Source organism: Streptomyces milbemycinicus, from assembly GCF_002154605.1.
Lineage (GTDB): Bacteria > Actinomycetota > Actinomycetes > Streptomycetales > Streptomycetaceae > Streptomyces > Streptomyces milbemycinicus.
Genome location: NZ_MUNE01000070.1, coordinates 1 through 49,591 on the forward strand (window position 1 = coordinate 1; position 49,591 = coordinate 49,591).

Annotated in this window: 37 protein-coding genes and 1 pseudogene; 22 read left to right on the forward strand and 16 right to left on the reverse strand. The window is 66.9% G+C overall.

All coding sequences use genetic code 11. The features are described 5' to 3' along the window. Positions 1-867 (forward strand): annotated as a pseudogene (locus CCN51_RS06385) (PQQ-binding-like beta-propeller repeat protein); the annotation flags it as partial. A 22-nt stretch (positions 868-889) separates the two neighbouring features. On the opposite strand, the gene CCN51_RS06390 reads toward CCN51_RS06385, so the two are convergent. The 3 genes from CCN51_RS06390 to eccE all read right to left on the reverse strand — a co-directional run bounded on the left by CCN51_RS06390 (position 890) and on the right by eccE (position 3,558). Beyond that, entirely contained in the window at positions 890-1,120 is a 231-nt protein-coding gene (locus tag CCN51_RS06390) for a DUF397 domain-containing protein (protein WP_014175992.1), read from the reverse strand. 180 nt (positions 1,121-1,300) lie between these two features. Beyond that, positions 1,301-2,194: a hypothetical protein gene (locus CCN51_RS06395; protein WP_014175991.1), complete on the reverse strand. Its 894-nt coding sequence runs from the start codon at positions 2,192-2,194 to the stop codon at positions 1,301-1,303. Continuing rightward, positions 2,194-3,558 carry a type VII secretion protein EccE gene (gene eccE / locus CCN51_RS06400; RefSeq protein WP_078610419.1) on the reverse strand — a complete coding sequence of 455 codons (1,365 nt, stop codon included), beginning with the start codon at positions 3,556-3,558 and terminating at the stop codon, positions 2,194-2,196. Before eccE ends, CCN51_RS06395 begins: the two co-directional genes overlap by 1 nt. Positions 3,559-3,737: 179 nt before the next feature. On the opposite strand from eccE, the gene eccB reads away from it, so the two are divergent. From eccB to CCN51_RS06450, 9 genes are all read left to right on the forward strand, one after another. Then, positions 3,738-5,309 (forward strand): type VII secretion protein EccB, encoded by a 1,572-nt coding sequence (eccB, locus tag CCN51_RS06405; RefSeq protein ID WP_014175989.1) that lies wholly within the window; start codon positions 3,738-3,740, stop codon positions 5,307-5,309. A gap of 3 nt (positions 5,310-5,312) precedes the next feature. After that, positions 5,313-6,581 carry a type VII secretion-associated serine protease mycosin gene (gene mycP, locus CCN51_RS06410; RefSeq protein ID WP_078610418.1) on the forward strand — a complete coding sequence of 423 codons (1,269 nt, stop codon included), beginning with the start codon at positions 5,313-5,315 and terminating at the stop codon, positions 6,579-6,581. A gap of 95 nt (positions 6,582-6,676) precedes the next feature. Continuing rightward, a complete protein-coding gene (locus tag CCN51_RS06415; protein ID WP_014175987.1) occupies positions 6,677-7,726 on the forward strand; it encodes a protein kinase family protein in 1,050 nt (349 codons plus the stop codon). A gap of 40 nt (positions 7,727-7,766) precedes the next feature. Next, positions 7,767-10,022: a protein kinase domain-containing protein gene (locus tag CCN51_RS06420; protein ID WP_014175986.1), complete on the forward strand. Its 2,256-nt coding sequence runs from the start codon at positions 7,767-7,769 to the stop codon at positions 10,020-10,022. A gap of 65 nt (positions 10,023-10,087) precedes the next feature. Further along, positions 10,088-12,247 carry a protein kinase domain-containing protein gene (locus tag CCN51_RS06425; RefSeq protein WP_014175985.1) on the forward strand — a complete coding sequence of 720 codons (2,160 nt, stop codon included), beginning with the start codon at positions 10,088-10,090 and terminating at the stop codon, positions 12,245-12,247. A gap of 783 nt (positions 12,248-13,030) precedes the next feature. Further along, complete coding sequence (locus CCN51_RS06430) at positions 13,031-13,486, forward strand: hypothetical protein (RefSeq protein WP_143675733.1); 456 nt, start codon at positions 13,031-13,033, stop codon at positions 13,484-13,486. Between the two features lie 1,820 nt (positions 13,487-15,306). Next, positions 15,307-16,428 (forward strand): S8 family serine peptidase, encoded by a 1,122-nt coding sequence (locus CCN51_RS06440; RefSeq protein ID WP_238545361.1) that lies wholly within the window; start codon positions 15,307-15,309, stop codon positions 16,426-16,428. Between the two features lie 256 nt (positions 16,429-16,684). Next, positions 16,685-17,089, forward strand: coding sequence for a WXG100 family type VII secretion target (locus CCN51_RS06445; protein WP_014175981.1), 405 nt, complete (start codon positions 16,685-16,687; stop codon positions 17,087-17,089). Between the two features lie 88 nt (positions 17,090-17,177). Continuing rightward, complete coding sequence (locus CCN51_RS06450; RefSeq protein ID WP_158104648.1) at positions 17,178-17,483, forward strand: WXG100 family type VII secretion target; 306 nt, start codon at positions 17,178-17,180, stop codon at positions 17,481-17,483. A gap of 232 nt (positions 17,484-17,715) precedes the next feature. Here CCN51_RS06450 and CCN51_RS06455 read toward each other — a convergent pair whose 3' ends face one another. The 4 genes from CCN51_RS06455 to CCN51_RS06470 all read right to left on the reverse strand — a co-directional run bounded on the left by CCN51_RS06455 (position 17,716) and on the right by CCN51_RS06470 (position 21,846). After that, positions 17,716-19,854 carry a hypothetical protein gene (locus tag CCN51_RS06455; protein WP_238545360.1) on the reverse strand — a complete coding sequence of 713 codons (2,139 nt, stop codon included), beginning with the start codon at positions 19,852-19,854 and terminating at the stop codon, positions 17,716-17,718. A gap of 29 nt (positions 19,855-19,883) precedes the next feature. Next, complete coding sequence (locus CCN51_RS06460; protein WP_014175978.1) at positions 19,884-20,357, reverse strand: ANIS5 family metal-binding protein; 474 nt, start codon at positions 20,355-20,357, stop codon at positions 19,884-19,886. A gap of 393 nt (positions 20,358-20,750) precedes the next feature. Then, entirely contained in the window at positions 20,751-20,972 is a 222-nt protein-coding gene (locus tag CCN51_RS06465; RefSeq protein ID WP_078610415.1) for a DUF397 domain-containing protein, read from the reverse strand. Then, complete coding sequence (locus tag CCN51_RS06470) at positions 20,959-21,846, reverse strand: helix-turn-helix domain-containing protein (protein ID WP_043486640.1); 888 nt, start codon at positions 21,844-21,846, stop codon at positions 20,959-20,961. Before CCN51_RS06470 ends, CCN51_RS06465 begins: the two co-directional genes overlap by 14 nt. Positions 21,847-22,075: 229 nt before the next feature. Between CCN51_RS06470 and CCN51_RS54790 the strand changes: the two genes are divergently transcribed. The 3 genes from CCN51_RS54790 (at position 22,076) to CCN51_RS06480 (ending at position 23,157) form a co-directional block, all read left to right on the forward strand. Then, positions 22,076-22,489: an ATP-binding protein gene (locus tag CCN51_RS54790; protein WP_014175976.1), complete on the forward strand. Its 414-nt coding sequence runs from the start codon at positions 22,076-22,078 to the stop codon at positions 22,487-22,489. A 69-nt stretch (positions 22,490-22,558) separates the two neighbouring features. Next, entirely contained in the window at positions 22,559-22,705 is a 147-nt protein-coding gene (locus CCN51_RS54795) for a hypothetical protein (RefSeq protein ID WP_014175975.1), read from the forward strand. 113 nt (positions 22,706-22,818) lie between these two features. Beyond that, positions 22,819-23,157, forward strand: coding sequence for a hypothetical protein (locus CCN51_RS06480; protein WP_014175974.1), 339 nt, complete (start codon positions 22,819-22,821; stop codon positions 23,155-23,157). A 604-nt stretch (positions 23,158-23,761) separates the two neighbouring features. Here the strand turns inward: CCN51_RS06480 and CCN51_RS54235 are convergent. The 7 genes from CCN51_RS54235 to CCN51_RS06505 form a co-directional block, all read right to left on the reverse strand. Next, the gene (locus CCN51_RS54235) at positions 23,762-24,022 is read right to left on the reverse strand and encodes a hypothetical protein (RefSeq protein ID WP_143675734.1); all 261 of its coding nucleotides are present in this window, start codon (positions 24,020-24,022) and stop codon (positions 23,762-23,764) included. Between the two features lie 2 nt (positions 24,023-24,024). Beyond that, the gene (locus CCN51_RS06485; protein ID WP_245881582.1) at positions 24,025-28,506 is read right to left on the reverse strand and encodes a DUF6531 domain-containing protein; all 4,482 of its coding nucleotides are present in this window, start codon (positions 28,504-28,506) and stop codon (positions 24,025-24,027) included. After that, positions 28,493-28,717: a hypothetical protein gene (locus CCN51_RS06490; RefSeq protein ID WP_238545359.1), complete on the reverse strand. Its 225-nt coding sequence runs from the start codon at positions 28,715-28,717 to the stop codon at positions 28,493-28,495. The genes CCN51_RS06485 and CCN51_RS06490 overlap by 14 nt, the downstream gene beginning before the upstream one ends. Before the next feature lie 699 nt (positions 28,718-29,416). Beyond that, the gene (locus CCN51_RS54240; RefSeq protein WP_143675735.1) at positions 29,417-30,058 is read right to left on the reverse strand and encodes a hypothetical protein; all 642 of its coding nucleotides are present in this window, start codon (positions 30,056-30,058) and stop codon (positions 29,417-29,419) included. Between the two features lie 21 nt (positions 30,059-30,079). Continuing rightward, the gene (locus tag CCN51_RS06495; RefSeq protein ID WP_014175971.1) at positions 30,080-32,383 is read right to left on the reverse strand and encodes a hypothetical protein; all 2,304 of its coding nucleotides are present in this window, start codon (positions 32,381-32,383) and stop codon (positions 30,080-30,082) included. A gap of 21 nt (positions 32,384-32,404) precedes the next feature. Further along, positions 32,405-32,866 carry a hypothetical protein gene (locus CCN51_RS06500; protein ID WP_014175970.1) on the reverse strand — a complete coding sequence of 154 codons (462 nt, stop codon included), beginning with the start codon at positions 32,864-32,866 and terminating at the stop codon, positions 32,405-32,407. Positions 32,867-33,038: 172 nt separating this feature from the next. Further along, positions 33,039-36,995: a type VII secretion protein EccC gene (locus tag CCN51_RS06505; RefSeq protein ID WP_014175969.1), complete on the reverse strand. Its 3,957-nt coding sequence runs from the start codon at positions 36,993-36,995 to the stop codon at positions 33,039-33,041. Positions 36,996-37,169: 174 nt separating this feature from the next. Between CCN51_RS06505 and eccD the strand changes: the two genes are divergently transcribed. The 6 genes from eccD to CCN51_RS06535 all read left to right on the forward strand — a co-directional run bounded on the left by eccD (position 37,170) and on the right by CCN51_RS06535 (position 44,454). After that, positions 37,170-38,639 (forward strand): type VII secretion integral membrane protein EccD, encoded by a 1,470-nt coding sequence (gene eccD, locus CCN51_RS06510; protein ID WP_043489992.1) that lies wholly within the window; start codon positions 37,170-37,172, stop codon positions 38,637-38,639. 218 nt (positions 38,640-38,857) lie between these two features. Beyond that, complete coding sequence (gene rpsO / locus CCN51_RS06515; RefSeq protein WP_014175967.1) at positions 38,858-39,145, forward strand: 30S ribosomal protein S15; 288 nt, start codon at positions 38,858-38,860, stop codon at positions 39,143-39,145. Positions 39,146-39,544: 399 nt separating this feature from the next. Beyond that, complete coding sequence (locus CCN51_RS06520) at positions 39,545-41,797, forward strand: polyribonucleotide nucleotidyltransferase (protein WP_086859350.1); 2,253 nt, start codon at positions 39,545-39,547, stop codon at positions 41,795-41,797. Then, on the forward strand, positions 41,794-43,173 hold the full coding sequence (locus CCN51_RS06525; RefSeq protein ID WP_086859352.1) for a M16 family metallopeptidase: 1,380 nt from the start codon (positions 41,794-41,796) through the stop codon (positions 43,171-43,173). Before CCN51_RS06520 ends, CCN51_RS06525 begins: the two co-directional genes overlap by 4 nt. Before the next feature lie 60 nt (positions 43,174-43,233). Next, positions 43,234-43,986, forward strand: coding sequence for a 4-hydroxy-tetrahydrodipicolinate reductase (dapB, locus tag CCN51_RS06530; protein ID WP_014175964.1), 753 nt, complete (start codon positions 43,234-43,236; stop codon positions 43,984-43,986). A 9-nt stretch (positions 43,987-43,995) separates the two neighbouring features. Next, on the forward strand, positions 43,996-44,454 hold the full coding sequence (locus CCN51_RS06535; protein ID WP_014175963.1) for a tetratricopeptide repeat protein: 459 nt from the start codon (positions 43,996-43,998) through the stop codon (positions 44,452-44,454). A gap of 115 nt (positions 44,455-44,569) precedes the next feature. On the opposite strand, the gene CCN51_RS06540 is transcribed toward CCN51_RS06535, so the two are convergent. Together CCN51_RS06540 and CCN51_RS06545 are read right to left on the reverse strand one after the other, a co-directional pair. Further along, positions 44,570-45,124, reverse strand: coding sequence for a hypothetical protein (locus tag CCN51_RS06540; protein ID WP_014175962.1), 555 nt, complete (start codon positions 45,122-45,124; stop codon positions 44,570-44,572). A gap of 63 nt (positions 45,125-45,187) precedes the next feature. After that, a complete protein-coding gene (locus CCN51_RS06545) occupies positions 45,188-45,430 on the reverse strand; it encodes a hypothetical protein (protein WP_014175961.1) in 243 nt (80 codons plus the stop codon). Positions 45,431-45,617: 187 nt separating this feature from the next. Between CCN51_RS06545 and thyX the strand changes: the two genes are divergently transcribed. The 3 genes from thyX (at position 45,618) to CCN51_RS06560 (ending at position 49,301) form a co-directional block, all read left to right on the forward strand. Beyond that, positions 45,618-46,358 carry an FAD-dependent thymidylate synthase gene (gene thyX, locus CCN51_RS06550; protein WP_014175960.1) on the forward strand — a complete coding sequence of 247 codons (741 nt, stop codon included), beginning with the start codon at positions 45,618-45,620 and terminating at the stop codon, positions 46,356-46,358. A 233-nt stretch (positions 46,359-46,591) separates the two neighbouring features. Then, positions 46,592-47,491 carry a 4-hydroxy-tetrahydrodipicolinate synthase gene (dapA, locus tag CCN51_RS06555; RefSeq protein WP_014175959.1) on the forward strand — a complete coding sequence of 300 codons (900 nt, stop codon included), beginning with the start codon at positions 46,592-46,594 and terminating at the stop codon, positions 47,489-47,491. A gap of 124 nt (positions 47,492-47,615) precedes the next feature. After that, positions 47,616-49,301 (forward strand): ribonuclease J, encoded by a 1,686-nt coding sequence (locus CCN51_RS06560; RefSeq protein ID WP_014175958.1) that lies wholly within the window; start codon positions 47,616-47,618, stop codon positions 49,299-49,301. The last annotated feature ends 290 nt before the right edge of the window (positions 49,302-49,591 follow it).

The window sequence follows — 49,591 nt, forward strand, 5'->3', positions numbered from 1 at the left end:
GCCCCCACCGCCTCCGGCGGCGATCACCTCGGCATGGGCCTGGCCCAGAGCGGTGATCTGGTCGGCCTCTCCTGGTACGGCGGCTCGGCCGTCCTCAAGGTCGACGACGGCCGCCAGGTTACGCCCGGCACACCGGGCCCGGGCTGCGACGTGGACGGCTTCGCGGGCGGCCGGGCGTTGCTGCGCGCCTATTCCTGCGACGACGGCACCGCGGGGCTGCAGGGGATCAACACATCCACGGACGAGGTCTCCTGGACCTACCGCGTACGCAAGGGCTACAAGGTCAGCACGATCTTCTCCACCGCCCCCGTCGTCGTCGCCCTCGCCGATGACCACCACAAGTCGGGCGGCGTTCTCGCGCTGTCGGATCGCGGCAAGCGGCGCTCGACCCTCGACCTGGGCAAGCGGTCCTATCAACCGGAGTGCGGCCTGGACCTCTTCGGCACCAAGCTGGGCGGCTGCCGGGGCGTCGCGGTCTCCTCGGACACGCTCTACCTCCCGACCGAGCTGACGTTGACCCGCGACGGGCGCCCGAGCAGCGAGATCCACGCCTTCGATCTGAGGACGGGGCAGCGGAAGTGGGCGGCCAAGGTGCCCGGCCGGATGCTGTTTCCACTGAGCGTGGAGGGCGGGGACCTGATCGCGTACGAGGAGCCGACGGACCGTACGGCGGGCTCCGTCGTCGGCATCGGCACGGGCGGCGGCAGGCCCAGGACACTGCTGCGGCTGCCGAGCGCGACCAGGGTCGCGGAGGCCGGTCTCGCCTCCGCGACCCGGGTCTACCGGAACGGCGTTTTCTATATCGCGTCCGACCGGTTGACGGGTTCGGGAGCGGCCGAAGAGATGATCATGGCTTTCTGCCGCTGACCGCCTCGGACCGCTCACTCGCTCACTGCAGGTCGAATTCACCGTCCCGCGCGCCGAGCACAAAGGCGCGCCATTCGGCTTCGGTGTAGCGCAGCACCGTCTCGGGATCGGCCGAGTTCCGCATGGCGACCGCGCCGCCCGGCAGATAGGCGATCTCCACCCGGTCTTCGGAGGCGCTGCCGGGCGCGCTGAGCCACTCGACATCGGAGATGTCGAGTGCGTACAGCTCTGCCTTCTCGTTGGCGTCGGCCATTGGTGCGTACGTCCCTTCGGAAACTGCGGAAACCAACGTGCTCACGGAAAGGAGCCGCGTGGACACTGTCGCCGCCAGTGTCGTCCGCCGAGCGCGCCGAGGCAATCGAACTTGACAGCCGCCCCGGAGCCCTGAAGCGCGGACCGGCCCCTCGCTCGCCTGACTCAGCCCATCTGCCGGTCAGTCCATACGGCGCGGCGTGCCCAGCAGACCCGACTCGGCGTCGGTCGGCTGCGTCGCCACGTACAGCCGCGCGTGGCGGGTGCACCAGAGGGTGACCCCGTCCGCCAGCGTGGACAGCGCGGACACGTCGACGGCCGGCAGCCCCATGATGCGGCCGATCTGCGCCGCCTCGTCCGGGGACACCCGCTGAATGCCGACCAGGCCCGCGTTCTCCATCAACCGGGGGGCGACCGGGCTGAGATACGGCAGCAGGGTCAGCACGGACTGCCAGGGCGCGGCGGTCACCCGACCCCGCGGCGGCCGCATCCCGGCGTCCCGGATGACCAGCACCGGGCTGCTGACCGAGGCGCCCTGCGGCGGCACCCGCCCCACGTCATGCAGGGTGATGCACTGCTGGTTGTTGTTCGCGGCCTGGGCCAGCGACGTCCACATCTGCTGCCGGCCGGTCTCCACGGTGACCCGGGCGCCCGTTGCGACCGCGCGCAGGCCGATCACCTGCGCCGTCCACAGGCCGCCGACCAGCAGGACGTTGAACGGAGAGGGGCGGTGCAGCCCCAGCACCGCGGGCTGCCCCTGCCCGTCCGCGCCGATCACGATGCCGTCGTCGCCGACGGGCAGCGCAAGCGACTCGAACTGCTCGGGCGGCACCTCATGGCGCTGCCGGCGCGGCCCGAGCAGCCCGAAACCGGACCACTGCTTGCGCGGCGGTGCGGGCGCGGGCTCCGGCTCGGGCGCCTGCCCGGGGCCGGTGGCCGCGGGAAAGCCGGAACCGGGGCCGGGAAAACCGGGACTGGAGCCAGGGCCGGGGAATCCGGGACCGGGAACGCCGGGGCCGGGAACGCCGGGGCCGGGGAAAGCGGCCCCGTTCGGGGCGGTTGCGGGCGTGGCCATCAGCGGGTCCCTCCCAGGGGCAGAGTGGCGAGGACACCGGGCACCTGCTCGCGGTCCAGCCGCACCAGCCCGATCCGCACCCCGCGCGCCGTACGCTCCAGCTCCTTGCGGATGCCGACCAGCTCATCGGCGCTACGGCCGGTGATCCGCACATGGCCGCTGATGGTCGGCGCGTGCCGGCCGCCCAGCTTGCCACCCCGGCGCAGCGTGAGGCTGAGGGTCGTCGACAGCGCGGGCAGCGAGGTCAGCAGCGCGGCCAGCTGGGGCAGCGGCGCCGACGCCGCGTCCAACTGCGGCCAGCGGCCGATCCAGTAGGCGGTGTGCCAGCGGTCGTCGCACCGCCAGGCGCGCGCGCTCTCCAGGGTGCGGCGGTTGAGCGTGTCCCGCCGCCCGGCCTGCGCCGTGGCCCGCTGATTGGCGCTCGCGGCCGTCGCGACCGCGGCGGTCAGCGACTCCTCCGTCAGCACCGTCACCCCGAAGCCGGCCCCCTGCAGCCTGCTCGCCAACTGGTCCGCCGCGCGCAGCAGACACCGCTGCGCGCCGCCCATGCCGCCGCCGCGCGCGGCCACGGCCTCCGGGCACAGCTCCGGGTCGAACTTCAGCGCCACCCACGTCATACGGACCGCGGGCGCGCCGGTCTGCGCCTGCAGCGGCGCGTAGTTGCGCAGGGCCAGCGACTGGGCCGGCAGATGGTACGCGGGCGCGGGCAGCGTGTGCTGGACGACCTGCACCGACTCCAGCAGGATCCCGTCCACCTCCATGGCGTCCCGCAGCAGGGCCAGCGGAAGCGGCTGCTGCGCGCGCTGCGGCCGCAGCGGCGCGTCCACCGCCTCCACCTGAATCACCGCCGTCAGGAAGGTGCCGTCCCCGACCATGCCCACCGCGCGCCGGTCGCGGTCGATGAACGTCAGGGTGCGCAGCGCAGGTTCGCACTCCACGGCGATCGCGAAGCCGGGGTCCGTGCCCGCGTCGAGCGGCTTCGCCGCCATCCGCTTGCGCCGCCGCAGCGAGCCGGCGGTGCTCAGCCACTCCGATATGGGTTGCTGACGGCGGCGTACGACAGCGAGCAGCACCAGCACCAGGCCCACGGCCGCGGCGGGCACCAGCAACAGCTCGTCGACGACCCACGCGACCAGCACGATCGCCGCGGCCACCTCGATCAGCACCAGCTGCTGCAGCCGCACCGGCCCGAAACTGCCCGACCGGGAGGCCGGCCGCGGCGTGACCGTTCCACCGGCGGGTGGCGCCGCCGATGCGGGCGCGGGGGCGGGCGAAGGGCCGGAGGACGCCCGCGAGCGAGATTCGCCCGACCCCCTCCGACCGGATCCGCTCCCCGCGGTGCGTGCGCGCGTGGCGGCAGCCATCCCCGTCAGCCCCTTAAAGTCCGAAACACACCCGAAAGGCCCGGCGGACGTCCGTGGCCGGATCGTCCCCGAGCGACACGAGCCAATTCCTTCCCGGCATAGTAGAGGGTCGGTACGACACCCGGACCGAGGGCAGTGCCCCACGGCCGAGGCCGAAAAGCGGGGAGATACGGCTAAAGATGGCATCACGGCGGGATGAGCTCAACGCCTATACATTCGCGAAGAAGCGGACAGTCGCTCAGTTCTTGCAACCCTCACCGAGCGGTACGGAGGAGGGCGCCCCGCGCCCGCTGCGTACGGTCCTCCCCGGCGTCGTCATAGGCGCCCTGATCCTCGCCGGATTCGGGGCCTGGGGCATGTTCAAGCCGGTCGCCCCCAAGGGCTGGGACGAGGTGGGCGCCCACGTCATCGTCGGCTCCAACTCCACCACCCGCTATGTCATCCTCAAGACCGACGGCAAGGTCCAGCTGCACCCCGTCCTCAACTTCGCCTCCGCCAAGCTCCTGCTCACCGGCGACAAGTCCAGCGTCGTCAAGGTGAAGGAGTCCGAGCTCGACAACGGCCACATCCCGCGCGGCCCGACGATCGGCATCCCGTACGCTCCCGACCGCCTGCCCAGCGCCGACGAGGCGGCCAAGCAGAAGGAGTGGGCCGTCTGCGAGCAGCCCGGAGGCAAGGGGAAAACCACCCAAAAGGCGGTTTTCCTTTTCTCCGACCGCGACCCGAAGGGCAAGAAGCTGCGGAGCTCGCAGCGGCTGAGCGGCGCCCAGGCCCTCTATGTACAGGGCCAGGACGACGCCCGCTATCTGGTCGATCCACAGGGCACCAAGTATCTGATCGGCGGCGCCAAGTGGAAGCAGCTGCCGTCGGAGAAGTACGACCTCCTGCTCCGCTCCATCTTCCGGGACGGCGCCAAACCGCAGCGCGTCACCAAGGACTGGCTGGCGACCTTCCGGGACGGCGCACCCATCTCCTTCCCTGAGGTCCCGGGCCGGATCGGCGCCGACGCCGGAGTCGGCACCCTCCCGGACGACGCCAACAAGGTCGGCATGGTCCTCGAAGCGAACACCGGCACCGGCACCCAGTACTACGTCGTCCTGCAGGGCAAGGTGCAGCGCATCTCGGAGTTCATCGAAAAGCTCCTCCTCAACAGCGAACAGCTCAAGGACCTCGGCCAGGCCGGCCGGGCGGAGCGGGTGAGCGGCGCGACCTTCACCCCGGAGGGGGACTTCTACGACAAGTACGAGTGGCCGACGAAGATCCCGGAGCAGGCCAACTCCATCGAGCAGCAGGAGACCCAGGGCAGCGCCGAGCGGGACACCGTCTGCAGCATCATGAGCGGAATGACGTCCAAGCACACGCCCGAACTGGCCACCTGGGCGGGCACCGACTTCCCCGCCACCATCCCGGACGGCGCCACCAGCGCGTACGTGACCCCGGGCTCCGGCCTGCTCTATCGCCAGGTCGCCGGCCGCCAGAACACGAGCGGCGCGATCTTTCTCGTCACGGACACCGGGCTTCGCTATGTGGTCCAGTCCAATAACGACAGCGATACGGACAAGTCGAAGATCAGCGATGGCAGTTCCGATCAGTCGGGAACCAATTCCGCGCAGCAGGACGTCAATCAGGCTCAGATAAGGCTCGGTTACAAGGAACTCATTCCGGTGCCCGTACCCGCCAACTGGTCGGAGTTCCTGCCGAGGGGACCGCGCCTGGACACCAACAGCGCCAAGCAGCCGCAGGGGTCGTAGCCGATGAGGAACACGCAGCGGAAGAGGACGAAGAAGGCACTCTTCCTATCAACAGCGGCGGCCCTCACTACCCTCTCAGCGGCGCCGGGACCGGTGATACCAGCGGGGCCCCTCTCCCTAGCGGGCACAGGCGAGTGCACGTACCCCGCCAAACAGATCAAGGGCACCCCCTGGTCGCTGCAGCGCGTTCTGCTCGACCAGCTGTGGCAGGACACCAAGGGCATCGACAAGAAGACCAACCGCCCTATCCTCGTCGCCGTCATCGACACGGGCGTCGACAACAAGAACCCGCAGCTCACCGACGCGGTCGACACCAAGCTCGGCTTCGAGGTCCGTAAATCCGGCAAGAACAGCCTGGAAAAGGGCAAGAAGGGCGACGGCACGGACGACCTGGTCGGCCACGGCACCAAGGTCGCCGGCATCATCGCCGCCCGCCCCCACAGCGGCACGGGCTTCGTCGGCCTCGCCCCGGAGGCCAAGATCCTCCCGATCCGCCAGAACGACGAAAAGGGCTCTGGCACCACCGACACGATGGCGACCGCCATCGACAGGGCGGTCGACAAGCACGCCCGAGTGATCAACATTTCCCAGGACACCGTCAAACCGCTGCAAGCCAACAACAACCTCCAACGCGCGATCAACAACGCCCTGGAGCACGACGTCGTCGTGATCGCCTCCGCCGGCAACGACGGCCTCGACGGCAAAGTCAAGAAGACCTACCCCGCCGCCTACGACGGCGTCCTCGCCGTCGGCTCCTCCGACCGCAACAACGAGCGCGCCCCCTTCTCCCAGGCCGGCGACTTCGTCGGCGTCGCGGCCCCCGGCGTCGACATGGTCTCCACCGTCCCCGGCGGCGGCCAGTGCGTCGACAACGGAACCAGCTTCTCCGCCCCCTACGTCGCCGGCGTCGCCGCCCTCATCCGGGCCAAGCACCCCGACTGGAAGCAGAACCAGGTCGTCGCCCAGATCGAGCAGACCGCCGAACGCGCCGTCAACGCCCACGACCCCTACGTCGGCTGGGGCGTTGTGGACCCCGTCCGCGCCCTCACCGAAGACGACCACCCCATCGACCACGTCACCCTCGACAAAGGCGCCGCCCACAACGTCGACGCCCCCCAACCCGCCACCCTCACCCTCGGCGAAACCCCCCAGGAACGCCGCGAGCGCCTCGCCACCTACGCCCTGGGCGGCGGAGCCCTCCTCGTCGCGATGATCACCGGCGCGGCAGCCGTACTCCACGAACACAAGCGACGCCGCCGGGCTGCTGGTTGAGTGCGACGGCCGCCGCCGGTGGTCGTCGTCTTCGTCGCCCTGACTCGTAGGTAAGGTTGTCCGGCTGGCTTTTGCGAGGGGGGAATCGTTCATCCATGGAACCGCTGCGCTTCGACGACCCGCGGCGGATCGGCCCGTACGACGTCGTTGCCAGGTTCGACGCGGATGGTGGCCGAGTCCCGGTCCCGGAGCGGCGCTTCATCGCACGGCTGCCGGGCGGAAACCGTACGGTCATGATCAGCATGCCGCTGCCCGGAGCGGACACCGGACGCTTCGCAGCAGAGGCCGCGGCCGCCCCGCAACGGCTGTCCGGGCCCTGGATCGCACCTGTGGTGGAAGTCGGCGGCACGGCAGAAGCACCCTGGTATGCGTCGCCGTACCTCCCCGCGTTACCGCTCACGGCCGCGGTCGCCGCGCATCAGGGCCCCCTCCCGGAACGCACGGTCCGCGCGCTGGGCGCGGCCCTCGCAGAGGCCCTTGCGGTCATGCACGCGTCGGGTGTGACGCATGGAGGCCTCTCACCCGCCGCGGTTCTGCTCACTACGGGCGGCCCTCTCCTGACCTGCTTCGGCGCGGTACGGGCGGCGGCGCCGGACGGTGAGCAGCGATCGGGACTGCCGGGGCTCGCCTCAGGCAGTCTGCCCCCGGAGCAGGCCGCGGGCGGGAAGCCCCGGCCGCTGGGCGACATCTATGCCCTGGGCTCGGTGCTGGCGTACGCCGCAACGGGACACCTGGTCCCCGAACGCCGCGAACTGCCGGAAGGGCTGCGCAGGACGATCGCGCTGTGCCTCACCCGGGACGCAGCGTCCAGGCCGCAAGCGACCCAGCTGCTCGACGAGTTGATGCCCTCAGAGGGGATCACACATCACGCGACCACGTCACACGGGACCGTTCTGGACGGCGGAGTGAGTCGGGCATCCGCGGCTCTCGGGCCGGGCTGGCTGCCGGGGCGGCTCATCGCGGCGCTCGCCAGGCAGTCCGCTGAACTCCTGGCCACGGAGACCGTGACAGCGAGCGAGTACGAGCCCGGCGCCGACAGCATGGCGAGCCAGGTCCTGGCCCCGCAGCCGTACTCGCAAGCGGCTCTCGCATCAGCGTCCCCGCCCCCGGCCTCCCCTGGTTTCCCTCCCTCTCCTGCCCCATGACGCTCGCGCGACGCCCGCGCCTTCACAGTGGACCGACCTGATGGCCCTCCCCCTCACACATGACGACCCCCAGCAGCTCGGCCCGTTCCGGCTCATAGCCCGGCTTGGTGGTGGCGGTATGGGCACCGTCTATCTGGGCCGCTCGCCGGGTGGGCGCACGGTCGCGCTGAAGACCATGCATGAACAGATCGCCACGCAGGCGACGTTCCGCTCCCGGTTCCAGCTGGAGATCGACGCCGCCCGTGTGATGGGAGAGCGATACGGCGCCGAGGTTGTCGACGCCGACCCCTTCGCGGCAGTCCCCTGGCTGGCGACCGAGTACGTGCTCGGCCCGCCCTTGGACGACACGGTGGCCCTCTGCGGCCCGCTCCCGGAGCGGTCAGTGCGGGCTCTTGGCGCCGCCCTGTGCGCCGCGCTCGGGCAGTTGCACCGTTCAGACGTCGTGCACCGTGACCTCAAACCGTCCAACATCTTGATCACAGCCTTCGGGCCGAAGGTCATCGATTTCGGTATCGCGCGGGCCATCGGTGATCAGAGGCTCACCAGCGTAGGCGTGACGGCGGGCACCCCGGCCTTCATGTCGCCGGAGCAGGCGATGGGCGCGGAGCACACCTCCGCGGGCGATGTGTTCGCACTCGCCGGCGTACTGATCTTCGCGGCCACGGGGCATGGCCCTTTCGGCAGCGGCCAGCCGGCCGACCTGCTCTACCGGGTGCGCTTCGCGGAGCCCGATCTGGGCGGGGTCCCCGCGGGGCTGCTGCCGGTCCTGACCCGCTGCCTCAGCAAGGACCCCGCTCATCGGCCGAGTATGGCCGAGCTCGCTGGGCGGCTGAACCATGAGGAGGGGGAGTCCGCGGAAGCGGAGTTCACGGACTACCTCCCTGAGACGGCCCTGGCGGAGATCGGCCGACGGGCCACAGAGGTGTGGCAGATCCAGCCGACACGGCTGCCAGCACCATCTGGATCCGTCGATGAGGCGCCTTTCCGGCCCGGCATGTCCAGACGGAAGCTGCTGACCCTCTCCGGCGGCGCGGTCCTTGGGGCAGCCGCCGCGGGCGTCGGGACGTGGGCATGGTTGACCCAGCGGGGAGAACATGCTGACACCGCTGGCCCACGGCCGACCTCCACCAAGCGCCCGACCAACGTCCCTTCACAGGCGGTGTGGTGGGCGAAGATCAACAACACGGACGAGACCTTCGCCCCGACGACCGTCGGGGATCTGATCCTGGTGATGAACGGCGATGGTCTTGTGGGGCTGGAGGCGAAGACCGGCGAGGAGCGCTGGACCCGCAAGTGGGAAATCGGGTCGTCCGCCGAGAAGATAAAGATCGCTTGGCAAGTCGTCTCGGATGGCGAGCAAGCCTATGCCTTCATACCCGAAAACGTGCCCAAGGAAGGGTTGTCAATCTACTCCGTCGACCTTAAGAACGGCAGGCCGCGGCCCCTGGTAGGGCCGATCCCGGACCTTAACGGAGCTCAAGGGGCGCCAGCGCAGCCACTGATCGCTGCTGACGGAGTGATCTATCTGGTTGCCAGAGAACGGAATGGCGATCCTTCTGGGGAGACGGGCTGGCATGAGATAGCCGCCGATCTCAAGAGCGGCAAGGAGCTCTGGCGCCAGCCCTTCAAGGGAGCCTATTCTCCAGACACCTCCAGGGACGGCATCGTCGCAAAGGCTGTGGGGAGCCGTCTGGTCCTCACCCGACGAATCGGCGTACTCGACATCGTGGACGGGATCGGCGTCCGGGACACCCGGACGGGCCGGATGCTCTGGTCCCGGGACCTGCCCAGGGAGCGTTTGGACTCCGATTCCTTCCTCGACCCGGGCCAACTCGTGGCTGACGACGATCGTGTCTACTTCGGGACCGGGCAGCTATACGCGTTCCGGCTCTCCGGTGGAGACAAGGCATGGGCGTTCGGCGAAGGCCGGGACAAGGGCGACTTCGAGAAGGACACGCGTCCGTACGGCAGACCCGCGGTGAAGGATGGCGTGGTGTATGTGGCCGAGGGGACCCGCGGACTCGTCGCCGTGGAGGCAGACAGCGGCAAGCTGCTGTGGGAGACGAGCGTGGGCGGTGTACCCAGTCTCCTGGTCACGCCCGTTATCGGCAGGAAATACGCCTACGTCGCCATGGACGGCAACGCGAGGATCAGCGCTGTGGACCTGCATACACACAAAGTCGCCTGGACCTTCCGTGTCCCCGGTGTTTTCGATGGCGCGTTCGTGGCTCACGAGCGTGCCGGAACTCTCGTGTTGAAGAGCGGCGATTTCGTGTACGCCATCCCCTTTGAGTGACCCAACTCACCTACGACATCGGAAAACCACGGCACCTGAAAACTCGGCAGGGAGACATTCACCCCATGAACCCTCTCGGTCCCGGCGACCCCCTTCGCCTCGGCCCGTACCGCCTCGTTGCCGTGCTCGGCGACGGTGGTATGGGCAGGGTCTACCTCGGGCGGGACCGCACCGGTCGGGCCGCGGCGATCAAAGTGCTCCGCCCGGAGCTGGCGTATGACCAGAACATGGCTCAGCGTTTCGTCCGCGAGGCGCAGGTCGCGCAGGCCGTCACCAGTACCGGTGTCGCGCGCGTACTCGGAGCGTGGCATGAGGGCGGTTGGCCGTGGATGGCGACTGAGTTCCTGGCGGGACCGACGCTGGACCAGCACATCGATGAGTACGGGCCTTTCGACGACCAAGGTGTTCGGGAACTGGGCGCCGCCCTCGCCCGTGCGCTCCAGGACATTCACGCCGCGGGACTGGTCCACCGTGACCTCAAGCCGTCCAACATCGTGATGACCGCCTCGGGCCCGCGCATCATCGATTTCGGCATCGCGCGCCCTGAGCACGGTCTCACCCTCACCCTCACTGGCCAGATCCCGGTCACGCCCGGTTACGGAGCACCGGAGCAAGTGCTGGGGCAGCGTGTCGGCCCGCCCGCCGATGTCTTCTCTCTGGGAGCGGTGCTTGCGTACGCGGCGAGTGGAGAGCGTGCGTACGACGGCGGACACGCGGCGACGGTGCAGTATCAAGTGGTCCATGGTGAGCCCAACCTGTCCGAGGTACCGGAGCCGATACGCGCGCTCGTCGCTCCTTGCCTCGCCAAAGACCCCGCTTACCGCCCTCTTCCCGAGCAGATCGCCGCGGTCTTCGCCCCGCCGTCCGGCACCAAGCCCGGAGCCAAAAAAATCTGGCAGCTGGGAGAGTTGGCCGCCGACATCAAGCTGCGCGAGGCAGCCGCGAAGCAGCTGATCAGTCTTCCGGACGTGCGTACTCCCTCCGTTCCCTCCCGGCGCCGTCTCCTCACCGCGCTCGCGGCGGGTGGCGGCACCGTACTGGCGGCGGGCGGCGGAGGACTCGCCTGGTGGCTGCTGTCCAAGGACACCGGAGCGGGGGAGGCCCGCAAACCGACTGAAGAGGAGAGCACGGCGCCACCGAAACCGTGGGATGCGAAGCGTCTGACGGCTTCGCAATACGAGGACGGCACAGCGCCACCGTCCCTGTGGGGGCCGCAGGACGGCCCCTCCCCGGTTGTTATCCAGCCCCTGCCTGTGCGCGATCTCGTCTTGGTCCATGAGGGCGGAAGCACCACGCTGGGCGCTTATAACGTGATGGACGGGACACGTAAATGGGGCACCGCCGTAGGCTCGTACGCCCACTATGTCGCACCTTCCGAGGAACTCGTCGTGACCGTCGGCCCTATGACTGTTGGCAGTACGGGAAGGCTTCTCGCCCTCGACAGTGCTACCGGCAAGAAGAAGTGGACGGCCCCCGCCAATGCCGTCCATGTCATCGCTGCGGACACCAAGAGCGTCTATTTCACGGCCAGGAGGGACCCGACATCGACCGATGTCAGCCTCCTAGGCGCCTTCGACATCGCCTCGCGCACCACCCGCTGGACAGTTCCGATGCCTGTGGAGTGCACACTAGTCACTCCGCCCAAGGCAGCAACGGACAGCGGCTGCTTGGTTCTCTGCGGCCAAAACGGCAAGGTGGCCACACTTGACACTCGCACAGGGAAACAAGTCTGGACGCTGCCGAGACAGGCAGTTGCCATCGTGCCCATTGCCCCTGCCGTCTCCGAAGGGATCGTCTACTTGGGTGGAAAAACCCTGACAGCCCGTAAGCTCGAGGACGGGGAAGAGATATGGTCGGTGCCTGCCAGAAGCGAGTTTAAGAAGACTTACGGAGGCTGGGGCGCCCCGACGCTCGACGGCGATGCGCTGTACGCTCTGGATGGCGAGGAAATCAGCTGTCGCGACAGAAGACACGGGAATGCTGACTGGACACGTTCTCTCGGCGATGTCCTCCAGCGGCTCTATCCTCCTGTGGTCCAGGGGAAGACCGTTTGGGCGAACGTTGACATCATCGATTCGGGTGGCATCGCGGTCCTGTACAAGGACACGGGCAAACCGGCGTGGACCTATGCTCGGGACGGCAGGGGCGAGTGGGGGATGGCGGCGTCGGGAAACCGCGTGTTCCTGGTGCATAGCGGCAAATTGGCGGCGATGCCCGTATTCTGACAGCAACCGCTACTCGCCTGGAGGCCCTGGCCGCCACGCAGGATCTGTCCACTGCGCTGGAACCACCCTGGAGCCTGCAGTTCCGTCGCCCTCAGCCTGGACGGCATCCCCGATCCGCCTGACCATATCGCGGATGACGGCACCAACAGAGTCGATCAGTCGTGATCGGGCAAGCACGAGCATCACGGGAGAACGTACAGGTCATCCTCGCCCCGGACGGCCAGCCGTCGTGGTTTCCGTAGTCCGCCTAGATCGCGAACACGACGCCACTTGCACCGGCGGCCGCAGCCTGGTCGCACCCACAACCGACTGCCCAACAAGCTGTCGCCTGCCCGCGCTGACCGACCTCGGCTACCAGAGCGCCGGGCCCAGTTTCCGCCAACCGGCCTGGAGTTCACCGCGGTGAACTCGCCGGACCAAGGTGTGGTGTTTCAGTGTTGTCATCCGATGGGCTGACTCCGTCCACGGTGTCGTCAATCACCCGAGCTAAGATCACCAAGCGTCGCGAAGGTATTGCCGAGAAAGGTTGAAACTGGGACGGGTCGCTTCACTCAAGGGGAGAAGTGCGGGTTACCAGCGAGAACCTTAGGGGCCACTGGGGGCGATGCTCGCTGTAGCGGCAGCGCAGGCCCATGGCTGACGGAGCGGTGGATGCGTGGGGTCCGCTGGGCGCCGATCTGTTACAGACTCGTCGATCTACTTTGACCATATGATAGTTGGGCCACGCAGGCGGGATCGCTAGAGTGGTTGAGGGCATCGTTGGTGTCATACGGGGAGGATGCGGTGGAGCCACTAGACCCGGGCGGTTCGGTTCAGTCGCCATTCGGCAAGGGCATGGCCAAGGAGGCGGAAACCTTGGCAAAGTTCAAGAGTCGGATTGACAAGGTTTTGTCCGATCTTGAGAAGTCGCCGGCGTCCAAGAAGACGATTGACGAGCAAACGATCACCCGTGCTGCCTACGGTGGCAGCATCGATTCTGCTGGTGATTTGTCCAAGCTTTACGACGACGTTCACGAGAAGCTCAAGAACTGGTCCAAGATCTTCGGTGATCAGCTCGAAGCGATGGGCATTACGGCGCTGATTGCTGAAAAGGGAATTGACGGCGTTGATGCTGAGCAGAGGCGCCGCCTGCAGGAGATCCAGGCCGAGGCGGCGAAGAATTACCGTGATCCCGAGACCGGGCAGCCGGCGGCGGGGAGCGGTGATGGTGGTAATCACACGAAGCAGAAGGCGTACTGAGGGGAGAGACGGATGAGTGAGGGGAAGCCCGGCAAGTTCGATGGCTTGAGTCATTCTCAGCTCTACGCCTTGGTGCAAAGCGCGGAGCCGGAAAAGTTGACCAACGTGAGTTACGCGTTGGTTACTGCGTTTACCGATCTGAACGGTGTCGCGGACGAGATGCTGGCACACGCCGACAACGTCAAGTGGAAGGGGCAGGGAAGCGAAGCTTTCCGTACGTGGGTCGAAGATATGTCCAAGCAGACCCGCAAGTTGGCTGACTATACGTTGCTCGTTGGCGTGAAAATGGCCGATGCCGGTTCCGGGTTGGCCCAGGTCAAGTCAGCTATACCGAAGCCGGACTCCGATGCCGCGAAGCTGGCCCCTCTCTGTTACGCAGATGAGGAGAAAGAGAAGGCTCGGCTGAAGAACGAGCCTAACCGGCAAGAGGCCATCAAGCAGATTGAAAAGCTCGATTCGCACTACACTACGGCGCACACGGATATAGCGGGGCTTACGGAGCAGGAGCCGAATTTCCCAACTCTCCCGAGTGAGTTGCTCCGGAACGGTGGCAGGGAGGGAGGCGAGACTCCCCTTGGAAATTCTTCCGTGGCGACAGCGTCGGGCTACGGAAGTACAGCCCGCCCTGCGCCGCTATCCGCTGCCGACCGCACTGTCTCAGGCCCGAAGGCCGCCCCCGTACACCCTGCTGAAGTGAGCCCCCACACGCCTGTGGCCCCGAACGTCGGCAGCGTCATCCCCGGAGTGAACGTCCCGGATCCGACCAACACGGCCATCGACTCCGTCCAGACGCCGCCGGCGCCGGACACCATCAACAAGCCCAGCACCCTCCCGCCGATGCGCGACGTTCCCAACGTCCCGTCGAGCGGCCCCCCGATGCCCCCGGTTACCGGTCTCCCGGGGCCGCGGCCGCTCATGCCCGCTACTCCGCCTATCAGCCGAACCACACCGGTCCCCGGACCCGGGCAGCTGGGCAAGCTTCCCCCGACCGCACCAAGCACACCGCGGACGTCGAGTGTGCCCCCGCGTATTCCGACGAGCGATGGGATTGTCGGAGGAAAGCGCAACGTCGGGCCGACCAACGCGCCGCGGATTCCGCGTGGCATGGTGGTCGGCGAAGAACCGCACGCCCCGATGGCCCGTGGCCCTGTCGGACCGGGGGGTTACATGCACCATGGCCCCACCCCCACCGGCACCAACCCTCCCGGACGACGACTTGTGACGGAGCCTGGAGGCATGGTTGACCGCCCGAAGGGAACCAACCCGCCTGGGCGGAGTCTGCCGCGCAGCATGGTCGTGGGGGAGGAGCGCGGTGTTCTGCCTCGTGGACCTCTGAGCGCGGGAGTTCACCCGATCGACGGCAGTACGCACGCTCCTGGCGGCACAAACTCGGGTCGACGGCTGACGTCGGAGCCTGGTGGTGTCACGGGAGGGCCGCGGGTCCCGCGTGAGGGGCGCTCCGAGTTCACTCAGGGAGGTTCGGGGCTTGTACGCGGTAACCATGGCCCCGCCGCGGCACCGCACTCCACAGCTCTTCCGCACGGTGGTAATCAGCGTAATGCCGGGAGCAGGCCGGACTACCTCGTAGAGGACGAGGAGACCTGGTCCGGTGGTCGGCGTAACACTGTCCCGCCGGTCATTGAATAACTTACGGAAAAGCTGCCCACGCGAGGAGTAACCACTAGATGCTGCTTTCATCCCTCGGAGTACGGCGTCGGGTCCTTTTGGCTCTGGCCGGTGCTGTACTCGTTTCTGTAGGAGGTATCGCACCTCCCGCGGAGGCACAGGATATTCGCTCGAGACAGTGGTATCTCGAGGCGATGAAAGCGGACGACATGTGGAAAGTGAGCCAGGGGCAAGGGGTTGTCGTCGCCGTCATCGATTCGGGGGTTAACGCTTCACTGCCGGAGTTGCGGGGACAGGTGTTGGAAGGTGCGGACGCGTCCAATAAGTCATTGAATCCTCACCAGGACCCGGATGGTCACGGTACCAACATGGCCACTCTGATTGCCGGTACGGGTGCTGGAGGCGGGGTTAAGGGTCTTGCTCCGAAAGCTAAGATCCTTCCTGTAAGGAATGCGGCGGGTGACTGGGATGATCCTGCTGATGCCATCCTAGGAAGGTCCATTCGGTATGCTGCAGGCCATGGCGCGCGGATCATCAACATCTCATTGGGTGCGATTGGTCTCCCGAAACAATTCCCTCTTACTCGGGCGGCTGTTCAGTATGCGCTCAAAAAGGGAAGTTTGATCTTTGCTGCCTCGGGAAACAGCGGGGATGAGAACAGTCCAGTCGAGCTTCCCGCCGCAATCCCTGGTGTTGTTGCCGTAGGCGCGATTGATAGCAATGGTAAGGCCGCTAAGTGGTCGACCCACGGTGATCAAGTAGCGCTGACAGCAGCCGGGGTTGATGTGATCACGCATTGCACGGAATCCAACGGGCTTTGCAAATCCTGGGGCACCAGCCAAGCTACTGCCATCACCTCAGCCTCTGCCGCCCTCATCTGGTCCAAGCACCCCAAGTGGACCAACAACCAAGTCCTCCGCGTCATGATGCAGACCGCCTCGCCGCCCGCAGGTGACGTGATCCCCAGCTCCTACCTTGGCTACGGCTCCATCCGCCCCCGCAAGGTCCTCCTGGACGGCGAGGGAGACCCCGGCCCAGCCAACGTCAACCCTCTCCTGGCCCGCGAGGGCGCCACGAAGCCAGACCCCTCCGCATCGCCCTCCGCCTCCAAGTCCCCAAGCACCGACCCAAAGTCGACACCGACGGCCACGGACGACAAAAAGGGCGACAAGAAGACCGTCGCGGAGCCCAAGAAGAGCGACGACAACAGCAGTACCCTCTGGATCGCCATTGGCGCAGGTATCGCGGTTCTCCTCGCGGCCGCCATCGCCATCGCGCTCGTCCGTCGCCGCGGCAGTGCATCGGTCGGCCTATGACCAGCTGCCACTGTCGGGCGCCGGACCGGGTACTCCGCCAAGACACCCCCGGGGAGCTGGGGTGCTGCCGAGCACTGAGCTCTCGTTCAACAAATGAAATAACTGTGAACGTTGAGCGAGGTGTTGCGGACGCTTACTACAATGTGTAGGACACCTGTAAGCAGTACGATGAATCCCAAGGGATTCGCGCACAGCGGTGAGTTGAAGAGCGAAACCCCATGTCAACTCACCAACACTTCATGGGGGAAGGTGGAAAATGAGCAAGCAGCGGGTTAGCGATGACGCGTTCCGGATATTCACGAATGAGCTCGACCAGTCCATCCAGGGATTCGCCAGCAACATGAAGCTCATGGCGGACATCCTCGCCACGGTGGACTCGGGCTGGCAGGGGCAGGGCGCCGGCGCCTTCAAGAAGGCTCAGATGGACCTGGAGCAGGACCACGACGCCGTCCGCCGCCTGGTCGACGGCATCCGTGAGGCCGTGGCCCTGACCCACCGTGCCAGTGGCGCGAACGACGACGACATCGCCAGTCAGCTGAAGGGCATCGACGTCAACGGCGCTGCCGCTGGCGGACACATCACCCCGGGCAGCAGCGTGGGCGGCCTCGGTGCCGGCACCGACGCCCCGATCGCTTCGTACTCGAAGGTCGACGGCTTCTAAGCCATGCAATAAGGGGTGCTTGATGGCACCGTGGTACCCCTTCAGCGGCCAACAACAACGCATACAGAACTATCGAGTTGGGGGACAAGTGTCCACACCAGACGGAATGCTCGTCGACTACGAGTCGGTACTGCAGCTCGCCACGCAGCTCCGCACGGCGGCCAGCAACGTCCGCAAGGAGATGCAGGACATCCAAGGGGCCGTGAAGAAGGTCACCGCGGGCTGGGAGGGTGAGGCTCACCAGGCCATGCTCGCGGCTGAGAAGCAGTTCCAGGCCCGGGCCGACCACATTCAGGGTCTCGTGACCAGGGTCGCGACTCTGGTCGAGTCGGGCAAGGACGCGTACCACGCGACGGACGTGAAGGCGTCGAAGCTGTTCAGCGTGAGCTACTGAGCTGAGCGATTTGCCTCCGCGATGGGGTGGGCAGCGGTTACACCGCCGCCCACCCCATCGGCGTTCTGACGGAGTCCCGCACAGGCACTGAACAGCTGAACGGTGACCGGTTCTTGCGCCGTATGCAAAAGCCGCCGGGGAGGCAGAAGCCCCCACCGGCGGCTGACGGGCAGACGCGGGCAGCTGAGCCAGCGAGCCGAGCGGTTACCCGGATGATCCGCTCGTCGGCTCATCAGTCCAGATAAATGAGGGCTTCCGTCCGCGCGCTGTCGTAACGCTCCTGCCCGGAGCCGACGAGGTGCCGCGACAGCCCGGTTTCCTTGTCGTAGCCGTTCTCCTGGGCCCACCCCGCGACCATATGGTTCACCTGCTTCTGGCCGGTGGTGAAGTGATACTCGGTCTGCTGGGCCGCCGCGGCGTTCGCCTGGGCGATCTGGTCCTCTTTCCAGTCGTAGGCGGCCGCGTAGAGAATGCGGTAGGCGGCATCCGTGATGAAGCCGGTGGGTTGGCCTTTGAGGGCGCTGGCAGCAGCCTGCATGCCGCCGGTGATGACGAATTCGGCTGTCTGAATGTGATTCGCTCGCGCGACGGCGCCGTCCTTGTTGTCGCGAACGATGTCGGAGTTGATGCCGTCGTAGAAACCGAAGACGTGCGACGCCCCTTCGATGGCTGCAGCACGTTCGTTCGGATCGCTGAAGTTCGTTTGGGAAAGGGTCCCCGCAGAGTAAAACTTCTCGGCATCAAACATCTCGCCGAATGCCTTACCGTCCTCTGCCACACCACGCATGATGCGGGTGAGGCTCTCTTTGGGAACGGACATATGGGCGTCCTTGCCGCCCGTGCCGTCGTGCCACACGCCGTCCTTGTCCATGTACGGACCAGTGCCGCTCAGGATTTCATGGGTTTCGGGCGTGTAGTCGACAAGCATGCGGCCCAAGTTCGACCGCAGATTGTAGGGTACGTCGGTGCCCTTCCGGCCGTCGTCGAGGATCTTGATGGTGTCGTGCATCACCCGGGACTCGGCCTCGGTGTGGAAGCCAAGGGTGTGATCAGAGCCCGGGACATTCCCGGTGGCGGCAGCTTCCAGCGCCGCGCCAAAGCCCATACGGTTGCCCGGGAGGTCCATGTGGCTGATCCCAATGGAGTTGGGCATGGACGTCGTCGGCCAATGACGATCCTTGAGCAGATATTGCAGGTGATCGTTCTTGCCATCCGCGCCGGGGTCGAGGAACGAGGTCGCGACGTTCGGCTGCTGGCTCATGATGCCGAGCAGGGTGTCGAGCGGGTCGGTCGCTACGTCCTTGTGGGGGGCCAATCCGGCGCCCTGCCACGCGTCCCATCGGCCAGTCCCCAAATCATCGCTCTTCTCGAGAGCGATGATGTCGTTGCCGACGTCGGTCAGGAACTGTTTTCCGTAGTTCTTTCCGTGTGTCATCAGCTCGACGAACGACTGATAGCCGTAGAGCGGGACTGTCCCCCCGTCGAAGTCTTTCGCGCCCGCCTTGCGCAAATCCTCGCGCCACTTCTTGTAGAAGGGGTCGGAGGGCGACTTGGTGGCGGTGGCCAGGGAGGTGGCCACGCCTTCCTGGAGGGCGCGGAAGTCCTTCTTGTCGTCGCCCTTGGCCAGGTCGTTGAGCTTGAGGTTCAGATCGATGGTGCCGTTGGGGCCGATGCCGGCCAGGAATGTCTGGCTGAACGCCTTGTTGTGCTCGTTGTCCCGGAACAGCCGCTGGAACTCGGCCATCTCCTTGTCGCTGAGCTTGTCGCCGGAGTTGAGTCGCGTAGCGAGGTCTTCGGCTTCCTTGGCCTCGACCTTCTCGATGTCGCCTTCCGCTTTGCCGTTGAACCCATTGGCCGCGGGGTCGAGGACGTTGGGGTCCTGCACCGCCGCCTTGAGGGCGAGCTTCACGCCCTGGTCGGCGTCGTCGACCGCCCTGACCGCCGCTTCGATATACCGGGTCCATGACTGCTCGGTGCTGTGCAGGTCCGGGTCATGACGCGCGGCGTTGGCCTCGGATGAGCTGGCCTTCGAGTAGTCGTAGCTTGCGATGCCGGCCTCAGAGACCTTCATACCGGCCTTCACGGCGTCCGCGACCGCCGACTTCACCTTCCCGCGCAAGTCGACGAACTGGGTGTGCGCGTCGCGCAGGATCGAGGCGATGGCACGGGCTTCTTTCGGCGCCGCAGTGAACTGCTCGTCTGTCACCTGCATGTTGGGGCGCGCGACCAGCAGCGACACACCACTCCAAGTCCCGTCGAGCCCGACCGACTTTACCTTGCTGTCGTAAATCTTCCGGACTGCCTCGAACTGTTTGGCGGCCTCATCCCACTTGGTGGCGGCCGTCTCGAGGAGGGACAGGTCGATGGTCATGACCTGGTGGTATGTGAGCACGAGCCCCCCTAGCGGTAGTAGTCCGAGATACGAGACGAGAACGGAGTGTTGTCCGAGTACTGGGCAGACGGAACGGCCGTGGTGAGCTCCGACCCAACTTGGAAGTCATTGCCCAGGAAATACTTGTTGGTCCCGCTCAGTGCGGTTTTCTCCTGCGAGAGCCGTGCCTGAAGTGCCTTGACCGAGGTGTGCCAGCCCTTGAGGGCATCGGTGAGCCCACTCCCGGTGGCCCAGTCCTTGAACTCCTTCTCGGCCTTCTCGGTCGTTTCATCGACGCACTCGCCAGCCTTCTTCGTGTCCGGCTCGACGTCGGTTGTCAAAGCATTGACGGCGCTCTTCTTCTTGGATGCGCTCGACTTCAGGGTGAGCGTTCCAGGGAGGCTCGGACCAGGGGGGTCAGTCTGGTTGAGCTGCATGTGGGTGGACTTCCGCCCCGCCGCAGCATCGGTGCGGAGCTTGGACCACTCGTCCTCAAAGGTCATGATTCCCCCATGGCTACGCATCAAGTGGCGCGTCGCATACGGCGATTAGCCTTCCGAAGTTAGCACGCTGGTGCCTTGTTATTCACCCCTTTCCGGGCACACTGGTCGAACGATCGGTCGGTTTGTGCGTTTCGGCCCTTGAGTGCACGGGTTCTCCTTGCGGAGAATGACGTAACGACTACGCCGCGTGCCGGAAGCTCGAACCAGTGGTGTCCGGAAGGGAAACTTACGGGGTGAGACGCGCGCGCGTCTCTTTGGGTTCCACGGCGGGCGTCATTCACGGGCTATGAAGTGACTGTGGCCCAAGCCGTGGTAGCCCGACACCTTAAGTCATCTCGCCGGCGCCTTGGGTTAGCGCGGTGTTAAGTTGAGGATGCTTCTCGTTCGGCGCTCTCAGGTGAGGGTGCCTGCCGCGATGACGGAGATGAACTCGTGCCAAGCGGGGGCGGTGAATGAGGCGTAGGGAAGGTCGGGGCGCTTGGAGTCCCTGACGGCTATGTGACCTTGGGTGATTGCGAGCTCGACGCAGTCGTCATTGCCTCCGCTGTACGAACTCTTTCGCCAATGATCGCCTTCGGAATCGAGTGCTGAGAGGGTGGCGTTAATGTTCTTCATGCTGCAACTCCCTCGCGATTGTCCGGAAACGTCTGCAAGTCTCTGATGGCATCAGCGCTCGGGACCTCAGGTGGTCGAAAACCTCGATGTATCGGTCCACATCCCCGGGATCCTCAAAGCAGACGGAGTTGGTGAGATTCTCGACCCACACTACTTCGGGAGTGGGCGCAGGGAAATCCATGAGCATGAACGAACCGTAGAGGCCGGCGTGTGCACCCGCTGCGAACGGCAGGAACTGGATAGTGATGCGAGGGTGCTCAGATGCATGCACTAGCCTCTCCAGTTGCTGTCTCGCAACCTCTGTCGAGCGGATGCGACGTCGGATTGCAGCTTCGTCGATGACAGCCCACAGGGTGGGTGCGTTTTCTGTGTCCAGCATCGCCTGGCGCCGCATACGTACATCAACCAGTGCCTGAACCTGGCGGGCTGACAGGTCGGGTCGCATCTCGGTGATGATCTCCCGTGCGTACGCTTCGGTCTGCAGGAGTCCGGGCACGAGCAAGGGTTGGTATGTGCGTAGCGAAGTGGCGCTGGACTCCAGAGTCAAATATCCGCCGTACTGCGTGGTGTTGACCACTGCGGCGTACTTCTTCCACCACGGCCGCTTCTGGGCCTGGTCGGCCCGGACCAGATCAAGGAGGTCCTCGCGGAGGGTTGTGTCGGTGACCTCGTAGCAGTCGAGAAGCGCCTTGACGAGGAGCGGAGTGGTGCCGCGATCACCGGTTTCAATGCGGCTCAATGATCCTTGGCTGACCTCCACCTGGCGGGCGACCTCGGCCAGGGTCAGCTCCGTGTCCTCACGCAACTCTCGGAGCCGGGCAGCAAGTTGGCGGCGGTACACGGACTTCGACACCGTGCTCTTCTTCCAAGCCATGGATCACAGTGTGGTGCGACGTGCAGGGAGGAGCAATCGAACGCGAGGAATATTTCCTACCGACTTGCCGAGTAGCGGATTGCACTGGCATGGTTACGGATCGTGGCAAGTGCGTCACGGCTTGCCGTTCTGCTGCCGCCAACTCCTTGTGCGAGGTGACCACATGGGCGCGCTCTCATCCCCAACCTTGTCTGGATGCCCACCAACGCGAGTCGGCTGGGAGGGCCCGGTGCTGGGCCGTGACCGTGTCGTGGTGCACGCGCGACACAGAGCTGCGTCATGGGTTCGCGAGGGGTGGCGCCTGCCTGAGGCGGCCTTCCAGATCGAATCCGTCGTGGGCGAGCTATGCGCCAACGCTCTGCGTCACGGCGGCGGTCTCGCCTCGTTCGACCTGATCCTCTGTGAGGCGACGGCCTACTGCCCGCCCAGTCTGCGCATCCTGGTAGGCGACTACCTTCCGCATGCGCACCCGCGGATGAGCTGCGATCCCAACGCCGAGCTCGGCGAACATGGGCGAGGGCTGCTCATGGTCACGGCGCTGACGGCCGGCTGGGGGTGGCACCGCATTGGCGCGGATCTGAAGCAGGTGTGGTGCAAAGTCATCCTGCCGCTCGACGCGCTCCCGTGGCTCGTTCGATCTTGAAGGAAACTCCTTCACGGCGGGCATATCGGCCCCTGCGGTGAAGTTGAAGGGATCTGGCATCCGCACCACATGAGCATGTCGGATGACCGGATGGCGCGGTACTCGCGGGAGCAATTGGATGGGTATTTCGTGCCCGAGGATCTTCGCGTGCTCCTGACGGCTCACTGGGAGGGCTGCAACGAGACCGCCGAGCTGTTCGGCATCACCCTGCTGTAACCGGATCAGGTCGACCCGCTGGTGATGACAGTTTCCTCGGCGACCGAGAATGCGACGACCACGGGTGGAGGGCCGTCTTCGTCGCCGCCCAGGAGCTCAGCCGGCACCTGCACGTGGTCGCCGAAGGCTGCAGGGGCTGGATCGGCTACTGGACGTATTCCGACGAGCCTCAGGATCAGCCCACGCCGATCGCCGAGATCGATACCGAGGCCACCGTATGGAGCATGAGCGGACGCACGCTCACCGAGGCGTGCGCCGCCAATCTCGCCTTCTTTAACGACCACCCGGCGGCGGAGCTCGCGCGACTGGCTGACCGCCTTGCCACCAAACTGGGTGTGCCGGTCAGCAGGCGTGACTATGACGCCCTCCACGTACCTGACCTCGCGGTGGATCCGGATGTGCTCTTCGACGAGTTCAACGGCGCAGAGCTCGCGCGGCTGACGGGACGCTGACAACACATTCATGCGCAGACCCGCAGCCACCGGGCGTTGACCCGCATCTGGGCTTGTTGTCCTTGTGCTGCCTGCGAGCGAAGTTCACTCCACTCCTCGTCGAATGACACGCTTCTCTCCCCTGGTGTGCGTGTTTGAGAGCCGAACTCACAAGTCACGCTTAACTTAGGGTGGTTGACCGTACGTGCGGGTAGCCGGGTGGGCGTGTCGCCACGAAAAACCTTGTGCCCCGGGCCAGTTCGGTCCGGGGCAGAGGTCGGTGAGTGCTGGGTGGGCTTGGCCTCGCCGTGAAAGAGCAGGAGGCTTACTTGTCCGGCAGCCACCCCAGCTGCACCAGCGGCGTTCCCCGCTTGCGGGAGGCGAAGAAGCCGCGGCCGTGGGGTATGGGGCGGGGCGGGCGCCGCCGAGGAGGTCGCCTTCTGTGGAGTTGCCGGAGAGCGTGACGCCCTGGGCGCCGAGTCAAGGGCAGCGTGGTAAGCCGCCTGGCCGCTCTGCGCGGCCCCGTCCGACGGCGCTGCCGTCGGCCACTGCCGTCACACCATGCCGAGGCTCTGCCGGGATGCAACTGGCGGGGGCTTGGGCGTCTTATTACGCATCAGGCGAATCAGCGTAGATCATTATTTGGCCCATCGTTCAAGGCGGATTGAACGCTCTGCCAGTTCTCATGCTGGTCTCGCCATGAAGTGCTCTGGTAGAGAGCTGTTTTCGCTTCTGGCAGCGACAGCCCGAGAACTCGGGAAGCTACATAGATCGCCTCGATGGGGGACTTCCCGAGATCGCGCAATTTCCGAAACACCGCCTCCTGTTCGACCAATCCATCCTCGGTAAAACTTGAAGCGAGCGCGTCCAGGAGCGACCGATCCATGTTTATCCTCCTCCCAAGATTTTATCGACATCCAAGGTCATGGAGCTGGGACGCCTGAATATTGATCCGTCCGGCTTGGGGATGTGGCGCTCATAATTGAGCACAACGGTACTGTAGCCTTCAGCGCGCGCTTGTGTTGCCAGGGCATATTTTATCTGCCTGAGCGCATCAGGACCGACCGGCGCTCGGCTGAGACCCTCTGTTCCCTTCGGGAATACCATGAAACCTTCCAGATTCAGAGTGTCGCCGGCTGCGCGCACCGTCGCCATGGTCTCAACCGTCTGCCCGGACAATTCGAATGAGTCGTCCCAGATGTCACCGTCGACGAATCGAGGGCTTGATTTGCAACCCTCCAGACCGAGTGGATCAGCCCAGATGTGAGGGTTGGCAACGTAGAGATGGGGGTTGTCGGCCGGGGCGAGGCCGAGTGGGTCGGGGGTGAGGTAGTGGGCCGTCTCCGGGTCGTAGTAGCGGAAGCAGTTGTAGTTGAGGCCGGTTTCCGGGTCGGCGTATTGGCCGGGGAAGCGGAGTGGGCAGTCCACCGCGCCCGGTTGGGTTGCGAGGGGGGTGCCCCAGAGGGTGGTGCGGTGTTGCCAGGCGAGGGTGCCGTCGGGGGTGACCAGCTCGGTCGGCGTGCCGACCAGGTCCGTGATGATCGCGTGGAAGCGGGCGTCGTACTCGGACTGCGGGGTGGTGTCGGCCAGAGCGGGGAGCGGGTGGGCGGTCTCGGGGACAGCCTCAAGGGTCTGGTGTGTGGATTGGCATATCGGGCGGTGGGTGCCCGGAGCGTAGTCCCATGTCGTGGCCGTGCCATCCGGGGTGGTTTGCTCAGCCAGGCGGGTGCCGTCCCAGGTGAAGGTGAGGGAGGTGCCGTCTGGGCTGGTTTTGGATATGCGGCGGCCGAGTGGGTCGTAGGTGTAGTGCCAGTGTTCGCCGTCGGGGGTGGTGGCGTCGGTGAGGTGGTCTTCGGCGTTCCAGGTGTAGGTCCAGGTGCGGGTCTGGCCGTTGAGGAGTTTGCGGATGCGGCGGATCAGGCGGCCTGCCGCGTCGTGTTCGTAGGTGGTGCGGCCCGCGTGGCGGATGAGGGTGCCCTGGTAGCCGCGGTCTCCGGTTGTGGGGTGGGCCGGTGCGGTGGCGTGGGTCTGGTTGCCTGTCGTGTCGTAGGCGTACTTCTCGCTCCAGCCATGGGCCTGGACGCCCGCTGTACGGCCCATGGGATCCAAGGTGAAATTCCGCGTCCCGGAGGTGAGTTCGCGGATTTCGGTGAGGTAGCCGTCGGGGCGGTAGGTGTAGGTGCGGTGCTGGAGAAGGTGGTTCTGCGGTGAGGTGGTGATGCTTTGGGCTTCCAGGCGTCCCGCATCGTTCCAGGCCTGGGTGAGCGTTACCTCTCCGGTCGTACGCTTCGTTTCGCGGCCTGCGGCGTCGTGCGTGAAGGTGAGGGTGTTGTCGGCCGTGGTGAGCGTGGCCGGGCGGCCGGTCGCGTCGTAGGTCCAGGTGGAGGCGAGGCCCGATGGCGTGGTGCGGTGGGTGCGGTTGCCTGCCGCGTCGTAGCCGTATGCGGTCGTCCGGCCGTTGACCGTCTCTGCGAGGACGCGGCCCGCTGGGTCGCGTTCCAGGGTCAAATCGGTGTTCGTGTTCGCCGTGCGCAGGAGGGCGCCGCCCGTGTCGTACGCGTACGTCGTCACCTCGCCCGTGGTCTGGTCATGCCGGGCGACGGGGCGGCCTGTCGTGTCGAGGGTGTAGTGCAGTGTTTCGCCCAGTGCGTTGGTCTGGGCGGTGAGGCGGCCTGCGGCGTCGCGTTCGTAGGTGCGGGTGGCGCCGTTGAAGTCGGTTTCGGCGATCAGGCGGCCTGCCGCGTCGTACTCGTAGCGCCACTTTCTGCCCTGGGGGTTGGTGACCTCGGTCAGGCGCAGTTCGGTGTCGTGGGTGAAGGCGTAGTGGGCGCCGTCGGGGTCGGTGCGGGTGGCGGGAAGGTCGAAGTGGGTGTGGGTGTAGGTGGTGGTGTGTCCGGCCGGGTCGGTGTGGCGGGCGAGGTTGCCTTCGGTGTCCCACTGCCACACCTTCCGGGCGCCGTCCGGCCCCTCGCGCCAGGCGGGTTTGCCCTCGATGGTCCAGCCGTGGCGGGTGGTGTGGCCCAGCGGGTCGGTGACGGCTGTGACGCGGCCGTGCGGGCCGCGGCGGATACGGGTCGTGTGGCCCAGCGGGTCGGTGATGGCGACGGGCAGACCTGCCGCATTGGTGTCGACCTCGGTGGTATGGCCCAGAGGGTCCGTGACCGACGCAAGGTGGCCCGATGTGCCGTAGGTGTAGTGGGTGGTGGCGCCGGTGGGGTCGGTGGTGGAGGTGCGTGACCCGTGCTGGTCGTAGGTGTGGCGCCAGACTGCGCCGTTGGGCTCGCGGATCTCCAACGGGAGACCCCAGCCGTCGTAGACGGCCTCCGTCACCGTGCCGTCGGGCCCGACGACGGCCGTGAGCCGACCGTCGTCGTCGTAGTGGTGGTGCGTGGTGTGGCCCAGGGGGTCGGTGACGGCGAGGGGATGGCGGTTGGTCTCGTCCCATTCCGTGCGGGTCGTGTTCCCCAGCGGATCGGTCTCGGCGACGACCTTGTACGCCTCGTTGCACACGTACGTGGTGGTGTTGCCTTGGGAGTCCGTATAGCGGGTGGTACGGGCCTGCGTGTCGTAGTGGAGACGGCCGGAGAGGATCCCGTCCGGGCCGATCCCGCGCAGCACCCGGCCACGGTGGTCGTAGACGTAGCCGTACGAGGTGCCGTTGCGGTCCGTCCAGGACGTGACGCGGTGCTGGTCGTCGTACTGGTACCGCAGGGGCAGGCCAGTGGAGTTGACGACCTCGGCCAGATCTCCGGCTTCGCTGTAACCGTAGGAGATCAGGGTCGTGCTGTGCTCATACCCCTCGCCGTGCAGCAGGCGCAGGGAAGTGATCCGCAGCAGGGCCGGATCGGTGTCCACGGCGATGCGGTAGCCACCGCAGTGGACGATCTCTTTCGGTGCACCGTGCTCGTCGTAGGCGATGTCGATGCGGTCGCCTTCCCCTTCGCCGGTCCGGTCGGTGATCGCCGTCAGAACCAGCTCCCGGCCACCTGCTGGCAAGGGCGCGAAGTGCAGGGTGCGGTGGTGTTCCGGGACGGTGACGGTGAAGGCGCTGTCGGGCTTGCCGTCCCAGTGCAATGGCCAACGCGGCCCGGAGGTGGGGAGCGTCGGGACGTCGGGCTCGGGTACGGGGTAGGTGAGGAGCATGCCGTCGTCGGTGACGTAGACGACCCCGGCGTCGTCGATCTCCAGACGCTGATCGAGCGTCCCGGCCCAGGTGCGGCCGAACCAGCCACCACACGGATGCCCGGAGACATAGTGGCGCTCCAGGACCAGGGGCAGGGCACCGGGCAGGCTCACGTCGGTGGCGGACATGACCATCTCGCCGGTCGCCACATCGATCGGCTCACCGGTCGTGCAGCGCTTCGAGCCCGGGGTGCAGTTCCGCTTGGGATCAGTGTCGGTCCGCCTGCGGGCGCTGCCGTCCCGGCGCAGCCCGCGCTCGCGGTTCAGCAGGCGCTGGGCGGCATTCTTGGCCACGGAACCGCCGCGGCGCACCGCGCCCGAGCCGCCGGTGGCCAGGGCCAGGAGGAGTTCGGGGGTGAGCTGCCCGGCCGCGCGGGCGGGGTTGCGCTGCCACTCGTCCCAGTTGGTGACCGCCTTGGCGAACTCCTTCGGATGATCGACCGCGTAGGCCACACCGTCCTGGATGCCGGCCAGATGGAGGCCGATACCGTCCGGCCCGTCTTTGACAAGGTCGTCGAAACCCTCGTACCACCCGTACAGGGTGTCGCCCGCGCCGCCGGCGAAGTCCCCGAACCCTTTCTTGAACTTGTCCCAGCCTTTCGGTGCCGGCGGCTTGTCCGGGGCCTCTTTTGCCGCCTTGGCGAGCTTCTTCTTCGCCGCGTCGACGACCGGCCGCAGCTCCCCCTCGAGCTTGTCCAGACGCCGGTAACACCCCTCCAGCGCGGTGATCCCCGGATCGTCCTTCGGTGGGCGCTCCGGCAGGGTGTCGTCCTTACGGTCCACGGCGGCGTTGTACGCCGTGACGTCCTTCCAGTACGCCTTGGACGCCGCCCGCGCCGCATCCGCGTCCTCGATGATCGGCTTGACCCGCTTCTGCACCGAACGCAGCTTGTCCGCATACGAATCCAGAGCATTCGCAGCCGCATGGAAGTACGTCTGCGCGGACTCCAACTCCAGCGGAAGCTTCTCCGTCGCCTTCTGAAAACCCTCCGAACCGGCCCCGGTCCAGTCCATCAACGACAGGACATCCAACTGCCCCTGACCGTCCTTGAACGCCCCCGCATAAGCCCGAAGCCTGACCACCAGATCATCGACATCCGACGGATCGCCATAGATGACATCCGCCGGCTCCGCGCCCGGCGGAATGCGCTCAGCCGAACCACCCTCCATCGCATCACGCTGAGTCACGCGACCGCCCCCTCAAGCCGTAGTCGTCGAGCCAGGGCTCCTGGTAGATCTCAGGTGGCGGGTCGTACGTCGGCTTGGAGCCGTACTGCCACGCCTTCAGCCCGTGTTCCCCGAACGGCAGCTTGGCGATGTTGCCTGCGGTCGGCGCGAAGTTCCCGATGCGGCGCGCGTCGACGACCGACTCCTCCAAAGGCATCAAAGTGTCACGCACCGAAGGAATCTCGAGCTTGTAGACGTCACCCGGCTTCGGACCACCCGAAGACGTTCCCCCATCATGGCCCGTCACTCCGCAATCCCTGTGCCCGCGGCCCTGAGCGCTTCTGCAGCCAGCGGGGAGGGGCCTTCATCCGACGGATCGACCAACGCCCCTACGCCCTCAGGCAGCGGCCCCGCCCGATCCTCGACGGTCGTGGGCGCCCATTCACGTGCCCCCGCGAACAGCGGAAGCCGTTCCATCGATGTGAACGCCAGTGCCACAGGCCAGACTTCTACTGTCTGTGTGACTGGGCGGCCGGGCTCCTTCGGGCGCTGCAGGTGCAGCTGCGGCTCGGGCAGCGTCGCCCGCCTCTCCCGCTCTGACACCTGCGTGGCGGCCGCTGGGAGTACCTGGTCGGCCAGTTTCCTGCCACTGCGTCGGGGTGTACCCGAGTCGTTCATTCCCCCGAACACAAGGGCTATCTTGACACGGGCGAGCGATGCCCTCAGTGGTCGCCATGCCTCTGCGCAGCCACCCCCGACGTACTTGTGAATCTGCTGGATTGAGAGTGCTGCCCTCGCTACCCGCCTATGGTGAGATACCTGGTCGCGCAATTCCTGCCCGACTTTGAACTGACAGGCTCTGTTTGGAGTCGAGCGCCCTGACTGGAGCATTTCGGGCGTCGGGCTTACGCGACGCGATGGTGGTGGCGGCTCAACGAACGGCTGGTTTGTCCCAGTGGATGGTTACAGGGCCGTCTGGCAGTTGGTCTGCGCCGGGACACTTGAACCAGTCCTGGGTTAGGTCGCGTACGGCCTGGGCGGTGAACTCGGTCAGCGCCTGCAGCCCTCTGCTTGACTTATTCAGCTTCCGCCCGTCATCAATTTGGTTGCCCACCATGGTGGCGTTTGCGCCTATTAGTAGCCACTCTGTGGCGGTTCTAGGGGTATTGGTGCATGAGACGTATAGATTGATAGCCCCTCCGGTGGTCAAGGATCCATAAGCCTTGCCTAGGGAAACAGGAATCCCTTTGGGGCGATAACTGCGTTTGTGGCCGAGGGCATCCTGATAGGATACGTAAATGCGACTATCATCTACTTTCGCCTCGCAAGTTCCCAGCAATGACCAGCCGCCAAATGTTTTGGCGTCTTCCGTGTACTTCGATCCCTTGGCGAGCAAGAGGGGTGCCGCTTTTTCGCCGGAAATGCGATTATGGCAGATCCGCTGGGGGATCTTGATGGTGTGGGTATCGGACCGTGAATTGTTCGCCGCCCACCATGTGCCGGCGCCGAGTACCAGGAACAGTGTGGCGGCGATCCCTTTGCTGCGAGTCGAGAGTAGTGGCTTCAGTATCATGTGCGAGAGGCACCTACTTCCTTATGAAGCCTCGACAGCGTTGGCGCTATATGCTGCATTGTAGACCTGCTGAGCGGCGTTCTTAACGCTTTGATTCTTGGCGTCTATGCCCGCCTGGGTTGCTGCATCATAAAATGCTTGTTTTGCTCTTTCGGCCCTCTTTACGCGTTCGGTTGTTAGGTATGCGTCTTTATTTTCCTGAATCTTTTTCGCTGCGTCGTCCGGATCCGCTGCTCTATGATCCAGGACGGCCTCTCGCGCGTCCTCGATCACCCACCCGGCGACATCGCCAGCCACAGGGATATTGTCGATGGCGCCAATTCCCAGATCCACGAATCGACCGATCCATCCGTCTCCGGCTGTCAGTGAATCATTGTATTCTTGAGCCTTCTGTGCACTGTCGTCGGCAGCTGCTATTGCATCAGCCCGACCCTGGGCCGCGTTTCCTTCGACCATTGCGCCTGGGGTCACGGCTATCTCGGCTAGATTCCCGATATCCTCGTTGTCTCCGCGATGAGTTATTGCTTGACGGAGCGTTTCGGCGGTCACTAATTCCTGAGCTTGTGTGACGGCTGCGTATGCGTCAGGGTCTGCTGTGGTCGTCTTCAGGAACAGATCCAAAGTGTGTTTGTCCTCCGGCTTTGAGAGATCCGGTTCGGCGCCGGTGTCTCTGATGTAGCCACTTTCGTCTCCACCTGCGTAAACTCGCTGGATATCGTACATATACTCTGCGGACATATTACCGAGGCTGCCTGCGATGGGGGCGAGTTCGCCGTCCCCCTTGAAGAGCTCGGGGTTCGCAGCCACTCTCTTCACCACCGAGTCGAAGATGTCGGCCTGCTCCTGTGTGTGGTTCTTCGCGGGTGCGTCGCTGTCGTACGGGCGCCCGGACGTGGCGGACTCGAGAGCGTGTCCGAGTGCTTCCTTGCCGAAGTTCTCAGTGTCGGAGACCTTGGTGCCCACGGCGCCGTATGCCCACTCACGTGCGCCCTTGCCGTCCTTGTCCCCGAGAAAGTAGTCGAGGTTGCTGATCTTCTTGAGTCCGTCGTGCTCGCCCTCACCCGTGGAGCCGTGGAAGAACTCCGTCGACGCTCCGGGACTGTGCGAGAGACCTTCCAAGAGGCCAGCCATGGGGTCCCAGCCGGGACCGCCGTCCTTGTCGAGGTTGAGGCCGAACCCATCCGCCCCGAGCCTCGAATATGAGTTGTGCGGTTGCGGCCAGGCCCCCGGGTGCTTGCGCTCGAATGTGACCATGTCCTCTGCGATGGGAGTGAGGAACGACTTATCGTAGCTACCGTGGCGTAAAATTGCTCCGAGGACTTGATAGCCTCGAATTTCGACTCTGGCGCTGTTCCTTTGGAATGTGAGAGGCGCGCGCCCCACCCGCTTGAGGTCTGTCTGCCATGCCTTACCGAGGTAGTCCCTGTCCTCTCGGAAGGCCGTATTGGGGTCGTCCTTCCCGGTGGGGGGCCGAGTGGCCGTTGCGAGGCTCTCGCCCATGCTTGTCTGAATGCTTTGAGCGAGCTTGAGCTGCGTTTTGTCGCCCTCGTTCTGAGCGTCGAACGCGATCTCAGCCTGAAAGCGCAGGGCATCCTTCGGGCCCAGGGCCTTGTAGAAATCGACAGCGAACTCGCGGTCCTTGGAGTTTTGCGCGAAAAGCCGCTTGAGTTCGGCGAGTTCCGTGATGCTGAGCTCACCACCGTCCCGGTACTTCGCGAGGCTCTTCCTGGCAAGCTGAACTGCTCGCGCGGACTGGGCGTCATCCAGGGAGTCGTATTTTGCGTGGCCGAAGTCATGGCTGTCGTTACCGTGAATCTTCTTCAGGGCGCTTGAAGCGGAATTGTCGATGTCATCGGCCTGGGCGATGAGATTGTTGATCCGGTGCTTCAGGCGGTCTTTGTAGTCGAGTTGCGCCGTCGTGTGCTCGTCATTTGTGTCGCGTCGATGCAGATATACGCACTGCACCGTGCCGTCCGGTAGGCCGGTAACCTGAATCTGCTTGTTCTTGGCGTCGACGTCCACGGCCTCCTTGAGTGCCGACTGGAGCGCCGCGAGTTCCTTGTGGGCGTCGCGGAGCATGGCCCAGATGGCTTTGGCCTCGGCATGGGCGTCGCTGAACTCTTTGCCGGTCTTGCGCACGAAGGGCCTGGTGACATCGGCGTTGACGCCGGCCCAGCGGGCGGCTTCGGATTGTTTCACCATGCCGTCCCTGGCGTCCGTGGCCAGGGTCTCGAGTTGGTCCACCATCTCCTTCCAGTCGTCGGCTGCCGAGCCGAGGCTGGTGAGGGAGATGTGATACAGGTCGTCGAAAGTCAGGTGTGCCATATGCGGTCCCCGTCCCGTCCCCTACTTGTAGTACTTGGAGATCTCGGAGACCGGCATGGCGGTCCCGTCCAGGCGTGCCATGTCGGCGGCGATCTTCGCGTCCGTATGGGCCTGTGACTTCTTCGAGTAGTCGAGGTGGTTGGAGATATGGGCGCAGGCCTGTAGCAGCGTCTTGAGCTGGTCGTTCCAGGTCATGGCCATGGTGGTGAGAGCGCCGCCCAAGGTGAAGTGGTGGTTGGTCAGCGTGCTGGCGGCCTTGATGGTCGAGCCGTCGTCCTTTGCTCCACGGGTCATGTCTCCCGCCTTCTTGAGGCGGTCGTGGAGTAAGAAGGCCTCGTGGCCGACCCGTCCCAGATCGTCTTGGTGCACGATCAGGTCGCCGGAACCGCCGCCACCCCCGGATGACCCCTTCCCGGCTTCGTTGAGACGCATGCGCGTCGTCGCCTCGGCCCGGAGCCCGTTCCACTCTTCTTCGAACGACACGCTTCTCTCCCCTGGTGTGCGTGTTCGAGAGTCAAAGTCATAAGTCACGCTTAGCTTAGGGGAGTTGACCGTACGTATGGGTAGCTGACGGGGTGTGTCGCCGTGCGAAAAGACCTCTGCCCCGGGCCGGGCGGCCCGGGGCAGAGGTCTGTCGGTGATCGACGGTGCGGGCCTACTGGTCCGGCAGCCATCCCAGCTGCACCAGCGGCGTCCCCCGCTTGCGGGAGACGAAGAAGCCGCGGCCCGGGGGCATGGGGCGGGGGCGGACGCCGCCGAGGAGGTCGCCTTCGGTGGGGTCGCCGGAGAGCATGACGCCCTGGGCGCCGAGTTCCTTGATGCGCTGCATGAAGGACTCGAACATCGAGCGGGAGGCGCCGGCGGAGTTGCGGGCGATGATGAAGCGCATGCCGACGTCGCGTGCGAAGGGCAGGTTGTCGGTGAGGACGGCCATGGGGTTGCCGCTGCTGGTGGAGACGAGTTCGTAGTCGTCGATGATGATGAAGAACTGCGGTCCGCTCCACCAGCTGCGGTCGCGCAGCTGCTGGGGGGTGATGTCCGGCTTGGGGGCGCGGCGTTCCATGAGGCCGTTGAGGGCCGAGGTGTGGACCTGGAGGGCCGAGGCGATCGGGGCGTACTCCAGGAGGTGGGAGTCGGGGATGACGTCGAGCAGGGAGCGGCGGTAGTCGCCGACCACGATCTTCGCCTCGTCCGGGCCGTACCGCTCGGTGATCTGCTTGGCGATGAGCCGCAGCAGGGCCGTTTTGCCGGATTCGCTCTCGCCGAAGATGAGGAAGAAGGGGTCGGATTCGAAGTCGACGAAGACCGGTTCGAGGTTGGTCTCGTCGATGCCGATCGCGATGCCCTGCTGGGGGTATTCGAAGCCCTTGGGCAGGTCCTCGGCGCGTAGGCGGCGGGGGAGGAGGCGTACGCGGGGGGCGTGCGGGCCGTTCCAGTTGGTGGTCACCGCGCGGACCAGCTCGCCGGAGGCGTCTGTGATGTCCTCGGGGTCGCTGCCCGAGTCGATACGCGGCTGGGCGCCCATGAAGTGCAGCTTCTCGGGGAGCTGGCCGCGGCCGGGGACGCCGACAGGGACGTTCGCGGCGACCTTGCGGTCGAATTCGGAGTCCATCGTGTCGCCGAGGCGCATCTCGAGGCGGTTGAGGAGCTGGTCCTTCAAGGCGGCGCGGACTTCCATGTTGCGGGAAGCGGTCACCACGATGTGGATGCCGTAGCCGAGGCCGCGGCCCGCGATATCGGCCACGACCCCTTCCAGCATGTCGTACTCCTGCCGGAAGTTGGCCCAGCCGTCGATGATGAGGAAGACGTCGCCCCAGCCCTGTTCCGCGTGCTCGCCGCGGGCCCGCTGGCGACGGTAGGTGCCGATCGAGTCGATGTTCTTGGCGCGGAAGTACTCCTCGCGCCGGGCCAGGATGCCGGCCACCTCGGCGATGGTGCGCCGTACCCGCTCCGGGTCCAGCCGGGAGGCGATGCCGCCCACATGCGGCAGGTCGGCCACGGAGCTCATGCCGCCGCCACCGAAGTCCAGGCCGTAGAACTGCACCTCGGCCGGGGTGTGGGTGAGCGCGAAGGCCGAGATCAGGGTGCGCATCAGCGTGGACTTGCCGGACTGCGGGCCGCCGACGACCAGCATGTGGCCCGCGGCGCCGGAGAAGTCGCGGTAGAGCACGTCGCGTCGCTGCTCGAAGGGCTTGTCGATGAGGCCGAGCGGGACGACGAGGTTGCCCAGGCGCGGGTATTCGGGCGCGGTCAGGCCGCGGCCCTCGACCGGGGACAGCGCCGGGAGCAGCTGGTCCAGCGAGGGGGCCTCGTCCAGCGGCGGGAGCCAGACCTGGTGGGCGGGGGCGCCCTGGCCCTCCAGGCGGCGGACGATGACGTCGAGGACCGTGTCGGCCAGCGCGTCGTCCTCTTGGCGGGACGGGGTGGTGAGGGCCGCCGGGTCCGGGGTGGTGTAGGTGACCGGGACCGGGGTGGCCGTGAAGATGACCGGCCGGCGCTCGATGGGCAGCGAGGTTCCGTCGAAGTCGGCGGGCGCCACCCCGGTGCGGTACACGCCCGAGACGTACGCGGCCTTGAAGCGCGTCATCTCGTCCGTGCCGAACTTCAGATAGCCGGAGCCGGGGACGGACGGCAGGTGGTACGCGTCGGGCACGCCCAGCGCCGTACGGGACTCGGCGGCGGAGAAGGTCCGCAGACCGATGCGGTACGAGAGGTAGGTCTCCAGGCCGCGCAGTCGGCCCTCTTCCAGCCGCTGTGAGGCCAGCAGCAGATGTACGCCCAGGGAGCGGCCGATACGGCCGATCTGGATGAACATGTCGATGAAGTCGGGCTTGGCCGTCAGCAGCTCGCTGAACTCGTCGATCACCAGGACGAGTGAGGCCACGGGCTCCAGCGGGGCGCCGGCCGCCCGCGCCTTCTCGTAGTCGTGGATGTTGGCGTAGTTGCCGGCCGAGCGCAGCAGCTCCTGGCGTCGCTGCAGCTCACCGGTGATCGAGTCGCGCATACGGTCGACGAGTGTCAGGTCGTCGGCGAGGTTGGTGATGACCGCCGCCACATGCGGCAGCTGCGACATGCCCGCGAAGGTCGCACCACCCTTGAAGTCCGCGAGAACGAAGTTCAGCGTCTCGGACGAGTGGGTGACCGCGAGTCCCAGCACCAGGGTGCGCAGCAGCTCGGACTTGCCGGAGCCGGTGGCGCCGACGCACAGGCCGTGCGGGCCCATACCGTCCTGCGCCGCCTCCTTGAGGTCCAGCATGACCGGCGAGCCGTCCTCGCCGACGCCGATCGGCACCCGCAGCCGCTCGGCCATCGACCGCGGCCGCCAGGTCCGGGAGACATCCACCGAGCCCGCGTCGCCGAGCCCCAGCAGATCGGTGAAGTCGAGGTTGGCCAGCAGCGGTTCGTCGTCGTCGCCCCCGCCCATGCGCAGCGGCGCCAGCTGCCGGGCGAGCGCGTCCGCGGCCTCGAGGGACAGCGAGTCCGGGGCCCCGTCGTACGCCGCGACCTGCGACAGCAGCTCCAGCTTGCCCGGCCGTACGATCACCGAGAGCCCGCCGCGCAGCTCGTCGAGGTCGCCCGCCACCACCTCGATGACGGTGACGCCCTGCAGGCCCTCCTGCGCCGCGAACGCCGACTCCGGCGGCACCATTCCGCCGTCCAGCACGACCACCACATGCGGCTGGTCGAGCAGCGGCTGGGCGTCCTTGCTGAACCGGGACCGTCCCTCCAGACGCCCCTTGAGCAGCTCTTCGAGCTCCGCGAGGGAGTCGCTGAACAGCCGTCGCGAGCCCGCCCCGTCGATCGCGCCCGGCACCTGCAGATGGGGCAGCCACTTCGTCCAGTCCCAGTAGGCCGCCGAGCTGCGCGGTGCGACCACCGCGATGACGAGGTCCTCGGGCGAGTGGAAGGTGGCCAGCTCACCGACGAGCGCCCGCGCCGTGCCCCGTACCGAGTCCGGCTCGCCGGACACCGTCACGTGGTAGAAGGCGCGCAGCGACACCGCCATCGGCATGTATTCCAGCGACCCCTGGGTTGCCAGGAACTTCTGCATGGCGCCCGCCGTCAGCGGCTCCAGGTCGTCGACCGCGGCCGTGTCGGGGGCGACCAGCGGGGTGGACAGCTGCTGCGAGCCGAGCCCGATCCGGATCTGTGCGAAGTCGTTGTCGCTCGCCCGGCGTTCCCACACCCGGCTGCCCTCGGCCACCACCGACCACAGCTGGTCGGGGGAGGGGTGCAGATAGAACTGGGCGTCGCGCTGTGACCGCGCGGTGCGCCGTACCGTACGGCGCGTCTGCGCGAGGTATTTGAGGTAGTCGCGGCGCATGTCCGCCAGCTGCCCCTGCGAGCCCTGCCGGTGCCTGATGAACATCGCCACGGTCATGCCGAGTGTGGAGAACATCATCATCACGCCCATGATCTTCATCATCGGCGCGGCGCCGGGCATGAAGAAGTAGACCATCGACGAAGCCATGCCCAGTGTGGGCAGCAGCTGCATCAGGACGCCCTCTTGCTGGCCGCGCGGCAGCTCAGGGGGCGATTCGAGGCGGAGTTCCTCGCTCGGCACCTCGGGCGGGAGAGCCCGCGGTTGGCGCTTGACGACGACCTGGCTCACCGGATCTCTCAACCCCTCAACGCAGATGAACAGTTCCTCTCCGGCACCCCCGTGGCGACGGACTCCCTCTGCGAGACGGCGATCCTACCGACGTATGAGCTGCCAGGCCCCGGTAGGGTGGCCGCCGCACGGGTGGTACCGGTGCCGCATCGCAGCGAACAGGGGGCCTTTAAGGTGAGTACGTCCGCCACGACCGGCTTCTGCAGGGTGACCGTGGTCGCACCTGACAGTCGGATCGATGTGGCTCTTCCGGAGGACATCGCCGTCGCCGACGTCTACCCCGAGATCCTCCGCCTGACCGGCCAGACCCAGCCCGTGGGCGCCCCCACCGGCTACCACCTGGTGCGCCGCGACGGCACGGTCCTGGACGGCTCGCTGTCGCTGGGCGCCCAGCAGGTGCTCGACGGCGAACTGCTGTCGCTGCGCCCCTTCGCGGAGTCGCTGCCGCCCGCCGTGTACGACGACGTCTCGGACGCGATCGCCTCCGCCGTCACCCGTGACCGCACACTGTGGAGCGATCGGTTCCTGCGTGCCTTCGGGCTTTTCGGCGGCTCCCTATTGCTGGTCCTCATGGGATTCGTGCTTTGGTTCGCCGATCCCCTCAAACACGATATGCACGGCCTGCCGGGCATCATCGCCGCCGCCGTCGCGGTGCTGCTCACGGCCCTTGCGGGGGTACGGGCGCGGGTCTATGAGGACCGCGCCTCCGCGATCGCGCTCGGTCTGGCCGCCCTGCCGCACGCCATGATCGCGGGCTCGGGGCTGCTCGCCCTGGACAAAGGCGAAGGCATCGGCCGGCTGCAGTTCCTGCTCGGATGCGTTGCCGTGCTTGTCGTCTCGGTCGCCCTGGTGGTCGCCATGCCGACCGGTGACGCGCCGTTCGTCGCCGCGGTCTTCGCCTCGATCGTGGGCACCCTCGCCACCTTCTGCGCGATCCTCACCGAGGTCAGCCCCACCGAGACCGCCGCGGTGTGCGCCGCCGTCGCGATCGGCGCCATCGCGTTCCTGCCGGGCCTGTCGGCGCGCGTCGCCCGGCTGCCCATCGGATACGCCGCGCCGCGCTCGGCAGCCGAGGACGACGACCTCGACCCGGTGTCCGGGCCCGCCCCCGAGCCCGTGGACGCCGAACGGATCGCCGCCCAGGCCCGCCGCGGGCACGAGATGCTGCTCGGCCTGGTCGGCGGCTGCTCCGCCGTCGTCGTCGGCGCCTCGGCCGTGCTCGGCTTCTCCGACAACGTCTGGGGCCAGGTGCTGGCCCTCGTCTCCGGTCTCGCGATGCTGCTGCGCGCGCGCCTCTTCCGCTACACCGCGCAGGTCGCCTCCGTCCTCGCCGCGGGCCTGGTCGGCCTGGGGCTGCTCGTGCTCGGGCTGTCCCTGAACCCGCCGGCCGACGCCATGTTCAAGCTGCTGGTGCGGCATGACAGCGGGCCGCTGGACGTCCGTACGATCTGGCTTGCCGCCTCCGTCGTAGCGGGGGCCGCGCTGATCACCGGTATCGCGCTGATCATTCCCAAGAAGGGGCTCTCCCCGTTCTGGGGCCGCTTCTCCGATCTGGCCGAGAGCGCCCTGCTGCTGTCCCTGGTGCCCCTCGCCCTGGCCGTGCTGGACGTCTACTCCTCCGCGCGCAGCCTGACCAGCGGGTAAAGCAGGGGCGGGGCTGTAGGCGAGTCCGGCGGGTAAACGGATGGCCGTCGACTGGTACGCTGTGTGACGGCCGTTTGTGTACGCGCCCCCGGAGCTCTCGTATGAGCACTCTGGAGACAGCGCCCAGCGGACCCCGCCTCCCGAGTCACGGAAGCTCCCCTGAGACCAAGACCAGGGGCACTCGGTGGCTGAACAGAAGAACCCTGAAGGAGTACCGCGTGTCGCTCGACGCCGCTACGAAGAAGCAGATCATGGCCGACTTCGCCACCAAGGAGGGCGACACCGGTTCCCCCGAGGTCCAGGTCGCGCTGCTCTCGCGCCGCATCTCCGACCTGACCGAGCACCTCAAGACCCACAAGCACGACCACCACTCCCGCCGTGGTCTGCTGCTCCTGGTCGGCCAGCGCCGCCGTCTGCTGCAGTACCTGGCGAAGAAGGACATCACGCGCTTCCGTGCGCTGGTCGAGCGCCTGGGCATCCGCCGCGGTGCGGCGGGCGCCAAGTAAGACGCCGTGGTAGGGAGCGGTTCCCGGAACAGGGGGCCGCTCCCTTTGCCGTACGTGCCGCAGATCTGCTGCCGTACGAGGCGTAGCACCCGCGCGGGGCGCCGCGCCCCGGGACCTGCCGACGCCCGCGCACCGTCCTGTCGATATCCACAGCCGTCGTGAGGACGGGCGAAGCTTTGTAGTCTGGTCCCAACAACGTCATAACGAACGAGGAGGAGCGCCTCATTCCCCGCGGCACCGGCGCCACAGGAGCCGGTCCTCGGTAGTGGCTCCCGGAACTGGCAATTCCGGTGGCTTCGATCGAAGACCGGCCCGGCCGCCGGACCAAGGCCAGGGGCGCTGCTCCACCACCGTTCCTCCGTCACACGGACGAGGGACGCAGAAGAGGAGATTTTCCTGGTGGAGAACGAGACCCACTACGCCGAGGCCGTCATCGACAATGGCGCCTTCGGCACCCGCACCATCCGTTTCGAGACGGGCCGCCTGGCCCGTCAGGCCGCCGGCTCCGCCGTGGCCTACCTGGACGACGACACCATGGTGCTGTCGGCCACCACCGCATCCAAGAACCCCAAGGACCAGCTGGACTTCTTCCCGCTCACGGTCGACGTCGAGGAGCGGATGTACGCCGCCGGGCGCATCCCCGGCTCGTTCTTCCGTCGCGAGGGCCGCCCGTCCGAGGACGCGATCCTCACCTGCCGCCTGATCGACCGCCCGCTGCGCCCGTCCTTCAAGAAGGGCCTGCGCAACGAGATCCAGATCGTCGAGACGATCATGGCGCTCAACCCCGACCACCTCTACGACGTGGTCGCGATCAACGCCGCCTCCTGCTCCACGCAGCTGGCCGGCCTGCCCTTCTCCGGGCCGATCGGCGGCACCCGGGTCGCCCTGATCAGGGGCCAGTGGGTGGCCTTCCCGACCCACTCCGAGCTCGAGGACGCCGTCTTCGACATGGTCGTGGCCGGCCGCGTCCTGGAGGACGGCGACGTCGCGATCATGATGGTCGAGGCCGAGGCCACCGATAAGACCATCCAGCTGGTCAAGGACGGCGCCGAGGCGCCGACCGAGGAGGTCGTGGCAGCGGGCCTCGAGGCCGCGAAGCCCTTCATCAAGGTGCTCTGCAAGGCCCAGTCGGACCTCGCCGCCAAGGCCGCCAAGCCCACCGGCGAGTTCCCGATCTTCCTCGACTACCAGGACGACGTCCTGGAGGCGCTCACCGCCGCCGTCCGCGACGAGCTCGCCCAGGCGCTGACCATCGCGGGCAAGCAGGAGCGCGAGACCGAGCTGGACCGCGTCAAGGGCCTGGCCGCCGAGAAGCTGCTGCCGCAGTTCGAGGGGCGCGAGAAGGAGATCTCCGCCGCGTACCGGTCGCTGACCAAGACCCTGGTCCGCGAGCGCGTGATCAAGGAGAAGAAGCGCATCGACGGCCGCGGTGTCACGGACATCCGTACGCTGGCCGCCGAGGTCGAGGCGATCCCGCGGGTCCACGGCTCGGCGCTGTTCGAGCGCGGCGAGACCCAGATCCTGGGCGTCACCACGCTGAACATGCTCCGCATGGAGCAGCAGCTGGACACGCTGGCGCCCGAGACCCGCAAGCGCTACATGCACAACTACAACTTCCCGCCGTACTCCACCGGCGAGACCGGCCGCGTCGGCTCCCCGAAGCGCCGCGAGATCGGCCACGGCGCGCTGGCCGAGCGGGCGCTGCTCCCGGTGCTGCCGTCCCGCGAGGACTTCCCGTACGCCATCCGCCAGGTCTCCGAGGCGCTCAGCTCCAACGGCTCGACCTCCATGGGGTCGGTCTGCGCCTCGACCATGTCGCTGCTGAACGCCGGTGTGCCGCTGAGGGCCCCGGTCGCCGGTATCGCCATGGGCCTGATCTCCCAGGAGATCGACGGCGAGACCCACTACGTCACCCTCACCGACATCCTCGGTGCGGAGGACGCCTTCGGCGACATGGACTTCAAGGTCGCCGGCACCAAGACGTTCGTGACCGCCCTCCAGCTGGACACCAAGCTGGACGGCATCCCGGCGTCCGTGCTGGCCGCGGCCCTCAAGCAGGCCCGCGACGCCCGGCTGCACATCCTCGACGTGATGAACGAGGCCATCGACGTCCCGGACGAGATGTCGCCGAACGCGCCGCGGATCATCACCGTCAAGATCCCGGTGGACAAGATCGGTGAGGTCATCGGCCCCAAGGGCAAGATGATCAACCAGATCCAGGAGGACACCGGCGCCGACATCACCATCGAGGACGACGGCACCATCTACATCGGTGCCGCCGACGGCCCGGCCGCCGAGGCCGCCCGCGCCACCATCAACGGCATCGCCAACCCGACGATGCCCGAGGTCGGCGAGCGCTACCTGGGCACGGTCGTGAAGACCACCACCTTCGGTGCCTTCGTCTCCCTGCTCCCGGGCAAGGACGGCCTGCTGCACATCTCGCAGATCCGCAAGCTCGCCGGCGGCAAGCGCGTGGAGAACGTCGAGGACGTGCTGAAGGTCGGCGCCAAGGTCCAGGTCGAGATCGCCGAGATCGACCAGCGCGGCAAGCTCTCGCTGATCCCCGTCATCGAGGACGAAGAGGGCTCGGACGCGTCGAAGGACGAAGCGAAGGACGCCGCCGACAGCGGCTCCGCCGCGGACGCCAAGTGACGTCCCGCGCCCACGCGGCGACGGCCCGCCCCTCCTCGGAGGGGCGGGCCGTCGCCCGTACCCAAACGCTTCTCAAGGGTGAGAACGGCATCGGGACGGTCCGCAGGACCACCCTGCCCGGGGGTCTGCGCATCGTCACCGAGACCCTGCCGTCCGTGCGCTCGGCCACCTTCGGGATCTGGGCGCACGTCGGCTCCCGGGACGAGACCCCCGTGCTGAACGGCGCCACCCACTACCTGGAGCATCTGCTCTTCAAGGGCACCCAGCGGCGCAGCGCGCTCGACATCTCCTCCGCCATCGACGCGGTCGGCGGCGAGATGAACGCCTTCACGGCGAAGGAGTACACCTGCTATTACGCGCGGGTGCTCGACACCGATCTGCCGCTGGCCATCGACGTCGTCTGCGACATGCTGACCGGCTCGCTGATCGACGCCGCGGACGTGGAGGCCGAGCGCGGCGTCGTCCTCGAAGAGATCGCGATGACCGAGGACGACCCGGGCGACTGTGTGCACGACCTGTTCGCGCACACCATGCTCGGTGACACCCCCCTGGGCCGCCCCGTCCTCGGCACCGTCGACACGGTCAACGGCCTCGGCCGCGACCAGATCGCCCGCTTCTACAAGAAGCACTACGACCCCACCCATCTGGTGGTCGCCGCCGCGGGCAATGTGGACCACGCCGCGGTCGTCCGGCAGGTGCGCAAGGCGTTCGACAAGGCGGGCGCCCTGTCCCGTACGGACGCGGTCCCCGTCGCCCCGCGCGACGGCACCCGCACCATCCGGGCGGCCGGGCGCGTCGAGGTGCAGGGCCGCAAGACCGAGCAGGCGCATGTCGTCCTCGGTATGCCGGGCATCGCGCGCACCGACGACCGGCGCTGGGCGCTCGGCGTGCTCAACACGGCGCTCGGCGGCGGTATGAGCTCCCGGCTGTTCCAGGAGGTGCGGGAGAAGCGCGGGCTCGCCTACAGCGTCTACTCGTACACCTCGGGCTTCGCCGACTGCGGCCTGTTCGGCGTCTACGCGGGCTGCCGCCCGAGCCAGGCGGCGGACGTCCTCAAGATCTGCCGTGACGAGCTCGACCATGTCGCGCAGCACGGGCTGACCGACGAGGAGCTGCGGCGTGCGGTGGGCCAGCTGCGGGGCTCCACGGTGCTGGGCCTGGAGGACACTGGCGCGCTGATGAACCGCATCGGCAAGAGCGAGCTGTGCTGGGGCGACCAGATGTCGGTGGACGACATGCTCGCGCGGATGGCGGCCGTCACTCCGGACGAGGTGCGCGAGGTGGCCCACGATGTACTGGGACAGCGTCCTTCGCTGTCCGTCATCGGCCCGCTGAAGGACAAGCAGGCGTCGCGCCTGCACGAGGCCGTCGCCTAGCGCCTGGCAGGACCGCGCAAGACCGCCGCACACCGGCGGACGACACAAGGGATTCGAACGATGAGCAAGCTCCGCGTGGCCGTTCTCGGTGCCAAGGGCCGGATCGGTTCCGAGGCCGTACGGGCCGTCGAAGCCGCCGAGGACATGGAGCTGGTCGCCGCGCTCGGCCGGGGCGACAAGCTGGAGACGATGGCCGAGGCGGGCGCCGAGGTCGCGGTCGAGCTGACCGACCCCGACTCGGTGATGGGCAACCTCGAATTCTGCGTCCGCCACGGTATCCACGGCGTGGTGGGCACCACCGGCTGGACGGACGAGCGCCTGGCGCAGCTGCGGGGATGGCTCGAGGCCGCGCCGGGCACCGGTGTGCTCATCGCGCCGAACTTCTCCATCGGCGCCGTGCTGACCATGCAGTTCGCCCGACAGGCGGCCCGCTTCTTCGAGTCGGTCGAGGTCATCGAGCTGCACCACCCGAACAAGGTGGACGCCCCCTCGGGCACCGCGGCCCGCACCGCGCAGCTGATCGCGGCCGCCCGGGAGCAGGCGGGGTGCGCGCCCCAGCCCGACGCCACGAGCACGGCGCTGGAGGGGGCGCGTGGCGCCGAGGTGGACGGGGTGCGGGTGCACTCGGTGCGGTTGCGCGGGCTCCTCGCCCACCAGGAGGTCCTGCTGGGCGGGGAGGGCGAGACCCTCACCATCCGGCACGACTCGACCCACCACAGCAGCTTCATGCCCGGCGTGCTGCTGGGTGTGCGGCGCGTGGTGTCGGCTCCCGGCCTGACCCTCGGCCTGGAACACTTCCTCGATCTGGACTGAGGCACAGCGGTGCGCGCAAAGATCACGTATTTCGTCCTCGCGGCCGTCCTGGTCGTGTACTTCGTCCTGGTCGGCAGCCGGGGCGTGCTGCTCATCGAGCAGGGCACGCCGCTGACCGTGGCCTTCGGCGTGGCCGTGCTGGTGCTGCCGTTCATCGGCGCGTGGTTCCTGTGGAAGACGACCGTATTCGCGCGCAGCGCGAACCGGCTCGCCCGCGAGCTGGAGGCCGAGGGCGGCCTCCCGGTCGACGAGTTGGTGCGGACGCCCGGCGGGCGGATCGACCGGGACTCCGCGGACGCGGTCTTCGCCAAGCGGCGGGCCGAGACGGAGGAGTCGCCGGACGACTGGCGCTCCTGGTTCCGGCTGGCCGTCGCTTACTACGACGCGCGTGACACGGTGCGCGCCCGCAGGGCGATGCAGCGCGCCATCGCCCTGCACGACGGCCGGCCGGTACGGGCTCAGAGCTGACCTCGGGCCCAGTGCTGACCTCGGGCCCAGCGCTGACCCCGGGCCAAAAGGCTGATCCCGGGCTCAGGGAGCCCGGGATCGAGCCGGGATCGTCAGACGGCTCGGGCTCGGGGCCTCAGCGGTACCGGGCCGCCCGGTCCTCGATCGCGTCGGCCGCCATGACGAAGGCCTCGGGGCGGCCGAGGAAGTCGGCGCCGTGGTCGGTGAAGGCCACCCGCGGGGCCCCGCCCTCCGCCAGCTCGATGAGCACCGCCTGTCCCTGGACACTGCGCGGCAGCCCCAGCCACCGCACCGGCTGCTGGGCGGTGTGTATCGCCGCGACCTGAGACCAGCGCACCGTGGTGGCGGAGAACAGGCCCGTCAGCCGCAGCCCCTTCTCGTCGATCCACACCCCCGCACGCACCAGCCGGACGGCGCACAGGATCACCAGCGCGGCGCCCCCGACGCAGATGCCGGCGGCGGGCACCGATCCCGCGAGGGCGATGATCATCGCGGAGAAGAGCACATACGAGGCGAGCAGCAACAGAAGCGCGCCTCCGCCGATCCTCCAGGGACCCGGCCGGTAAGGGCGGCGCCGGCGGCTCGGGTCCTCGTACGGCAACGAGGCGTCTCCGGCCGCCGGTCCGTCTTCGTCAAGGGCGCGGTCCGCTGTCAGGAAGGGCAGGGGCACGGAAGGTCCTCACTCACACACACGTCCGGATGGGCCTGTGCTGGCTGAGGCTATCCCAGGGGCTCAGCGCCCGTCCGACGCCTCCGACTGCTGCACCTGGTGAGTGGTCCGCGGCCCGCTCTCGAGCGCGGGCAACCCGAACATCAGCGAGCCCACGAACCCGGCGATGATCGTCAGAGTGATGAGCGTGCGGCCCGCTATCTGCGACCGGGTGGCCCGAGGCCGGGGCGGCGGGGTGACATTACTGCGGAACTGGTCGGCTTCGGCGACGAAGGCGAAGGGGACGGGCTCGGGCCGGCGGGACATACGGGGGCTCTCCTTGGAACCTCGAACGTGGGTACTTCAGTAGGTAGGACGCGTGAACGAGTGACGAGGTGCCCTTTTTCAACGACTTCCTTCGGCATTTTCAGCGTTACGACCGGTCGGAGGCGATGTCGGTGCCGCCCCGTAAGCTGGGCGCGCCCTGAGCGATGAACCATGGAAGGACCCGCAGGTGACCGATATCCCCGCCGAGAGTGAGAAGGCCAGCTTCCGCAGCGATGTGACCGTCGAGCTGGTCAAGCACAGCGCGGCCGACTCCGATGTGCTGTGGGCCGCCCGGGTGTCCACCGCCGGCGAGCAGTCCCTGGAGGAGCTCACCAAGGACCCCGAGCGCTCCAAGGGGCTGATCAACTTCCTGATGCGGGACCGGCACGGCAGCCCCTTCGAGCACAACTCGATGACCTTCTTCATCAACGCCCCGATCTTCGTCTTCCGCGAGTTCATGCGGCACCGCGTGGGCTGGTCGTACAACGAGGAGTCCGGCCGCTACCGCGAGCTCCAGCCGGTCTTCTACGTCCCCGGAGAGTCCCGCAAGCTGATCCAGCAGGGCCGCCCGGGCAAGTACGAGTTCGTGGAGGGCACAGCGGCGCAGTACGAGCTGACCGGCCGCGTGATGGAGGACGCCTACCGCCATGCGTACGAGGCGTACCAGGAGATGCTGGCCGCCGGCGTCGCCCGGGAGGTGGCCCGCTCCGTCCTGCCCGTCGGCCTGTTCTCCTCCATGTACGCGACGTGCAACGCGCGGTCGCTGATGCACTTCCTCGGTCTGCGCACCCAGCACGAGCAGGCCGCCGTGCCGTCCTTCCCGCAGCGGGAGATCGAGATGGTCGGCGAGAAGATGGAGGCGATCTGGGCCGAGCTGATGCCGCTCACCTACGCCGCCTTCAACGCCAACGGGCGCGTCGCCCCGTAGCGCTGCCCGCACCGCGGCGCATGGCGGTCCTCGGACACTCCCCGGACACTCCCCGGACGGGCCATGCGCGAGAGGTGTCCGTATTGCGGCGTTTCGTGAAGTTCATCTAGGCTGAACAAACGGATCCGGCACTGTCTGAACCCCCGAGCAGGCAGTGCCGGGTCCCATGGCCGCCGTCCCGGTCGCCGCCCCGAGGGAGCACCGTGAGGCGTGCTACGAGTAGCGTGGGACCCATGGCACCGACATCCACATCGCAGACCCCTTTCGGGCGCATGCTGACCGCCATGGTCACGCCATTCACCGCTGATGGCGCGCTCGACCTCGACGGCGCTCAGCGACTCGCCGCCCATCTGGTCGACGCCGGCAATGACGGTCTGGTGGTCAACGGCACCACCGGCGAGTCCCCGACCACCAGCGATGCGGAGAAAGCCCAGCTTGTACGGGCCGTGGTAGAGGCGGTCGGTGACCGTGCCCATGTCGTGGCCGGAGCGAGCACCAATGACACCCGGCACAGCCTCGAGCTCGCCCGGGCCGCCGAGCAGGCCGGTGCCCATGGTCTGCTGGCCGTCACGCCGTATTACAGCAAGCCCCCTCAGGAAGGCCTCTTCCGGCACTTCACCGCCATCGCCGACGCCACCGAGCTGCCGGTCATGCTCTATGACATCCCCGGCCGCAGCGGCGTACCGATCAGCACCGAGACCATCGTCCGGCTCGCCGAGCACCCGCGCATCGTCGCGAACAAGGACGCCAAGGGCGACCTCGGCCGCGCCAGCTGGGCCATCGCCCGCTCGCGCCTGGCCTGGTACTCCGGCGACGACATGCTGAACCTGCCGCTGCTGTCCGTCGGTGCCGTCGGATTTGTCTCGGTGGTCGGCCACCTCGTCACGCCCGAGCTCCGCGCGTTGCTCGAAGCCCATCTCTCGGGCGATGTCGCGAAGGCAACCGAGATCCACCAGAAGCTCCTCCCGGTCTTCACCGGGATGTTCCGCACCCAGGGCGTCATCACGACGAAGGCCGCGCTCGCCCTTCAGGGCCTGCCGGCCGGGCCGCTGCGCCTGCCGCTCGTCGAGCTCAGCGCCGAGGAAACGGGGCAGCTCAAGCGCGATCTGGCCGCTGGCGGGGTACAGCTGTAACTAGTGGCGATTTTCGCAACTTCGTACTTCACAACTTCATACAGACACATCAAGCAAGTGCACGAATGTCACGCGCGCCATGTGCCCCAGGGGGGCACGTGGCGCGCGTGGTGAGGAGAGTCTTTTGAGCCATCCGCATCCTGAACTTGGTCCTCCGCCGAAGCTCCCCGAGGGGGGACTCCGCGTCATCCCGCTCGGCGGGCTCGGCGAGATCGGCCGCAACATGACGGTCTTCGAATACGGCGGCCGGCTGCTGATCGTCGACTGCGGAGTGCTCTTCCCCGAGGAGGAGCAGCCCGGAGTCGACCTGATCCTGCCGGACTTCACGTGCATCCGGGACCGGCTCGACGACATTGACGGCATCGTGCTCACGCACGGCCACGAGGACCACATCGGCGGCGTCCCGTTCCTGCTCCGCGAGAAGTCGGACATCCCGCTGATCGGCTCCAAGCTGACCCTCGCCCTGATCGAGGCGAAGCTTCAGGAGCACCGCATCCGCCCGTACACGCTCGAGGTGGAGGAGGGCCAGCGCGAGCGGATCGGCCCCTTCGACTGCGAGTTCGTGGCGGTGAACCACTCCATCCCGGACGCCCTCGCCGTCGCCATCCGCACCCCGGCCGGCATGGCCGTGCACACCGGCGACTTCAAGATGGACCAGCTGCCGCTCGACGGCCGCCTCACGGACCTGCCCGCGTTCGCGAAGCTCGGCGAGGAAGGCATCGACCTTCTGCTCTCCGACTCCACGAATGCCGAAGTCCCCGGCTTCGTCCCACCCGAGCGCGATATCTCCGGCGTGCTGCGCCAGGTCTTCGCCGACGCACAGCGGCGGATCATCGTGGCGAGCTTCGCCAGCCATGTCCACCGCATCCAGCAGATCCTCGACGCGGCCCATGAGTACGGGCGCCGGGTCGCCTTCGTCGGCCGCTCGATGGTCCGCAACATGGGCATCGCGCGCGACCTCGGCTATCTGCGGGTACCGGCCGGGCTCGTCGTCGATGTGAAGACGCTCGACGATCTGCCGGACGACGAGATCGTCCTCGTCTGCACCGGCTCCCAGGGCGAGCCGATGGCCGCGCTGTCCAGGATGGCCAACCGCGATCACCAGATCCGCATCGTCCAGGGCGACACGGTGATCCTGGCGTCCTCGCTCATCCCGGGCAACGAGAACGCGGTCTACCGCGTGATCAACGGGTTGAGCCGCTGGGGTGCGAACGTGGTCCACAAGGGCAATGCCAAGGTCCATGTCTCCGGGCACGCCTCGGCCGGGGAACTGCTGTACTTCTACAACATCTGCAAGCCCCGGAACCTGATGCCGGTGCACGGCGAATGGCGCCACTTGCGCGCCAACGCCGAACTGGGCGCCCTGACCGGCGTACCCAAGAACCGCTGCGTCATCGCCGAGGACGGGGTAGTGGTCGACATGGTCGACGGCGTCGCGAAGATCGTCGGCAAGGTGCAAGCGGGGTATGTGTACGTCGACGGTCTCTCGGTCGGAGACGTCACGGAGTCCTCGCTCAAGGACCGCCGCATCCTTGGTGAGGAGGGCATCATCTCGGTCTTCGTGGTCGTCGACAGCACGACCGGCAAGATCGTGGGCGGCCCGCATATCCAGGCGAGGGGTTCCGGCATCGAGGACGCCGCCTTCTCCGCGGTCATCCCGAAGATCGAGGAATCCCTGGCCAAGTCCGCCTCCGACGGAGTCGCCGAGCCGCATCAGATCCAGCAACTCGTGCGCCGCTCGGTGGGCAAGTGGGTGTCCGACAGCTACCGTCGGCGCCCGATGATCCTCCCCGTCGTGGTCGAGGTCTGACGCAGCCTCAGCACCCGCAAGGCGCCGACTCACGAGCGGGGCTCCCCGATTTGCATCCGGGAGCCCCGCTCCAGTACGTTTACGGCTCCGCCAGAAGGGAACCCCGAGCACTCAACGTGCGAGGGAGGACCCGGAAGGCGGGTGGGAATCCGGCTCAGAGAATTCTGATAAAGTCGGAGACAGCCGAAAGGCAAAGGCCACTCCAACGGCCACCAGAAATGAAATTCGGACCGGGAACGGACCGGAAAACGGATCTGGTAAGGTTGGAAACACCGAAGGGAAGCGCCCGG

Bases quoted from the DNA above. Each gene is read 5' to 3' on its own strand.
- CCN51_RS06390 (WP_014175992.1), bottom strand. From the start codon at position 1,120: ATGGCCGACGCCAACGAGAAGGCAGAGCTGTACGCACTCGACATCTCC.
- CCN51_RS06395 (WP_014175991.1), bottom strand. From the start codon at position 2,194: ATGGCCACGCCCGCAACCGCCCCGAACGGGGCCGCTTTCCCCGGCCCC.
- eccE (WP_078610419.1), bottom strand. From the start codon at position 3,558: ATGGCTGCCGCCACGCGCGCACGCACCGCGGGGAGCGGATCCGGTCGG.
- eccB (WP_014175989.1), top strand. From the start codon at position 3,738: ATGGCATCACGGCGGGATGAGCTCAACGCCTATACATTCGCGAAGAAG.
- mycP (WP_078610418.1), top strand. From the start codon at position 5,313: ATGAGGAACACGCAGCGGAAGAGGACGAAGAAGGCACTCTTCCTATCA.
- CCN51_RS06415 (WP_014175987.1), top strand. From the start codon at position 6,677: ATGGAACCGCTGCGCTTCGACGACCCGCGGCGGATCGGCCCGTACGAC.
- CCN51_RS06420 (WP_014175986.1), top strand. From the start codon at position 7,767: ATGGCCCTCCCCCTCACACATGACGACCCCCAGCAGCTCGGCCCGTTC.
- CCN51_RS06425 (WP_014175985.1), top strand. From the start codon at position 10,088: ATGAACCCTCTCGGTCCCGGCGACCCCCTTCGCCTCGGCCCGTACCGC.
- CCN51_RS06440 (WP_238545361.1), top strand. From the start codon at position 15,307: ATGAAAGCGGACGACATGTGGAAAGTGAGCCAGGGGCAAGGGGTTGTC.
- CCN51_RS06445 (WP_014175981.1), top strand. From the start codon at position 16,685: ATGAGCAAGCAGCGGGTTAGCGATGACGCGTTCCGGATATTCACGAAT.
- CCN51_RS06455 (WP_238545360.1), bottom strand. From the start codon at position 19,854: ATGACCATCGACCTGTCCCTCCTCGAGACGGCCGCCACCAAGTGGGAT.
- CCN51_RS06460 (WP_014175978.1), bottom strand. From the start codon at position 20,357: ATGACCTTTGAGGACGAGTGGTCCAAGCTCCGCACCGATGCTGCGGCG.
- CCN51_RS06465 (WP_078610415.1), bottom strand. From the start codon at position 20,972: ATGAAGAACATTAACGCCACCCTCTCAGCACTCGATTCCGAAGGCGAT.
- CCN51_RS06470 (WP_043486640.1), bottom strand. From the start codon at position 21,846: ATGGCTTGGAAGAAGAGCACGGTGTCGAAGTCCGTGTACCGCCGCCAA.
- CCN51_RS54795 (WP_014175975.1), top strand. From the start codon at position 22,559: ATGAGCATGTCGGATGACCGGATGGCGCGGTACTCGCGGGAGCAATTG.
- CCN51_RS54235 (WP_143675734.1), bottom strand. From the start codon at position 24,022: ATGGATCGGTCGCTCCTGGACGCGCTCGCTTCAAGTTTTACCGAGGAT.
- CCN51_RS54240 (WP_143675735.1), bottom strand. From the start codon at position 30,058: ATGATACTGAAGCCACTACTCTCGACTCGCAGCAAAGGGATCGCCGCC.
- CCN51_RS06495 (WP_014175971.1), bottom strand. From the start codon at position 32,383: ATGGCACACCTGACTTTCGACGACCTGTATCACATCTCCCTCACCAGC.
- dapB (WP_014175964.1), top strand. From the start codon at position 43,234: ATGAGCAAGCTCCGCGTGGCCGTTCTCGGTGCCAAGGGCCGGATCGGT.
- CCN51_RS06545 (WP_014175961.1), bottom strand. From the start codon at position 45,430: ATGTCCCGCCGGCCCGAGCCCGTCCCCTTCGCCTTCGTCGCCGAAGCC.
- dapA (WP_014175959.1), top strand. From the start codon at position 46,592: ATGGCACCGACATCCACATCGCAGACCCCTTTCGGGCGCATGCTGACC.